This is a genomic window from Streptomyces sp. NPDC006314 (assembly GCF_040613075.1).
Taxonomy (GTDB): Bacteria; Actinomycetota; Actinomycetes; order Streptomycetales; family Streptomycetaceae; genus Streptomyces.
Genome location: NZ_JBEXRL010000032.1, coordinates 1 through 53,149, shown reverse-complemented (window position 1 = coordinate 53,149; position 53,149 = coordinate 1). Strand labels below are relative to the sequence as shown.

The window sequence follows — 53,149 nt, the reverse complement described above, 5'->3', positions numbered from 1 at the left end:
AGTTCCAGACGGGCACCCCCTACGGCACCGCCACCGGGGCCGGCGCGCCCAGCGACGAGACTCTGCAGGCGATCCGTTACCAGGCCCGGCGTGTCGCGGACACCGCGGCCGCCCTCAAGGCCGGCCGCGCCGCCTGATCCGGCACCGAACGCCGACGGGCCGGTCGCGCCGCGTGTGGCTTTCAGAGAGTGGATCCGAAGGCCGGCGCACGCGGCGCAGATCGCTCCACTCCGCCTCGGGTGAGGAGGAGTGGAGCGTAGGCCGGCGTGTTTCCTGGTCACGGCTTCCGGGCGAGTCCGCCGTGCTCGGCGACGATCTCAGGGGCGGGCGATCCGGGCTCCGGGCGCCACTGCGTGACGGACACGACGCCGGGCTCGATGAGCTGCAATCCGTCGAAGAACGCGGTGATCTCATCGACGGTGCGCAGGTTGTAGGGTGCGGCGCCACTGTTGTTGTAGGTGTCCTGGGCCTGTTCGAAGACCGGGTCGATGCCGCGTGAACCGTCGTTGATGGAGAGGTAACTGCCCGAGGGCAGGGCGTCCATCAGGTGGGTGACGATGGAGCGGGCCCGGTCGTAGTCGGCGACGTGGCCCAGGATGTTGCTGAGGATGAGGGCCGTGGGCCGGCTGAAGTCCAGCGTCTCGGCGGCCGCCGCGAGGATGCGGTCCGGGTCGGTGACGTCGGCGTCGATGTAGGCGGTCGCGCCCTCGGGGGAGGAGTAGAGCAGGGCGCGGGCGTGGGCCAGGACCATGGGGTCGTTGTCGACGTAGACGATCCGTGCCTCGGGGGCGAGCCGCTGGGCGACCTCATGGGTGTTCTCGGCGGTCGGCAGGCCGGTCCCGACGTCCAGGAACTGCCGGATGCCCGCCTGGGAGACCAGATAGGCGATGTTGCGGCGCAGGAAGGCACGGCTGCCGCGGGCGATGGTGACGATGCCGGGAAAGACAGCGGTGTACGCATCCCCGGCCTCCTCGTCGACGGGGTAGTTGTCCTTGCCGCCGAGCCAGTAGTTCCAGATACGGGCGGAGTGCGGCACCGAGGTGTCGATCTTCTGGTGCACCGCTGGTCCGGGCGTCGTCGCGGGGTCGGTCATGAGTCGTGTCCGTCTTTCAGCCGATGTCTGGATCATTCACAGGACAACCTACGTCGAACACTCGCCGCGCACCTGCCAGTTGCCGTCAAGAAGGCCTGCACCCGGCCGACCGCGACGGGCTCGGCCCTGAGGTGATCCCGGCACCCCGCACCTGTCCACAAACCGTCACGGCTCGTAGGAGCGGACTTACGCTCGAGTCATGAAGAGGACTGCACACGATGCGACGGTGCCGGCCGTGGCGGGGACGGTCGTATACCGGCTGGCGCGGCCCGAGGACGGCGAGGCCCTCGCCAGGCTCGACGGGTCGTTCACCACGCATTCCGTCTTTGCGGTGACCACGGGCCACGAGGGCTTCAGGATCCGTGAGACTCCGATCGACCCTCCCCTTCGCAAGGTCTTCCCCGAAGAGGACGACGGCGAGGACGACGACACCGATCCCGAGCAGAGCCGGACGGTGGCCGCCTTCGACGCAGACGAGCTGTGCGGGTTCGTCAAGGCCTCCTTCGACCCGTGGAACGCCCGTCTGAGCATCTGTGACATCGAGGTCGCACCCGCGTGGAGGGGCAAAGGGGTGGGGCGGACCCTGATGCATCACGCCTTCGACTTCGCGAGAGAGTGCGGGGCGGTGCATGTGTGGCTCGAGGTCAGCAACATCAACGCTCCCGCCATTCACGCCTACCTCAAGATGGGCTTCGCCTTCTGCGGGCTGGACACCTCGCTCTACGACGGCACCGCCTCGGCAGGCGAACAGGCACTCTTCATGAGCCGGTACATCAGCGCGCCCACCCCGGGCTCACCACGCCTCACCGGCAACCCCGCCTGCCCGTAACGGCGTCGGCGTAGCGATCGCGGCCTGCGTCCGGCAGCGACGTCACCGCTTCGCGACCGGGACGACGGGCATGCCGGTGACGGCGTTGTCCTCTCCCGGCGCCGGCCGACCGGTCACGCCGGCTCGTCACAGGGGCTTGGGAGGGATCGGGTGTCAGGCGGCCGCTCTCATTCCCAGGGGTCGGTGAACGCCCGTCCGGGGACCGGCTTGGCGATGAGGGCGATGGGGATGAAGAAGCCGACCTGTCCGATGGCGATGGTCAGGGTCGTGAGCGCCGTGTCGTCGTAGTGCTCGGACACCTGGGCGTACAGGTCGTCGGAGACCCGCTCGCCGTGTGCGGAAGGGTGGAGCACGGCTTCCACGAGAGCGAGCGCGGCACGCTCGGCACTGGTGAAGTACGGTGCGTCCTGCCAGGACGCCACCGCCGTGATCCGCTCCTCGGACTCTCCGGCCTTGCGCAGGAAGCCCGTGTGCAGGACGGTGAGGTAGGTGCTGCCGACGATCTGCCCGGCGCGCAGCTGGACCAGACTGATCGTGGTCCGCGGTACCGAGCGGTTGCCGGTGGCCTTGAACAGCGCCGCCGACACCTCCGCCAGTTCGGGCACGAGCTCCTGAGGATCCCGGGACATCCGCGGACGCATCGGCACCTGCGCAGTGATCGAACGTGCTGCCATCGTCGTCTTCCCTTCCACTTCACGTTGCGGTCACTGCCCTGACGGATCACCGCGCAGGAATGTGACCGGTGGTAGAGGTCCGCCGACACACACCCCGGTACAGTGTCGAGCCCGCGTCACGAGCCAGACGGCGCCCCCTTCGCGACGGCCTTGCCTAGGCGTTCGTCGGTGGCGTGCCGGTCCCGCCGGACGACCCAGCGGCGGGTCAACCCCTCGAACAGGGCTACGCCTTCGAGGCCGTTCCCGCACTGGGTTCTGTCGTCACATGTCGCGCCCACATCAGCAGGGCTGCGCGGGTGACGGCTGCTTGGTAGGACTCGGTGGACTGTCATATCGGGTGGCGATGCCGCGCCACTGCCTCAACTCGTCGAAGCACCGTTCCACCACGTTGCGCCGCGTGTATGTGGCGCGGTCGAAAGCCGGGGGCCGTCCGCCACGGCTGCCGCGGTTCAGCCGGTTGCGGGCCTGCTCGGCTCGCTCGGGAATGGTGTGGCTGATACCTCGCCGACGCACAGCACCGTCGAGCGGGCGATCAACGGGTCGGGGCCGGGTGGCCGTCCGCCGCGTGAGCCTTTGCCCCGGCGGGCGGCCTGACTGTCGGACTTCTCCGGGATGGTGTGCTGGATGCCCCGGCGCCACGGGTACTCACGAGGGGGCGAAGGGTTCCTGTGCAGCTCAGGCGCATACTCGGTGGTGCAGGCAAGTTCGGCAAGCAGCAGGAGGTGTTTGTGTGGAACGCCCCCCGGGGGAACTGGTCGAGAACGCCGGCCCTGTGCGGTTCCCCCTGTCCCTGAGGGAGGGCTGCCCCTTGCCTGTGTTACCGGCTGTCAGTTGAAGATGTCCAGGAGGTCCAGCCAGGAGCCTGCGTCGTCGGCGGGGCGGCGCCGCATCGGGAGCGGATCCGGGTAGGTCTCCGCTGCGGCCCTCGCGCGGACGATGTCGGGCCCGCCGCACGCCGCGACCGCGAAGGCGCCGAAAACCTTGGCGAACGCGGCCGGGTCGCGGAACTCCACGCCGAACGCTCGGCCGTCCCGCAGCGGCACCCACACCACCCGGTCGGACCGTGTCCATTCCAGCACCGGCCGGTCGTCCGCGGTCGACCGCCCCTCCAGCCACAGCCGCGCCACGTGCAGCAGGTTCACCCTCTCCATGGGCAGCCGCTTGCGCCGCACCCGCAGTTCACGCGCCGTCAGCTCGACGCGCTGGTCCTTCCTCGGGTACCAGACGACGCCGATCCCGAACGGCACCCACAGCAGGATCCCGATCATCGGCCAGACCAGAGCGTCGCCCCACGACCGGAGGAGCCCGCCGTCCAGCAGGTACAGGGCCCCGAAGACCAGAACCCACTTCGCCGTCATCCGCCAGAACCCGCTGCCCTGCCGGTACAGGACCCGCCGCTTCTCCGTCATCGCCATGCCCGCACGCTACCCGCCGCCCCGCAGGTACCGTTCGGCAGCTCGGTTGGCGGGTGATCCTGGTGGCTCACCTACCGATCACGGGCTCCCTGGTCTTGCTACAAGCGACTCCTCCGCCTCACCACATAGGACACGCTCCCAAACTCCAGCAGCGGTTCGTGTCCCCCGGCCAAGGCCTGTTTCCTGACCACCGCCCACGGCCTGCACGGCGATCACGGTGTCGCACTCCGCATCAACAAGGCACCGTTGAGGCTGCCACCGCCGCTGGACGCTCGTGTTCCTTCACTCGTCGACATTGCCCACAGCCACGAGCACACGGTGAACAGAAACGAGACGAACACCCTGGGTGTCCCGACTCAATGCCCTGAACGCGGACTCACAGGGGTCACCGGCCGTGCTGCAACGGCTGCTCCGTATTGTCGCTCGTCCCCACCGGCAGGGGCCAGGCCCGCTGGACCATGCGCTGGAAGACCGCGCTGAACGCCTTCGACATCACCCTTCGACAGCCGGCTCTCAGCAGCCGTCAGTAACCCAACCACCCTGTTTGAACCGTTCGGTTTGACAGACCCGGCACACTGCGCCGACAGACGTATGTTCCGGCGGCCCCGGGGGTCACGGGCGGATGCCGGCTGCGGAGGCGGACGGAGACGTGTGCGGTGACGGCTCCACCGTGCGCAAGCGTGAGGTGGGGGCCGAGGGCGGGGGTTCTGTCGGCGTTGTCGAGCGGGCAGCGGAGGGCGAGGCGGCGGTGGCCGGGGGGCGGGTGGGAACGGTCGTCGTACCCGTCGAGGGGCGGGCGCTGGGGCGAGGGGTGACACCCACAGGAGCAGATTCGGCCGGGGTCGGTACGGCCGCGGGGCTGCTCGCGGGGGGTGGGGCAAGGGGGGCCGTCGGGGAGGCGGGTTCCTGGTGGGTGGTACGCAGGAGCGGTACGGCGAGGAGGGCAGCGACCGCGCAGGTCGCGCCGGCTCCGACGGCAGCGCGCAGGATGCGGCGGCGGGCCGCGCCACGGCGGATCTCGTCGTACCGGCCGGGGGGCGGGGCGAGGTGCTCGGAGGGCGGCCGCATGATGACGGCGAGGGGGTCGTCGGGGTCGAAGTCCGGACCGTCGTCATTGTATGTGATCAAGACTTCTCCTCAGGTGGGCGCGGAGCAGCTCGCGGGCCGCGTGCAGGTCGGCCTTGACGGTTCCTTCCTTGCGTCCGGTCAGCACGGCCACCTCCCGGATCGGCATGTCAGCGTAGTAGTGCAGGAGGATCGGTATGCGCAGTCGTTCGGGGAGCGCCTGGACGAGCAGGCGGACCGAGGGGTCGGTCTGCTGGGTGGGCGGGCGGACGGACGCTTCCACGGTGGCGCGCTGCACCGCCTTGCGCTCGCGCTCCAGCTTGCGCCAGTGGTCCCGGACGATGTTCGCGGCTGTGACGTAGAGGAAGCCCCGGGGCTCCGATACGGACGTCCAGCGGGCCCAGAGGCGGGTGAACGCCTCCGAGGCGATCTCATGGGCGGTCTCATCGTCGTCGACCAGACGGCGGCACCAGCCGGCCAGGCGCGGGTAGAGAGCAGCGAACAGCTCTGCTGCTGCCTTCTCGCGGGACCGTTTCAACGCTCTCCATGGGGTGGGGGGCACTCGTCGCGCTCGGGGTGCGCGGGGCGCCCGTGGGGAAGATCCCGGACCGACAGGGTATGTTCCATCGGTCCGGGATCGGGGTGGGTGGCGGCCGGTCAGTTGCTCGCGCTCAGTGCGGCGAAGACGATCACGTTGTCGAGGTAGCCGTCGCCGGTACGGGGCCCACCGCACGTGATGAGCCGCAGCTCCGGCCGGTCGACGTCGCCGTAGACCTCCTTCGTCGGGAAGGCGGCCTTGGCGACCGTTCGCGTGGAGGTAACGGTGAACGCGGCTGACGTGCCGTTCTCCAGGCGCACCGTGATCCGTTCGCCCCGGCGTAGCCGGTCGAGGTGGCGGAAGACGCCGTCCCCGTAGGCGCCGACCGTGACATGGCCGAGGATCACCGACGGACCGGTCTGGCCCGGCATCGGGGAGTGCTGGTACCAGCCCGCCTGGTCGTGCGCGGTGATCGGGGGCACCTGCACACTGCCGTCCTCCGCCAACCCGAGTCGCATCACCGGGGTGTCGACGCCGATCTCTGGGATCCGCAGCCGCGCCGGGACCGAACGGCCCAGCGACTGCGGCGCGTTCGCCCGGTCCGCGGAGGACCTGGCAGGCGCGTGCTTACCACTGGGGCGGGTGGCCGACGCCCTGTCGCTGCCGCGGCCGGCGCAGCTCACGAGCAGTGAGGGCAGCGCAGCGGTGACGAACACGCGCCTGGACAGGTGGGTCATGCCCCGGTCGCCTGTCGGCGGCGTACAAGGAAGATCGCCACGCCGCCCACGGCGAGGGCACCGGCGGCACCGCCGCCGATCAGCATGCCGTCCGAGCCCGAGCCATTGGAGCCGGTGGTCACACCGGTGTTGGGGGCCCCACTCGGTACGACGCCGACCTGGCCGGGCCCCTCGCTCGGCACGGCGGTCGGGGCGGGGGTGGTCGTCCGGCTCGGTTCCCGGGTGGGGACCGCGCTCGGCTCCGTGCCGGCCGGCGCGCTCGGCCGCGCCGACGGCTCGGACGTGGCCGAGGGCCGGGTGGTCGGGGACGCGCTGGCCCCGTGGGCGAACGCGGGCACCGTGCTCGCCAGCACGGCGGCGCACGCGGCTGCCGTGGCGCTGAGGACTGTTCGGCGCATGAATCGCTCTCTTTCGTCGGCCGGCCCGGTGGGGACGGGCGGGTGGCGTGATGGATCGAGCGGAGAGACGAGACAGGATCAGCACCGGTTGTAAAGGACTGGCAAAGTTGCGCGGGGTGCGGACGGGGAGGACGGTCGCTCCCCGCCCAGCACATCGCACACCAACCCTTTGACCTGCGACTTTCAAGTCTGCGGCCCGGCCGCCGGGGGGCGGCTGGGAGGGATCGGGCGGCATCGTCCGCGCCATCAGGGACAGATGCCCCGCTGCGGCTCGTGGCCGGCCCGTGGGGCGTACCGCGTGACTATTCTGAACGTCGGTCAGTGCGCACACCTGGGCCAGGGTGTCGACCGCCACCGTTTGGCCCAGCCAAGAGCCACGCGTTGTCCTGGACGTTGTGGTTCACCAGCGTGGCTCGGTCACCTCGAACGCACGTCGGGGGTGAACCTGGGGCACAGATCCCGGATGGTGTCGCGGTGATGCGTGAGTCGGCCGACTCCTGCTGAACGGCTGGCTCGCCGTGTGCCGTGGCGGGGATCCCGGCGTTCCCCGGGAGGGTCCACCATGGAGGTCGTGCGGACGCAACCTGTGCTGGTGTACGACGGTGGCTGCGGCTTCTGCACGGCCTCCGTGGCCTTCGTGCCCGTTACGACGAACGGGCCTACGTCTGCCACGGCACCGTCACCGCAGCAGCGATCCGCTTATGGCTCCTCTCTTGATCCGCCGGACAGTGCCTAGCCCGGAGGGTGTCACCCGCGCACGTCCGGGCGTCGGCGATGCGCCGCCCGCGCCCCGGCCGCAGCCGCCTCCACCCCGCCCGGAACGGAGGTGCGTTCAATACCGCGCATCGACGGGATCGACCGTGAGTTCCGTGACGCGTGCGTGAGCGGGGCGGCTCATCACCCATTCCACGCCCGCGGCCACGTCCTCGGCGAGCAGCGGGTGGTACGGCCAGTCCGTGACGTCGTGGACGCGCGGTGTCCGGGCCCCCGCCAGAACCGATGCGAACTCGGTGTTGGTCGCGCCAGGCGAGACCAGGGAGATCCGGCAGCCACCGGAGGGCCGTTCCTCCTCGGCCAGCGAACGGACGAAACCCGCCAGCCCGTATTTGGTCGCCGCGTACGGCGCGTAGCCCGGCGAGGGCCGGGTGCCGAACAGGGAGCCGATCACCACCAGATCCCCGCCCGTGGCGTCCAGTTCCGGAAGGAGCCGACGTACCAGGAGCATCGGTGCGAGAAGGTTGACCCGCAGCTGCGACTCCCACTGCCCGGCGTCGGCTTCCCGCACCGGCCCGTGGCCGCGGCCGTGCCCCGCGGCCAGCACGGCGGCCGTGAGCGGGCCCGGTGCGGTGGCGAGCATGCCGGTCAGCGCGTCGGACAACTCGTCCGTCCGCTCCAGGTCGAGGGGCAGCGTGACGCCGGTGACGCCGTGCTCGGCCGACAGTTCCCCCGCCAGCGCCTTGAGCCGTTCCTCGCGCCGGGCGACCAGCACCAGGTCGTATCCGCGGGCGGCGAGCCGGCGGGCTGTGGCCGCGCCGATGCCGCTGCTCGCCCCTGTGACGAGCGCCGTCCCCGCTGTACCGGACATGCGCGTGCTCCTGTTCCTCGGTGACTAGGACCTTTCCGCCGCTCGTTCGACCTCGGCGAGCAGATCGCGCGGGAACCACAGGCTGCTCGCGCCGGCCAGGGCCACGGCCGCCGCCCCGGTCAGCACCGGCACGATGCCGACCCGGGAGGCGAGCCAGCCTCCCGCGAAGGCGCCGACGGGCAGGGTGGCGGTCAGGACCGCCTGGAGGAAGGCGTTGACACGGCCGAGCAGGTGGGTCGGGGTGATGAGCTGCCGCCCCGTGGTCATGGCGATCGACCACACCGTGGCCAGCAGGCCGAACAGCAGCTCATACAGCACCAGCACCCCGAACGCCAACCCCAGAGAAGCCGCGGGGATGAGGAAGAGGGTTGCCCCCGCGCCCAGCGCGCACACCTGGATGGCCCGGGCCATGCCCAGCGCCCGGGTGGCCGTCGTCGCGACGAGCACACCGGTCCCCATGCCGACGGCGTACGCGGCGTACACCGTGCCCAACTGCCATGGCGGCAGTCCCAGTTCCCGGTCCGCGTAGAGGACGAACAACCCGCTTCCCGCGCCGCCGCCCAGGTTGAGCCCGGCTGCGGCCAGGGCCTGCCGGCGCAGCAGCGTCTCGCGCCGGATCACCGCCAGTCCTTCCCTGAGGGCGTCGACTCGGGACTTGGCGTTCGCGTCGGCGTCGTTCACCGACTTGTTCAGCACCGCCGGCAGCACGAGGAACAGCGCCCCGCCGACGACGTAGGCGGCGCACTCCACCAGCAGGGCCGGCGCGGGGTCGACGATGCCGACCAGGATGCCGCCGAGCGCCGGCCCGCCGATCAGGCCGACGGTCCGGGCCCCGGTGAGTGAGGAGTTGGCCGGCAGGAGCTGTTCCGGAGGCACCACGCGGGGCAGGCAGGACTGCAACGCGACGCTCTGCGTGGAGGTGAGGGCGCCGGAGACGGCGGCTGCGGCGAGCAGGTGCGGCCAGGTCAGGCCGTCCAGCGACACCGCGAGCGGCACACTGCCGATGACGGGGACCTGAGCCCAGCCGACGCTCACCAGCAGACGGCGCAGCGGGGCCCGGTCGACGATGACTCCGATCAGCGGACTCAGCAGGACACCGGGCACATAGGTCATCGCCATGAGCGCGGAGGCGCCCATCGGACCGGCACTCAGATGGGCGATGGCCAGGAGCGGGAGGGCAAGGGCGGTGACCTGGCGTCCCACTGAACTCGTCAGCTGCTCCGTGACCAGGAGCATCAGGGGACGGTGCCGGCGCAGCTGCCGGCTCCCGCGGTCCGGGGGAGCCGGTGCGGGCGGGCCGGACTCCGGGGGCACGGACGGTTCGGTGGCCGGGGACGATCCCATGTATCAGATTCCTGTGTCGGGCACGGACCAGTGGCGGATGCGTGGCGGCAGGGTCACCGCCCAGCCCCGGGTGACGAGTACGAGGCCCTCGGCGGCCAGTACGGACACCGCCTCACGCCCCGTACTGCTGAGGTCGTCCAGAGCGGTCGGGCGCAGGCAGGTTCCGAACGTCGCCACCAGGTCGGGGTGGTCCAAGGTGAGCCGGGCCGCAGCGTCCTGGTCGCGGCGGTCCTTGATGTGGATGAACCCCGGTCCCTGCCGGTGGTAGAAATGCCCGTAGGCGTACGAGGAGCGCCAGTCATCCACCGCCGGCCCGTCCGGCGGCGGCAGATGGTGGAGATGGTGCAGCGCGAAGTCCAGGGCCGACGGGGTGGAGCGTACGGCGTCGTCCTGCGGTACGGACCACGACACCGTCAGCGCATGGCTCTGGCACTCCCGCAGGAACTGGACGGCCTCGGCCGTGGGTCTGCCACCCGCGCCGAGCGGCACCGGCTCGGCGACGGCCACGTGGTGGCCGTGCATCCGGTACGACAGGACGTCCGGCAGGTTCGGCCGGTCCGGCGCCGCCAGCGACGGCTTCGCGGTGCGCATCACGCCACCCCTTCGGGGGTGGGGCTGCCGGTGCGCAGCCAGACGTCCTGGCCGGGGGCGCGGATGGCCACCGCCTGGGTGGGCAGCGCGAGGTACGTGTCCCCGTCCCGGAACACCAGCCCGTCCGCGAGGAGTTCGCGCCCCCACTGCGTGAGCGTGTCCAAGGGGACCTCGTACCCGGCCTCGGCCAGGTGCCGCTGGAGGGCAGGGAGAGTGCGGCCGTGGTCCAGCTCCCGGAACGCCGCTGCCCGCCAGTGCGTCAGCCGGTGTGTGCGCTGCGGCCAGCCCTGGCGCTCGTCGTGGACGACCAGGGCGTCGTCGCCGTCCGCCGACGGTTCGAGAAACAGCCGGGACGACGGGTAGGCGGACGCCCACCGGTCGATCTCCTCCACCAGCCGCCGCTCCACCTCGCCCCGGATACCGGCGGCCGGCGTGTCGAACAGGAAGACCAGGTCTTGCAGTTCCTCCGTCGGCAACTGGTAGACGTGCTGGTAGATGTCGGCCGGGCGGCGGGCGGCGAAGCCCAGAGCGGGGTTCGTGAAGTGCGGGCTGAACCGCTCCAGCGCGATGCGCGTGGCGCCGTTCGGCGGCTGGAGGTGCCGCAGGGCCGGTAGCTGGTCGATGATGTCCGTGTAGTCCTCGTCGCGTTCGCCGGGGAAGCCGTAGAGGTAGTTCCACACACAGGTGAGTGCGTAGTTTTCGCACTCGCGCATCGTACGGACGTTGCGGGCGCCGCTGACTCCCTTGTCCATCAGGCCGAGCACCCGGCTGTTCAGGCTCTCTATGCCGGGCTGGACGTGGGTGACCCGGGCGCGGGCCAGCAGGGCGATCTGTTCCCTGGAGAGGTTGGATTTCACCTCGTAGTGGATACGCAGGTCCCATGGACACTCGGCCGCCCGAGGCAGGAAGTCACGGAAGTAGTCCATGCTGATGATGTTGTCCACGGTGATGACGTCCAGGAGTTTGTGCCGCTCCACCAGCCGCGTGATCTCGCCCCACAGTTGTTCACCGGACTTCGCACGGAACTCCATGAGGCTGCCGTTGAGTCCGCAGAAGGTGCAGTGGTGCTTTTCGCCCCACCAGCAGCCCCGGGCGCCCTCCACCACGAGCTTCGGCTCCACGAACTCGGCCACGGGCGAGGACTCGATGTCCTCCTGCCAGGCGTCGTAGTCCGGGCTGGGCAGGAGGGCGACGGGTAGGGTTCCCTGGGCCTCACGGTTGGCGTGCGAGGTGCCGCCGTCCCACCAGCAGACTCCGGGGACGTCCGCGGGGCTGGTGCCGTCCTCGATGTGGGCGAGCAGCGAGGGGAAGGACTTCTCCGCCTCACCGCGTACGACGTAATCCAGGAACGAGTGATTGCGGTGCAGGGCGTGCCCCATGACGCCGTCGCAATTGCTCCCACCGAGCACCGTCACGACCTCGGGCCGGAGCCGCTTGATCTCGCGGGCGAGGGCGAGCGACGGCACGTTCTGCAGGAAGGTGCTGGTCATACCGACGACATCGGGGTCCGAGGCGAGCACCTCCCGGACCGCTTCGGCGATGAACCCGGAGGCGTACGGCCGCATGCGCAGCACGCTCTCGACGGAGGTTCCCGTCCTGGCGGCATAGGCGGTCAACTGGTCAACGCCCCATCGCTCGTCGTCGTACAGACAGCCTGAGAAGACCCAGTCACCGAAGCCGTCGAACACCTGGTCGTCCGCGACGGTCATGTACTCCTGCGGCGTCAGTTCCCCGCCGCTGTGCGTCAGCAGGAACTCGGCCCAGCGCAGCCATCCGTGGTACTCCGTGACCTCGTCGGCCGGTCGTTCCTCGGCGATGAGAGAGTGCAAGAGGCCCACTTGAAGTGACGGCATCTCAAGCGCGTGCCAAGGCATGGAGACGAGCGCGATACGCATTCCTGCCCTTTCCGGGTGTCAAGAGGCGGCCGTACCCTCGCGGTACGGCCGCCTTGGTGCCGACTAGCGCTTGGCGTTGTCGTTCACGCGGCGGGTCGTGCCCACGCTGTACTTGTTGGCGGCCTTCGTCTGGGCGCGGACCGCAACCTTCTTGATCTCCATCACACCTCCCCGATTTCTCGAACCTGCTCGCGGTGCCGGGACAGTTCTTCACGGTCGTCCCGGACATTCAGGAGCACCCGCATACGGGTGGCGTGCCGTGCTCTGAGCCAGGAGGCGACCCGCTCCGCCGGCGTCCCGGGAAGGAGACGGTGCACCAGCGAGGCCAGGCCCTGCACGTCGTTGTGTTTCAACACGATCTGCTCGCTCGCCAGCAGCAGGTCGGCCGGCAGACGGCGCAGCCGCTCCGCGCCGGGGCCATGCGTCAGGTAGGCCATGCCGAGTGCGACATGGCGGGACTCGTCCCGGCGCACCAGCCGGTACACCTCGCCGAGGCCGTCCTCGCGCAGTCCCTCGACGAACCACCGGAACTCGTCGGCTGCGAACCCCTCGGCCAGGGTGTGGGCCAGGAAGCGAGCGGTGTAGTCGTCCAGGGACCACAGGTCGCGCGACAGTTCCTGCTGGGCCTCACCGGGCTCTTTGACGGATCCGGCAACGGCATGTGCGTAGTGGTGGAAGACAGCCGAGTGTTTCGCCTCGTCGGCCACGGCTGTGGCGAGCACCAGTTTCATGTCGCCCTCGGAGCACTCGTGCAGCAGCCCGGCCGCCACGTCCATGCCCACCTGTTCGGCGTACGTGCTGCCGCTGGCGAGCAGCCAGGAGAGTTCGGAGGGAGGCGCGGCCTTGGCCCGGTCGCGCAGGGTCCGGCGCACCACTTCGGCCGGTTCCCAGTCGTGCGACCTGGCGTCACGGATGAACCGGTGAAGCAGGTCGGGGACGCCGCGCGTGCGGTAGCGAGCGACCGTGGGCCGACGTGGCCCACGGTGAGCATCTGCGGTCCCAGCCATCCCTCTCCCCGTTGCTGGTTGATGCCGAGCGCAAGCAAGCAAAACACGACGTGCCCGCCAGTTCGACCCCGTCCGTCGCTCAGGCCATGGGAATGCGCCACCGTCCCGGTGGCCGCGGATTTCTCCGATGAGACACGGATGATCCAACGCTGAACTGCGTCACTTACCCGTGACCAAGCTGCTGACGGTGGCCGCCGGGACAGGCGCGCGACGGTACCGATGATGGCCGGAACCGGACGACGAACCCTCCGCGAGCGGCGGTCCGACGTCTTTGCGTCAAGTCGTGGATCACGGGGTGGCCTGTCCTCGGTGACGGGGCATGCTGATCTCACTCGTCTGCGAGGGAGAGATCGCCACATGCAGGAGGACAGTTCTCGGGGACCGGGCTTGCCCGGACACTGGTTGAGCCCCGGTGACCCGCGTTACGACGAAGCTCGAACGGTGTGGAACGGCATGCACGACCGGCATCCCGCCCACATCGCCCGGTGCCGTTCCGCGGCGGACGTGAGCGAGGCGCTGCGGTACGCGGCGACGCGGGACCTGCCCGTGACCGTGCGGGGTGGAGGCCACAACGTCGGGGGAAGCGCGGTCGCCGATGGCGCCGTGATGATCGACCTGTCGCCCCTGCGTACCGTCACCGTCGACCCGGAGGCCCAGGTCGCCGAGGCCGGAGGAGGATGCCTGCTGCGTGACCTGGACACCGCCACGGCTCCCTACGGGCTGGCCTGTCCTTCGGGCGTCGTCTCCCACACAGGCCTGGGCGGACTGGCCCTGGGCGGCGGATACGGATGGCTCGCCCGTCAGTGGGGGCTGACCTGCGACCACATCCTCGCCGCCGAAGTCGTCCTCGCGGACGGATCGGTAATCGAGGTCACGGAGGAAAGCCATCCCGAACTGCTGTGGGCGCTGCGCGGCGGGGGCGGCAACTTCGGTGTGGTCACCCGCTTCACCCTGCGGCTCCGTCCCGTCGGGCCCGTGCGGTTCAGTCTGGGCGTCTACGCGCTGGACGAGGTTCCCGATGCCCTGGCCGCATACCGGAAGTACACCGGGCGGCAGCCGCCGGAAATGCACACGGTCGGCGGGCTGAAACGGGCGGGACACCAGGAGTGGATCCCTCCCCACCTGCGGGGGGAACCCGTGCTCTTCCTCATCGCGGTGTGGTCCGGAGATCCCGAGGAGGGCCAGGCGCGGACCGCGGCCCTCTTCGAGGAGGTCGTGCCCGCGGCCCACGTGAGCCACACCATGACGTATCCCGCACTGCAAGCGCTCGGCGACGACAGCCAACCCAAGGGTGACCGATACTTCATCAAGTCCTCCTACCTCGACGACCTTTCCCCCTCGGCCGTACGCCGGCTCGTCGCGGCGGCCCTCGACGAGCCGACCGCGCTCTGCTCGATCGATTTCGAATTCCTGCGGGGAGCCATTTCCGACGTGCCGGACGAGGCATCCGCGTTCCCCGGCCGCGACGCCCCCTATCAAGTGACGGTGGTGTCACACTGGACCGACCCGGAACGCGACAGCGAGCACATCGTCTGGGCGCGGGAAACGGCCGAACGCCTACGGGAATTCGGTACCGGGGGTGCGTACGCCAACTACGTCCAGGGCGAGGGCGACGGGAGGGCACCGGACATCTACGGGCGAGACCGCTACGCCCGGCTCGTGGCCGTGAAGAAGAAGTACGATCCGGACAACGTCCTGCGCGGCAACCTCAACATACGGCCCGAGGGCGCCCTCTGAAGCGGGCTCGGAAGGCCGGCCCTGTGCTGACCTGGTGGCTGTGACGCGGGGAGGCCGCGGTGTGGTCGCTGCTGCGGTGGGTGGTCGCGTCCGTGCCGGGGCTTGCCACCTGGTGGCAGGTCGCCCGCCGGGCGGAGTGTGTACCTGTCGCGGCGTGTCCTGTACGCCGGGCTGCCGGTGAGCCGTGGTCGATCCGGCAGGCACGGCTGAGGTATGCCCTTCATCGGCGGGGACCCCATGGGGATGTCGTACGGGATCCGGCCCCCGACGCGCCTACGGAGATCCATCACCTCATGTCCAGGACCCCTTCCACTTTCCGCCGCGCCGGCACCATCACCGCGCTGACCGCCGTCGGCCTTCTCGCCGCCGCGGGTGTCGCGGCCGCGCACGTCACCGTCCACCCCGACAGCTACGCCACGGGCGCCACGGACGGCGCCCTGGCCTTCCGTGTGCCCAACGAGGAGGACAAGGCCAGCACCAGCAAGGTGCAGGTGTTCCTGCCCGCCGGCGCCCATCACGACGGACGACGGCACGATCACCGACGCCGTCTCCGAGATCACCTTCACCGGCGGGGAGATCGCTCTCGGCCAGTACGAAGACTTCAACGTCGCCTTCGGCCGGCTGCCGGACGACACCGGCCGGCTGACCTTCAAGGCGCTGCAGACCTACTCCGACGGGAAGGCCGTCCGCTGGATCGAGGAGGCCCAGGGCGCTCAGGAGCCGGAGAACCCGGCGCCGGTGCTCAAGCTCACGGCCAAGGCCGCGGAGGAAGACAGCGGTACCTCGACCGCCTCGTCGGCGAGCGCGAAGAGCTCCGGCACCACAATTGGGTGCGGCTGTCACTTGAGTGACGTGCGCCATATCTCTGCTCCGGAACTCGCCCACAGCTCCATACGACTCCTGAAGCGGTACGGCTCGATCCGGCCGACGCCGTACGGACGTGATCTGGAGACGCGGTTGATGCACGAGTCCCGGCAATCCTCCTCCGGCGCGGGTGCGGTGTCGCTGCGCAAGGTGGCACCCCCGCCTGCTCTCTGCGGGTTCCTCCTGCTGCTGGCGCTGATGTTCACGGTGTCGTACGCCGTCGGTGCCGCTGCTGGGCCCGTCGCACCCAGCATGCATGGCACCGGCACGAGCCGGAGCGGCAGCGGCAGCGGTGGCGATGACGGCGGGGGAGGAGACATGGACGACATGGGAGACATGCACGGGGGGAGCCGCTGATGGGCGCGGAACCCATGGTCGCCCTGATGACGACCGACCTGACCGTCGGCGGGATGACGTGTGCGGCCTGCGTGAAGCGGGTCGAGAAGAAACTCGGCAAGCTGGACGGGGTGACAGCCACGGTCAATCTGGCCACCAGCCGGGCCCGGGTGAGTCACCCGGCACAGATCAGTCCCGAGGAACTCGTCGCGGCCGTCGAGAAGGCCGGCTATTCCGCCGCCCTGCCCGAACCGCCCAAGAAACAGAAGCGTGACGACGGCGAGGAGGCCGAGCGTGCGAAACAGGAGCGTGACAGGCTCCTGATCACGGTCTTGCTCGCGCTGCCGGTGCTGGTGCTGTCGATGGTGCCGGGCCTGCAGTTCCGGAACTGGCAGTGGCTGTGCTTCGTGCTGGCCGCGCCGGTCGCCGTGTGGAGCGCTTGGCCGTTCCATACCCGAGCCCTACGGGGCCTGCGGCACTCGGCGGCGACCATGGACACCCTGGTGTCCCTGGGCGTAGTGGCCTCCTTCTCCTGGTCCACGTACGCGCTGTTCCTCGGAGGTGCCGGCCAGCCCGACATGCGGATGCCGTTCACTCTTGTGCCGTCGGCCTCGGACGGGGTGGCGCACCTCTACCTCGAAGCGGCTGTCGGCGTACCGCTGTTCGTGCTGGCGGGCCGGTTTCTGGAGGCGCGGGCCCGACGCGGGACCGGGGCGGCGCTGCGGTCGCTCGCCCGACTGGCCGTCAGGGAGGTTTCGGTACGGGAGGACGGCTCCGAACGGCTCGTTCCGGTCGAGCAGTTGGTGCAAGGGCAGGTCTTCGTCGTGCGGCCTGGTGAGCGGGTGGCCACGGATGGAGAGGTCGTGGAGGGCAGCTCCGCGGTGGACCTGTCCCTGGTGACCGGAGAGAGCGATCCGGTCGAGGTGCAGCCCGGTTCCGCCGTGGTCGGCGGGGCCGTCAACGCCGGTGGGCTGCTGCTCGTGCGGGCGACAGCCGTCGGGGCCGACACCCAGCTTGCCCGTATCACCCGGCTGGTGACCGAGGCGCAAGCGGGCAAGGCGCGGGCGCAGCGGCTGGCCGACTCGGTGGCCGGCGTTTTCGTGCCCGCCGTGCTGGCGCTGGCCGTCACCGCGCTCGGCTTCTGGCTCGGCGCCGGGGCGGATCCGCAGGCCGCTGTCACCGCGTGTGTGGCGGTGCTGGTCGTGGCCTGCCCCTGCGCGCTGGGTCTTGCCACGCCGACCGCTCTGATGGCCGCGACCGGGAGGGGCGCCCAGCTGGGTGTGCTCGTCAGCGGGCCACAGGCGCTGGAGGGCTTGCAGCACATCGACGTGGTGGTGCTGGACAAGACCGGCACGCTCACCTCGGGCCACATGACCGTCGCACGGGTCACGGCCGTACCCCACGGCCTTGGGAAGGAGGCGGTGCTGCGGCTGGCCGGAGCGGTCGAGCGTGGATCGGAGCACCCGCTGGGACGGGCCATCACCGCGTACTCCGAACGAGCCGTGCCGGATGAGCCGTTGCTCGAGGTGAGCGACTTCAGCGCCGTCCCCGGGCGGGGCGTGCGCGGCCGGGTCGACGGACGGCTGGTCGAAGTCCTCACGCCGGACGAGGCGTTGTCCGCAGTCCTCGCGGACGCGATGAGCGCGGCGGAAGCGGCCGCCCACACATCCGTCCTGGTCCGCGTGGACGGCGTGGCCGAGGCCCTGATCGAGATGGGGGACGTCGTACGGTCCGGCAGTTACCGTGCCGTGGACCGGCTGCGGCGCCTCGGCGTCCACCCGGCGCTCGCCACGGGGGACCGGGAGGCCCCCGCGCAGGCAGTGGCCTTGGCCTTGGGCATCGATGAGGTGCACGCCCGCTGCACGCCCGAGGGCAAGGCGGATCTCGTACGCAAGCTTCAGGAGCAGGGGTACCGGGTCGCGGTCATCGGCGACGGCGTGAACGACGCCGCCGCGCTCGCCAGCGCTGATCTCGGCATCGCCATGGGCAGCGGTACCGACGTGGCCATCGGAGCGGCCGACGTGACGCTGGTGCGCGGGGACATCGAGGCATTGGCGGATGCGGTCCGTCTCGCCCGGCGCACGCTGGGCACCATCCGCGCCAACCTCATGTGGGCGTTCGGCTACAACGTCGTCACCGTCCCGCTCGCCATGGTCGGCCTGCTCAACCCCATGCTCGCCGCAGCCGCCATGTCGGCCAGCTCGCTGCTGGTGGTCGGCAACAGCCTGCGGCTGCGCGCCTGGCAGCCCTCGCCCGCCCGGAGGCGTTCCACGCGATGACCAAGCAGAACATGTGGCGGCCGTCGCGCCGCCGACTGGCGGACGCCTTGCTCGCCGCGATCGCACCCGTGGCCGCGTGCATCCTTGCTTTGGGGGGCCTGAGCATATGGACCGCATACGGGAGCGCGGGTACCCCGGCGCAGATCACGGTCTCGTCCGGGCGGGTCTTCCTGCCCTACGGCGCCACCACGGAGACCGCGGCGTTCTTCGATGTCGCCAACCTCGGCGGCGCGGACGACAGGCTGGTCGAGGTGACGTCCAGTGCGACACGCGGCGAGATCACTCTCAGCCGGCATCACATGGCCGGCGGCGCAGCCGCCTACAGGACCGATATCGACTCGGCCGCTGTCCCCGCGGGCGGTGAGCTGTCCATGTCCCCGGTCGGCGTGGACGTGACCCTGCGGGCCGGGGCGGGGTGGCAGGCAGGCGACCTCGTGGCATTCACGCTGCACTTCGAGCACAGCGCGCCGGTCAGGACGATCGCCGTGGTGGTCCGCCCGAGCGACAGCGCCCGGTGAGCGCCGGCTGCTTGAGGGAACCTTCACCCTGGGGGACCACCACCTCTCGGCATGTTTCGACGGCACGTCAGGCCGCCTCCGTGTACCGGCGGGGGTGGTGCGCCGCGGCGCCCGTACCGGCACCCTCGTTCAGGAAGGCGTGCTGCTGTCTCATGGGGGCGTGCACGAGGTCCGTCCGCAGATCCGTTCTCCTCTAGAGAGTCGGGTCGGATTATCGGTCAGTTCCCGCCTTCTCCCGTGGTCCAGATCACACGGAGCGGGTTGAGTGCGGGTCCTGGTGGATTTCCGTACCTCCGCATGACGACCGAGGCCCGGATGCGAGGATTAGGCGCCATGACAGCAGGGTGGTGTGCTCGCACGATACGGGCCGCGGTGTTCGCGGCCTACTGCGTGCTGCTCGCCGCCCTGGGCCACGTCCTGATGTCCGGAAGCGACGTGCCCGCGTGGGCGCTGGCCGCCGGCGGGTCCGTGACCGGTGCCGTCGGCTGGTGTCTGGCGGGGCGTGAGCGCGGGCTGCCGCTGATCGTGACGGTCGTGGTGGCAGCCCAAGCCGTGCTGCACGAGGCGTTCGCCTACGCCCAGTCGGCATCCGGCGGTTCGGCCTCCGCGGACATGAGCGGCATGGACTCGATGGACATGGGCTCGATGCCGATGGGCTCCATGGACATGGGGCACATGGGCATGAGCCATATGGGCCACGTGGGCCACTCCGTGGGTGGCGGCTTGTCGTCGTTCGGCATGTTCGCCGCCCACCTGCTCGCCGCGGTGCTGTGCGGCCTGTGGCTGGCGTACGGCGAGAAGGCCGCCTTCCGGATCCTGCGGGCGGTGGCCGGCTGGCTGGCGGCGCCGATACGGCTGCTGCTCGCCCTGCCCGTCACCCCGGAGCGCCCGCGTCTTCACATCCGGCGGCGCCGCTCAGGTCCGGCACCGCGTCTCCTCCTTCTCGTCCACGCGATCACTTCCCGGGGCCCGCCTGTGGGAACGGCTGTCGTCTGAAGACAGCCGGCATCCCGAGGCCGCCCGTCGGCGCCTCGGGCCTCGGCCATGCGACCGCACGTGTGGCGGGCGTTGTAACGCCACAGCGTCGTAGGGCCGTCTTCCCACTTCACCGGACCGCACGCGGTGTCTTGCGTGCCGTGGTCCGGATCACGGTCGACCCGAGAAGGACACCAGGTGACTACCTCTGCCCTGCCCACTTCGCGTGCCAGAAGCGACAAGACGAGCGGCACGGCGACCGGCAACGTGAGCGACAGAACGGCGGCGCTCGACGACTCGATCACCGCATGGGCGCTGGCCGCCCGAGGCGGTGACGCGGACGCGGTCGAGCAGTTCGTGGGCGCGCTGCACCGGGACGTCCAGCGCTACGTCGCCCATCTGTGCGGCGATCCCCAGGCCGTGGACGATCTGGCGCAGGACACGTTCCTGCGGGCGCTCGGCAGCCTGCACCGGTTCGAGGGCCGGTCCTCGGCCCGGGCCTGGCTGTTGTCCATCGCCCGACGCGCGGTGATCGACAGCTACCGGTACGCCGCCGCCCGGCCGCGTTTGTCGGACGTACCGGACTGGCAGGTGGCCGTCGAACTGTCCCAGCCGTGCGACCTGCCCGGCTTCGACGACGGCGTTGCCCTGCTGGATCTGCTGGCCTCATTGCCTGATGACCGGCGGGAGGCGTTCATCCTCACGCAGCTGCTCGGCCTGCCCTACGCGGAGGCGGCCGAGGTCAGCGACTGCCCGATCGGCACGGTCCGCTCCCGCGTGGCCCGAGCCCGCGCGACCCTGATGGACCTGCTGGACGAGGCGGAAAGGCCCGCAGCCCTGGCGGCAGCCTGATGAACAGGGAGGGTGTCGGTGCCGCCGGAGAAGCCAGGCGCCGACACCCTCCTCCCTCACCACCGACGCGGAAGCGAGGCAGCGGGGCAAGGTGCGAGTTCGGCTCGGCGCGGGCAGCGGTACGCAGTCGTGATCCCGCTTGCCGACGGGGGCCAGAGCCTCACCGTCTCCGGCCCTGTGGACGTCCTCACCGGCGCGAGCACGGAGGACTTCCGGTATGACGTCGTGACGGCATCCCGCGATGGTGTCCCCGTCCGTACGTCCAGCGGGCTCACGGTCCTGCCGGATCGCGCCCTCGCGGACGTGACCGGCGTCGGCACGGTGATCCTGCCGGGAGCGGACGGTGTTCCCGTGATCGAGAAGGGGACCACCGAGGCGATCGGCGCCTTGGTGCGACGCGTTCGCCGGGTTGCCTCGGTGTGTACGGGGGCGTTCCTGCTCGCCCAGACAGGGCTCCGGGACGGCCGCGGGGCAGCCACACACTGGGCGTTCGCCGAGGAGCTGGGACGTCGGTATCCGGCCGTCGAGGCCGACGCCCTCGACACCGTGGTCCGGGACGGCCCGGTCACCACCGCCGGCGGAGGCGCCTCCGGCGTCGAACTCGCTCTCGCACTGGTGGAGGACCTGGGCCGAGCGACCGCCCAGCGCATCGCCCGACACCTCGTGACCCATACGAGCAGCCCAGACGGTCAGGCGCAGTTCGCCGAACTGCGGACCCGCGACGCACGGAGCCCGGCACTGCCGAGGTGCAGCGCCTGATCCTCGCCACTCCGACGCCGATCTCGCTCTGCGGTCACCGTCCCGGCACGCCGGTCTTTCCGAGCGGCACTTCTCCCGCTTGTTCCGCGCCCAAGTCGGTATGTCGCCCAGGGAGCACGTGGAGCGGGTCCGGGTGGCCGTGGCATCCCGTCTGCTGATCGAGACGGCGTGCAATCCGGACGCCAGAGCCCGCGAGGCCGGCTTCGGCATGCGGGCCACCATGAATCATGCCTTCCTCAGGGGTGCTGCACCAGATCTCGCCACTGCAGTGGAGGGAGAGGTTCTCCCGAGCCACATCGCCAACTGCCCGAAAACTCCCGGGAACTAGGGTGGTGTTCGCTCCGACTTCTGGACCGGGTGACGGAGGCTCGCCCGCGTACCGAGTGGATCCGGGAGTTGTTCGATGCGTACTCGTGTGTGGGGCGGTACGGCGGCCGTCGTGCTCGGCGGCCTGCTGGTGGCCGGCTGCGGCGGCGAGAAGGACACCGGGAGTGACAGCGCGGGGAAGGGCGCGAATTCCGTCTCGGGCGCCTACCCGGTGTCCGTCACCGACTGCATGGGTGCCGAGACCACTTTCTCCGCCACCCCGAAGAAGATCGTCACTAGCAACGCCTCCGGCCTGGAGCTGTTGCTGCGCCTCGGCGCCGGCGACAGGGTGATCGGCACCGGCTTCCCGCCCGGCAAGGGCACGCTGCCCGGCGCCCTGGATGCACGGGCCCAGAAGGTGGAGGTGCTCGGCCAGACCGTCATTCCCAAGGAGAAGCTGCTCGGCTCCGGCGCCGACCTGTACATCGACACCTTCGCCTCGATGGGGAGCATGGGCGGCGGAGGAATGGGAGACGCCCCTACGGCCGAGGAGTTCAAAGCGGCCGGGATCAAGCACATCTACCTGAAGTCCACCGCCTGCGCCGCCCAGAGCAAGACCCCGGTGACCGACCTGTCCGCGGTGGAGGCCGACATCACCTCCCTCGGCGCGGTCACCGGCACCAGCGCGCGGGCGAGGGAACTCGTCGCCGGGATGAAGGAGAAGGTGGCCGCCGTCCGGAAGGCGGTCGGTGGCACCCCGGAGAACAAGCGGCCGACGTACTTTTTCTTCGACTACGACGCCGGCACCAAGCAGCCCACTGTCACCTGCAACCGCCAGGTCGCCAACGCTGTGATCACCCTGGCCGGCGCCCGCAGCGCCTTCGCCGCCTGCGACGGCGACTACAAGCAGGTCGGCTGGGAGAACGTGATCGCCAAGAATCCGGACTGGATCCAGCTCGGGGTCCGCAACCGGGGCAGCGAGTCGGCGAACAAGAAGGCGTTCGACGAAGCCGAGCAGTGGCTGAAGTCCAACCCCGCCACCAAGGGCCTCAAAGCGGTCAAGGAAGGCCACCTCCTTCGCATCGGCTCGGAGCAGACCACCATCGCCGGTGTCGAGAACGCCGACACGGTGGAAGCCATCGCAAAGGCCCTCTACCCGGGCAAGGTCGGCTGACCGTGGCCCTCACGTTGGTACGCCGGAAGGCCGCGGCCTCGAAGGCGCGTGGCAGCCTGCCCGCCGGACCGCTGGCAGTGATCCTCGCAGCGGCGCTGCTGGCCGCGCTGACAGCGGCCGTGGCCTGGGGCTCGACGTCCATCCCGCCCGGCGAGGTGTGGGGCGTGGTGTGGCGGAGACTGTCCGGTGAGGCGCCGCGGCCCGGCACGGACGACCTGATCGTCTGGCAGCTGCGGGTGCCCCGCGCCCTGCTCGCCGCTCTCGTCGGCGCGGGACTCGGTCTCGTCGGTACGGCCGTGCAGGCGCTGGTGCGCAACCCGCTGGCCGACCCCTACCTGCTGGGCATCTCCAACGGCGCCTCACTCGGCGCGGTCGCCGCGATCGTGCTCGGCCTCGGCGCGGGCGGGACCCTGGGACTGGGCCTGTCCGGTGCCGCCTTCGTCGGCGCGCTGGCCACCTTCGCGCTGGTGTGGGCAGTGGCCCGGCGCGGTGGCGGCTTCGCGCCGCTGCGACTGGTGCTGGCCGGAGTGGCGATCGGCCAGTTCCTGTCCGGCTTCACCAGCTACCTGGTGTTGCAGGCCGGGGACGAGCAGCAGACCCACAGCGTGCTGTTCTGGCTCATGGGCAGCCTCAGCGGCGCAACCTGGCAGCTGCTCGCGGTACCCGCCGTCGCCGTACCCGTCGCCCTGCTGTGGCTGCAGGCGCGCGCCCGGGGCCTGAACGCCCTGCTGATGGGCGACGAGACGGCGGCCGGGCTCGGCATCGACGTCACCCGCCTGCGCCGCGAACTGTTCACCGTCACCAGCGTTCTCACCGGCGTCCTGGTCGCCGTCTCCGGCGCGATCGCCTTCGTCGCCCTGATGGTGCCGCACGCCTGCCGCCTGGTCGTGGGCGGCGACCACCGGCGCCTGATGCCGGTCTCGGCCCTGTTCGGTGCGGTGCTGCTGGTCGTGGTCGACATCGTCTGCCGTACCGCCATGGACACCCAGGAGCTGCCGGTGGGCGTCGTGACCTCGCTGCTCGGGGCTCCGGCCCTGCTGTATCTGCTGGACCGACGTTTGGGGAGCGGCAGTTGAGGATCCACATCGAGGACCTGCACGTCGCCTACGCCGGCCGTATGGTCGTCGCGGGCGCGCACCTGATCGCCGACGGGGGCGAGATCACCGGTCTGATCGGACCGAACGGCAGCGGCAAGTCCACGCTCCTGCGCACCGTCTACCGGCATCTGAAGCCCACCGCCGGCCGAGTACTGCTGGCCGGCACCGACCTGCGCGAGCTGAGCCCTGCCCAGTCGGCGCGGCACGTCGCCGCCCTCCCGCAGGAGCGCGGAAGTGACTTCGAGCTGACCGTGCGCGAGGTCGTCGCCATGGGCCGCACCCCCTACAAGCGGGCCTTCGCCGGTGAGGACGCGGTCGACCGGGACATCGTCGCCCGCGCCCTGACCGACGTCGGCATGGATGACCACGCAGAACGCCGGTTCACGGCCCTGTCCGGCGGCGAGCGCCAACGTGTCCTGCTGGCCCGCGCCTTCGCCCAGAACCCCGACGTCCTGGTCCTGGACGAGCCGACCAACCACCTCGACATCCGCCACCAGGTCGAACTGCTCGCCCTGCTGCGTGCCCAGCGCCGTACGACCCTGGTGTCGCTGCACGACCTCAACGCCGCCGCCTCCGTCTGCGACCGCCTCCACGTCCTGCACGCCGGCGCAGTCGTCGCCTCCGGCCCGCCGCGCGAGGTCCTCACCCCCACCCTGATGGCCAAGGTGTTCGGAGTGCGAGCGGCGGTCATCGACCATCCCCTCACCGGTGACCCGCTCATCGCCGTCGACCACCAGGCGCCGGCGGACGACCCCGAGACGGCCGTAGCGGTAGAAGCGCGCTCTGGAGCGTGAACGCGGTGGGGCAGGGCGGCGGTCGAGCTTCGCAGCCCTGCCCGTCCAGCCGCGTGACGGGATCAGGCGGCGATCGCGTCGCCGACGCCGTACCCGGCCTCGGTGATCGCGGCGCGCAGCCGTTCATCGTCGAGGTCTGTGCCGTGCACGGTGACGGCGTTCGCGGCGAGGTCGACCACGACCTCGCTCACCCCGGGCACCTCGGAGACCTCTTCCCTGATGCTCGCCGCGCAGTGCTCGCAGCTCATTCCGGTGACGTTGTACTGCTTCCGGTCCATGGCACGGCTCCTTGAGGCCGATGGGATTGTGGCGCGGCGTACGGACGCACGAACACGGAAGTTCAGGCCTACGCCGTCACCTCAGTAGTCGGATGAGCGGAGCCTGAAGTTCCGCCGCGAACCAGCCGATTCCGACGCTCCGCGGAAGGGAGGAAATCCTCCGCAGCAGGCACCAGGCACCCGGGCGTGTTGGGCACTGCAGGAGGCACTCCGATGACGGATCTCCGGCACGAGGTCCACGACGGGGCCCACACTGTACGGCCTTGGGATTCCGAGCCCAGGAGCGTCCGGCGCAGCTGAACGCGGATCACGGGGGAGCCTGGCCGCTACCGGCGGCCACCGTGGCCGTTCTCGACGGCGGACACGGCCGGCTGGGCTCCGTCCTCGACGGCGCGCTCCGCGCAGCTGTCGGCTGTGTGCCCGGTCTGGTCTCCAGCACGCTGCTGCCTCTGCTGGTGGAGTCGGTCATGCCGGGCAGGCCACTGTTCCGCCGCCGCGGTCGCACCGCACCACTTCCCAGACGCTCCGCTCACTGACGCGCACCCCGCCGCCCGGGGACGTCCTCCCCGACTGATGATGCGGTCAGATTGTGTCTGCCCGCCGCGATTTTTGAACCAGGTCCGGGAACTCACCCGCGATTCTTCCCGACGTGTGGGTCGAGGCTGCCATCCGGCAGCCCGCCCACAAAGGGGAGGGGCGGGACAGTGATACGACGCAGTGCAGGTTCGGAGCAACCCGGGCACATACCCGACGGCCAGGACCGCTGGCTGCTGGTGGCCCTGGCGGGCATGTTGTCGTTCCTTGCGATGCTCGACATGAACATCGTCAACGTGGCGCTCGCGGACATCGCCAAGGGCCTGCACGTCTCCGCCGCGACCGCCCAGTGGGCCGTGCTCGGTTACCAGCTCCCCGTTGTCGCCCTGCTGTTGCCCGTCGGACGCTGGCTGGACGGCGTGGGGATGCGCTCCGCCGTACTCGCCGCGATCGCCGGCTTCGCCCTGTGCGGCGCCCTGGCCGCCGCGGCTCCCTGGGCCGCCTGGCTGATCGCTGCCCGCCTAGCGCAGGGCACCTTCGGAGCGGTGCTGTTCGTGCTGATGCCGGTCCTCGCGATCCGCTCCGTTCGTCCCGAGCGGCGAGGGCGGGCGATGAGCGTGCCCGCGACCCTGGGCCCGCTGGGCGGGGTGTTCGGGCCGGCCGTGGGCGGGCTGCTGCTGGACCACTTCGGCTGGCACTCCGTCTTCCTCGTCAAGATCCCCGTCTGTCTGCTCGCCCTGCTGGTGGCCTGGCGTGCGATGCCGCCGGACGGCGGGCTGCGCCGACCGGATCGGCAGTCGGCAGGGGACGCTCTCCTGGTGGCGTGCGGTGTGGCGGTTCTGCTGCTGGCGCTGACCCTGGGGTCGGACCGTCCGGTGTGGCTGGTACTCGCGCTCGCCGCCATGCCGCCGCTGTGGTGGTGGCTGCGCGGTCCGGGCGGTCGCCCGGTGACCGGCGTGCTGCGCGTCTCCGGACTGCTGCGGGCACACGGGGCGGTGCTGGCCCTGGCGGCCGGCTTCGCCGCCATGCACTACGTCGTCGCCCTGCACCTCCAGCGCGACGACGGCATCAGCGCCACGGCCACCGGGCTCACCGTACTCGCCTTCCCACTCGGCATGGGACTGGCCGGACCGCTCGGCGGACGCCTGGCGGACGGCTATGGCGCCCGGCCGGTCGCGGCCACCGGGGCCATGCTCACCGCCGCCGGTCTGCTCCTCCTCCTACCGCTGGGCGGCGACTGGTCACCGCCGGACATGGCCTGGCGGCTGGCACTGGCGGGCATCGGCATGGGCCTGAACGGCGGCCCGGCCCAGGCCCTGGTCATGGGCGCCGCCCCGCCGGAGCGGACCGCGACCGCCGGCTCGACCGTCCAGCTCGCCCGCAGCCTCGGATTCACCCTGGGCCCCGCCCTGGCCACCGCCGCCTGGGGCCTGGCCGGCACCGACGTCGGTGTGCACGCCGGGCTCGCTGTGGCCGCCACCGCCGCGTGCCTCGCCGTACCGCTGCTCGCACTACCCGCCCGGCGCCCGGCTGCCGTACCCGAGAAGACCGCCGGCGCGGCGCCCGCCGCCCACCACTGACCGAGGAGTCATATCCATGTGCGGAATCACCGGCTGGGCGTCCTTCCACCACGACGCCCGCACCCAGACCCCGGTCATCGAGGCCATGACCGCCACCCTCACCCCCCGCGGCCCCGACGCCGGAGGCGTCTGGCTCGGCCAACGCGCCGCGATCGGCCACCGCCGCCTGGCCGTCATCGACCTCCAAGGCGGCGTGCAGCCGATGGCCGACCGGCCCGACCAGCCGGACGTCGTCCTCACCTACAGCGGCGAGGTCTACAACCACCAGGCACTCCGGGCCGAGCTGCGCGGCCTGGGTCATGTCTTCTGCACCCGCAGTGATACCGAGGTGGTGCTGCGGGCATACCAGGAGTGGGGCGAGGATGTCGCCGACCACCTGGAGGGCATGTTCGCCTTCGCCGTCTGGGACGAGCGAACCCAGCAACTCCTGCTGGTCCGTGACCGGCTCGGCGTCAAACCCCTGTTCTGGGCCTCGGTCGACGGCGGACTCGCCTTCGCCTCCGAGCCCAAGGCCCTGTTCGCCCACCCCGAGATACGGCCCCGGGTGGACGCCGACGGGCTGCGGGAGGCGTACAGCCTGCTGTTCAACACCGGACCGACGGTGTGGTCCGGGGTAAGGGAGATCGAGCCCGGCGGAGTGCTGGTCCTCGACCGGGACGGCATCCGAACGCGCCGCTACTGGCAACTGGAGGTCAGGGACCACACCGACGATCGGGAAACGACGGTGGAGCGGATCCGCGCCCTGGTCGGCGCGTCGGCCCGCAGCCAGCTGGAGGCCGACGTCCCCCTGTGCAGCCTGCTCTCCGGCGGGATCGACTCCACCATCCTGACCGCCCTGCTCGCGGACGAACTCCAGCGACGCGAGAGCCCGGACGCCCGGATCCGCTCGTACGCCGTCGACTACAGCGACCAGGCGGAACGGTTCACCGGCGACGTCCTGCGCACCGGCCACGACACCCCGTACGCCGCCGAAGCCGGCGCCTTCATCGGCACCGACCACAGCACGGTCGTCCTCGACCCGCGCGACCTGCTCGACCCCGAGCACCGCAAGGCCGTCGTCGTGGCCCGCGACTCGCCGATCGGCGTCGGCGACATGGACACCTCGCTGTTCCTGCTGTTCGGGAGGATCCGCGAGCACTCCACGGTCGCCCTGTCCGGCGAGGCGGCAGACGAAGTGTTCGGGGGGTACCCCTGGTTCCACAACCCCAAGGCACTGGCCGCGGAAACCTTCCCCTGGCTGCTGGTCACCGGCGGCGAGGCAGCCATGCCGCTCAACCCCGAACTCGACCTGCGCATAGGTGAGTTCCGCGACGACACGTACCGCAGCGCGCTGGCCGCTGTACCGCACTTCGCTGGCGAGAGCCCCGCCGAGCACCGGCAGCGCGAGATGCAGCACCTGTCCCTGACCCGATGGCTGCGCCAACTGCTCCACCGCAAGGACCGCCTGAGCATGGCCCAGGGCCTGGAGGTACGCGTCCCGTACTGCGACCACCGCCTCGTCGAGTACGCCTTCACCACACCGTGGGCGCTGAAGAGCTTCGACGGCCGCGAGAAGAGCCTGCTGCGCGCCATCGGCACGGGCCTCGCCCCGGACTCGGTTCTGTACCGCCCCAAGAACCACTACCCGGCCACCCACCACCCCGACTACAACCGCGGCCTGCAGGACATGACCCGAGACGCACTCGCCACCGAACAGGTCAGGGCCCTGGCCGACGAAACCCGCATCAAACCCTGCCTCGACACCCCACCTGACCAGCTGGAGTGGGGCCACCGTCTCCGCCTCGAACGCGTCGTCGACCTCGCCCTGTGGCTGGACCACTACCAGCCCGAACTCGCCCTTTGAGGAGCCTCCCATGACTCTCCAGGAACCGATACCCGCGACCGATCCGGACGCCCTCCCCGATCCGGTCCCGCTGATGGGCTGCCCCTACAAGGCCAACCCCTACCCCCTGTACGAGCAGATGCGCGAGGCCGGTCCCGTCCACCGAGTGCTCTTCCCAAGCGGCGTGCACGCCTGGCTCGTCACCGGCTACGACGCCGCCCAGGCGGCGCTGAACGACGAGCGCCTGGGCAAGAACCACGATCGCGGCAACGACCGCTGGCGCGCCCGCGCCTCGATCATGCCCGAGCCGCAGCACTCCCAGCTCCAGGTCCACCTCCTCCACCAGGACCCTCCCCGGCACACCCGCATGCGGCGCTTCGTCACCGACGCCTTCACCCCGCGCCGCATCGAGCAGCTCCGCCCCCGCTTCCAGGAACTGGCCGATGCGCTGATCGACGCGCTGCCGGAATCCGGTCCCGCGGACCTCGTCACCGGCTTCGCCGCCCACTTCCCCTTCCAGGTCCTGGCCGAAGTCATCGGCCTTCCGCAGGCACTGGTGGTTCGCTTCGACCGCGACTGGGGCAAGGTCGTCCAGCCGGTCGGCCCCACCGACCCCGGCCGGCCGCTGTATGAGGCGCGCCTGCACGGCCTGCAGAGTTACATAGCCGACGTCGTCGCCCACAAGCGCGAGCACTGGGACGACGACCTGCTCAGCCGCCTCGTCGTGGCCCGCGACCGCCGCGAACTGTCCCAGGAGGAACTGGACTCGATGATCTTCCAGCTTCTCGTCGCGGGCCAGGAACCGGTCACCAACCAGATCACCACCGCCCTGATCGCCCTCTTCCGCCACCCCGACCAGCTCGCCCGCCTGCGCGACGACCCCGGCCTGTTGCCCCGCGCGGTCGAGGAACTCTTCCGCTACGACAGCGCCTTCGAGCTCACCACCTGGCGCTTCTTCGACCAGGACAGCGACCTGCACGGCACCGATATCCCGGCCGGCGACTCCGTGATCGTCTCCCTGTGCGCCGCCAACCGCGACCCGCACCGCTTCCCCGACCCCGACACCCTCGACCTCGACCGCAGCCCCAACCCCCACCTCGCCTTCGGCCACGGCATCCACTTCTGTCCCGGCGCCGCCGTCGCCCGCGCCGAAATCCAGATCGCCCTCGGCACCCTGATCACCCGGCTGCCCGGCCTGCACCTCGCCATCAGAGACGAGGACATCGAGTGGATCCCGGCCGTCCTGGGTCGCGGCACCAACCACCTGCCCGTCGGCTACGACCGACGCCTCTGACACCGATCAGTGACTGACCCGGGCCGGGCACACCGCCCGCCCCGGCTCCCGCTGACCGACCTCACTCACCCAACGGCGCCCGGCTGCCCGCCACGGCGCCATGCCGCCATGTCCTCATACTCCTTGGAGATCTCCCATGCCGCTGACGACCACCTCGGACACGCGCCCCACGAGCATCAGCGCCGCGATCCTGAACATGCTGCTGCCGTATCACCGCACGACGGACCGAGCCCCCGCTCCAGCGGAGGCGTTCCCCCACCAGTTGCGCCGCATCACCGACTTCATACGCGACGGCGCCCCCGTCGTCTTCACGCTGCCCGGCTTCCCCTGCAAGTCGCCCAACCGGGCCAAGGTCCTCGGCCACCTGCCCGACCAAGGCGAACGCCTCTCCCTCACCTTCTTGAACACCCTCTGCACCGAGATCGAGCGAATCTACCCACCCGGCGCCCACGTGATCATCTGCTCCGACGGCCACGTCTTCGGCGATCTCATCCACGTCCCCGACGAGCACATCGACGCCTACGCCGACGAACTCCGAATACTCATGGTCCAACAGGGCCTGACCAGACTGTCCCTCTTCGACCTGCGCGACGTCCTCGGCCATCTCCCGCACGACATCAAGCGCGCCCAAGTCCACCAGCGCTACGCCCCCACCCTGGACGCACTGCGTGCCGAGATCCGCACCGACGACCACACCCTCGCTCTCTACCGGGGCATCACCCGTTTCCTCGTCGAGGACACCGCCGATTGGACCGGCACCCGCTCTGCCCTCCAACGCACATGCCGGCAACGTGCCTACGGCGTCATCCAGCGCAGCCGCGCCTGGGGAGCCGTGATCGCCGAGCACCACCCCCACGCCGTACGCCTCTCCATCCATCCCCAACCCATCGGCGCCGCGAAATTCGGCATCCGCCTTCTCAAGGCACCGGACGCCTGGACCACTCCCTGGCACGCCGTCGCCCTGCAGCGCACCGACGGCACCTGGACCCTCATGCCCAGGGCCAAGGCTGCCCAGGTGGGTCGACTGGTACAGCAGAGTGGCCGGGCCAGTCACTTCACCCAAACCGATCGAGGCTCGTCCTGAAGCGGTCCGGGGTATTGCCCTACGTCTACATCGTGGATTGTGTTCGTAGCGGGGACTGAGCCGGCGGTAGCCGGACAGCCAGGAGATGGTCCGCTCGATGACCCACCGGCGGCGGCCCAATCGTTCGCCGGACTCGATGCCTTTCCGGGCGATCCGCACGCCGATCCGCTTGCCGCGTAACCGTGTGCGCAGGTGAGGCACGTCGTATGCCTTGTCCGCATGGAGGCGTTGGGGCTTGAGGTGGCGGCCGCGGTAGGGGTCGTGTCTCGTGTGGTGGCCGGCCACCATTGGCTTCAGTCCTTCGCTGTCGTGGACGTTCGCGGCTGAGACGCCGACGACCAGGGGCAGTCCGTTCGCGTCCGACAGGACGTGCATCTTGGAACCCGGTGGTCCTCACCGGCCCACCTTCGCCCGCCCGGACGGCTCCGCCTTCGCCGCGTACCGCGAAGCCCTCCACGCCTACCTGGAGGGCACCGATCCCGAACCGGCCGCGCAGCGGGCGCTGCAGCAGGACGAGAAGGCCAAGGGCTGGGGCTTCGCCATGCCGCCGGCCGTGCTGCTGTCGCAACTCCTCGAGGGCGACGAGGAGAGCTTCAAACTCGCCCTGGCGGACGCCCTCGAAGCCCACCGCGACTACTACCAGGTCCCCGACCGCGCTGACGATCCGGACGCCTCCGTCAATCTCGACATCCTCGCCTTGGCCTGCCACGCCCGGCGCCGCGGCTGGGATATCCGCGTGCGCCAGCACCGCACCGGTTGGGACTCCCGCCGGGACCGGACCGGGTCGTCCGCCAGGCGCCGGCCGACGTCACCGTGGTGTCCATCGGCCGCCTGCATGACGAGGACCAGGGCGAGTGGGCCGACGTGCTGCAGCGCGCCCCCATCGCGCTCGACCTGCGCGAGCACTTCTTCTCTGCATGGTTCGAGGGTGTCTCACCGCTAGGGCGAGTGTGAGTCCCGTCCGTCCATCGACGGACGGGACTCGCTTCTCAGGCGGCGCCGGCCTTCGCGGCCTCTGCGACGTCGGCCGCCTTGGCGGCGGCCGGTTGTGGCTTGCGGACGAGCGGGACCGTCGCGCACGCGGCGAGCAGGGACGCTGCGGCGACCGCGTACCAGCAGTGCTGGAACGCGGCGACAGCGTGTCCGGGGGCCGGGGTGCCGAGGACGCCGACCAGGATCGCGACGCCGAGGACCGCGCCGATCTGGCGGCCCATCGAGGTGATGGCCGAGCCGGTGGCGAAGCGGGCCGGCGGCAGGGCGGCCGCCGACGCCCCGGTCAGGACAGGCAGTGTCATGCCGACGCCGAGGCCGGTCAGTATCATGCCGGGCAGGAGCGAGGCCGCGTAGGCCGAGCCGGTGTCGAGCGTGGCGGCCCACCACAGGGTGCCGGCCGCGAACAGGACGGTTCCCGCCAGCGCGATGCGGCCCGCACCGAATCTGGCGACGGCGGGCCCGATTCGCAACGCGACCGGCGGCACCAGCAATGGTCCCGGCGCGATGGCGAAACCGGTGCGCAGAGCCGAGTAGCCCCACACGCCCTGACACCACAGCACCGTGCCGAGCAGCATTCCAGCGAACGCGACGGTGAACAGCGTCAGGGCGGCCGCGGCTGATGTGAACGCCGGAACCCGGAGCAGCGGCAGCTCGACGATCGGCGCGGGGTGGCGGGCCGAGCGCAGGACGAACCAGACGCCGAGCAGCACCGCGGCAGCCAGGCCGCCGAGGGTGCCGGTGCTCGTCCAACCCCAGTCAGGAGCCTTGCTCAGGCCGAGCGCGAGCGTTGCGATCGATCCGGTGAGAAGGACGGCGCCGAACAGGTCGGGCAGCGGACTCTTCTCCGCCCCAGCGCGTCTGGGCGACGGCAGCACCTTGACACCGAGCGCGAACGCCGCTATCCCCACTGGCACGTTGGCGATGAACACCCAGCGCCATCCGGCCTCGACCAGCAGCCCGCCGGCCACCGGCCCGAGTCCGGCGGCGATTCCTCCGATCGAGGCCCAGGCCCGCACCGCCCCGGCGCGCTTTTCGGGTGCCGTCGTATCGAGCAGCAGCGCGAGCGACGTCGGCATCACCAGCGCTGCGCCGGCGGCCTGCACGAGCCGTGCCGCGACCAACGTCCCGACGTTGGGAGCGAGCGCGCAGCCGACCGAGGCGAGGGTGAACACCGCCAATCCGGTCAGGAAGACCCGCTTGTGGCCAGAGCGGTCGGCGACGCGGCCGGCGACTACGAGGAGCGCCGCGAAGACGATCGCGTAGCCGTTGAGGACCCAGGAGAGGGAGCCGAGGCCGCTGCCGCCGAACGAGCGGCCGATCGCCGGGAGGGCCGCGTTGACGATGAAGAGGTCGAGGTTCGACATGAAGACCGCGGCCGCGACCGTCGCGAACACGGCTCGGGACGCCCTTTGTGGGTTTGGAATTCCAACTGTCATGGATCGGAGGCTAGCCATGTGGGTTTGAAAACGCAACGAACTCGGGAGAGGATGGGGACGTGACCTCGAACGCGAAGCAGGGCGAGAACTCGGTTCCGCACCCCGAAGTGCCCGGTCGGCCGTGCTCTGTGGCTGCCGCGCTGCAACTCGTCGGCGAACGCTGGGCCCTTCTGGCGATCCGCGAGATCTTCTACGGCAACCAGCGCTTCGACCAGATCGTCCGCAACACCGGTGCCCCCCGCGACCGCCTCGCCGCCAGACTGCGCGCACTGGAAGACGCGGGCGTGGTCGAGCGCCGCGCCTACAGCGAGCGCCCATTGCGCTTCGAATATCACCTCACGGAGGCCGGCCGCGATCTCGCACCGGTGATGCGCGCGCTGCTGGCCTGGGGCGATCGCTGGGCGGTGGACACGCCGCCGGTCGCCTTCCGGCATCGCGGCAGGCCCGGCTCGGAGCACGACGCCGAGCACGACCTCGATCTGACGTCGATGTGCCGGACCTGCGGTGAGGAGGTCGGGCCGGGAGGTCTCACGATCGACGTGCGGGCGCCTGGATGGCATCGGGCCGGACCGATCGAAGGCTCCTGAACTCAGCAGCGATCAAGAGTGTCGTCCCTCCTGCAAGGAGCACTCAGGGGTGCCCGACCCCACCGAGGTCGGGCACCGCACGTGGGCCGCCGAGGACCTGACCGACTGGAGAGCGTCGTCGTCCGGATGGCCTGGCTCGGCGACGACGCGGTCGATGAGTCTCACCATGGGATCCCGCCGACGACCATGATGCCCGGCACCCCGCCCACCAACAGAAACGGCCTCTGGGACGTCCGGCGGTCCGGCGCGGGGCAGGGCTTCCCTACGCACCTCGGCCAGGGGGTCCGCGAGCGGCGCCCGGATCCGGGGGCGCTGGGGCCGCCATGCCTCGTGCCACCCCGCGTCCACCAGCCCCGGGTCGGCTTGGGCCACCGCCTTGGACGAGCTCGCCAGTAGCTGGACGAGCGTGGTCCGGGCGCCCATGTCCGGATCGCCGACGAGTGCAACGACGAACGGCAGCGCGGCGGTTGCGGCGGAGGTCACGCGTCCGGTGCCCAGCGCGAAGCAGTGGAACAGGGGGTAGCAGTCTTCCTCGGCAACAGCACATCGACCGTGACCGCGAGGACCTGGCCGATGACGAACGCGGCCCGGCCGAAGTCGCTGAGCGGGAGCGCGCGCAGCTGCTCGCCATCATCGGCGGGCGACCCGGCGGCCGACGCCGTCGTCCGTGACGAGCTCGCCGCCGACCGGAACCGGCTCGAACAGTGCCGCGCGGTCGCCACCCGCTACGACAAGCACGGCTACGTCCACGTCGGCACCACCACAGCGGCAGCCCTGGTCATCTGGCTCCGGTCGTGATCGGCCGGACAAGTGCTAGCCGATTCCACGGTCCAGGACGCGGCGTGCCGCTTCGGCCTCTGCGGCAGGAGGGGACAGCTCGTCGAGGGTGTCGAGCTCGTCGTCCGCTTCCAGTTCACGTTCCCAGGCCGCCGCGAGCAGTTCCTGTTCCTCGCGCGGCTTGGCGCCGATGGCCTCCCGGTGATCGGGGTCCAGGGCCGCCAGGAATCGTCCGACCGGGTCCGTCGGCATGCGGTGCTCCTTGTCGCCGGGAAGGGTGCCCATCCCCGCCCAGCATGGCCAAACGGTCCCGCGCCGACCGCCCGACACGGCCTGGGACCACCCGGATGGCCCCGCGCCCGCCCCACCCTCTGACGGAGGGCCGAGGGGCAGTTCGGTGAGCGGCCCGCGGGCGACCGGCCGGCACCCATTCCAATCCTCTGGCACGGATCCCTCCCGTCGCCGGGCCCGTCCGGCCCGGAAACGCTGCCCGTGAAAAGGGTGATCGAGCGCTTCAGCCGGCCTCTGCGGCCGGCTGAAGCGCTCACGCGGTCAGCGCTTTGTGCAGTGTTCCCGTTCCACCGGGAGCCACAGCTCAGCATCGGCTTCTGTCTTGTCCGAGGACAGGCGGGTGCGCAGGATCTGGGGGCCGGGGCGGCTGCAGGACGGATTGGACGGAAACCACTGCGTGAATACGTCCCGCCACAGCTCCTGGATGGCCTGTGGCGTCGGCCCGGAAGTGGTGAAGGCCGCCCAGGTGCCGGCCGGGACAGGGAGAACCGTGGTGCCTTCCGGGGCAGCCGCTGATGTGATCACCCCGTGGTAGTAGTCGAGTTCGGTGCCTTCGGCGCGGCTCGGGTCCAGGTCGTCGCAGACCGCGACGATGCCGTGCGGCTCCTGGTCGGACAACTTCTCCAGGTGCTCCACGACCTGCTGGTCGTTCCCGCGGACGAAGTCGATGAACACCGCGTTCGGCCCCGTGTGCACCAATACGAAGGGCCTTCCCCGGCTCACGCCCGGGAAGGCCCTTCGCAAATACAGGGGAAGGAATGCTGTCAGTGCTTGAAAGCGTCCTTAGCCTTTTCCTTGGCCTCACGGGCATCGCCCGTGGTCTTTTCTGCCTGTCCTTCGGCGGCCATGCGGTCGTTTCCGATGGCGCTGCCCGTGGCCTCCTTGACCTTGCCCTTGGCCTGCTCGGTCTTCGCCTTGGCCTTCTCGCCGGCAGTCATGAAATGCGCCTCCTCAACGTTGCTGTGCCGATTGATCGACAAGCATCTGGTGCCCTGGCTCTCCCTGTGCAAACAGGGTGCAGGTGGTGATTGAAGGAAGATTCGCGGGGCAGACGGGCGCTCAGGAGGTTGATAACTATGGTTCCCCTGCTGCTTGTTCTGCTTCTCGCGCTCGTTCTCTTCGGTGCCGGATTCGCCATCAAGATCCTTTGGTGGGTCGCGCTCGCCGTCCTGGTTCTGTGGCTTCTCGGCTTCGTCATGCGCTCCAGCACCGCCGGCGGTGGCCGCGGGCGCTGGTATCGATGGTGACCTGAACCGCACACGAAACGCCCCCTTCGCAGGGCCCGGCCAGCAGGACGGCCGGGCCCTGCGGGCATGCCGCTCATCGCAGGCGATCCGTCTGCCCCTTGACCTCGGCAGCGGGCACCCGGAGGGACGCGTCCGTCGGAGGAGGTTCGATGTCCGGCGCCATGCCCTTCGCTCATAAAGGGCTTGGCAGAGGAGAGGCGGCGGCTGCCTCTCGTGCTCCCCCTCACGAACCGCTCGGAGCGGCAGCGCACGCCTGCCCCAGGCGGCCGCCCTGGCCGAGGCCCGTTGTCGGTGGCGCCTGGGAGTCTGGCTCGTATGGACAACAACGATGAGCAACTGCTGCGCGGCCGGGTCTACGGTCAGGACCACGACCACCCTGGCCCGCGGCCGGGGCAGCGCTACGTCGAACTGGTCGGGGGGCCGCTGGACGGGCTGCTGCTCGATATCACCGGATGGACGCAGGGAGAGATCGACGGCGGCGTCGCTCTCCCAACCGAACTGGGGCAGTTCGGCGCCGGCGGCCGGGCGATGTACGACCCGCGCCCCGGTGACCGACGCCGCTTCGACTGGTCCGGCGACATCCCGTGAAGACTGCCCGACCGATCATCGAACCGACCACGGCCGGACCCGGCCCAAGTACTGCACCGCTGCCGAAGCCGCCGAACAGCGGCACCCGCTGGACTTCGATATCCGCTTGCGAAGCGGTCATTTACCGGAGGTGTCGTTGTGGGGGGAGCGCCGATCCGAGTGGGGTAGGGGTGTTGATGACTGCGGTGCCGGTGATGCCGATGAGTCCGGCGTCGCGTAGAACGGGGTGTGCTGGCTGGCCGGGGGAGTGAGGTGCCGACGGGGCGGACCGTCCCGAAGGTGGCCGGGCGTCGCGGGCTGGCCACGACGGCGGCGCGGTGCGCACCAGCAGGAGCCTAGCCCTGTTCCTTCTCTTCGGGCAGGTGGAAGCAGGCGATGACGGTCTTGCCGCGGGGGCAGGGGCGGGCTTCCCACTCGTCGGCCAGGGCGTCGACGAGGAACATTCCCCGCCCTCCGACACGTTCCGCGCTGGGCGTGCGGGGCGTCGGCAGTTCGCTGGAAGAGTCGTGGACCGCGATGTGCAGGCAGCGGTTGTCCCAGGTCAGTATCAGTTGCGCATTGCTGTGTGCGTGGACATGGGCGTTGGTGACCAATTCTGAGACGGTCAGCAGGACTGCGTCCACCGTCTCGGGGGTGCTGGTGGTCCACCCCAGAGAGTCCAGGTGCTCACGCGCCCAGTCCCGTGCCGTTTTCACTTCGTTGTTCAGTGGCAGTGAGCGTGCCCAGCCCACTGCTCGGAGCGATGATCCATCCACTGCGAGACCTTTCCTGATTTTCCCTGACACAGTCCAGGTACCCAGGGACCCGGCCGACATGGTCGTTCGTCTACGTCCAGCGCAGGCCGATGGCGGACAGCTGTCCCCAACGCTCTGGCGGCAACAACGCGGCCTGGCTCCGGTTGTTGAACCAGGTGCAGAGTTCGATGAGCCGTTTCTTCGTGTCTTCGCCTTCACGGCGACGCCGGTCTTACGAGTGAAACCGCGAACACCCTTGCGTTCGTCGACATCGCTGCAGCCCTCCCGGCCGACGTCGTCTGTGCTGACCGTCTGCGATGCCGGGGGGGGGGGCGACCGCTGGTGTGAGGCCGGCATGAGAACTGCGGCGTCTCCCGAGTTGGCTGCGGCGGGGAAGGAAGCCCGCAGCGATGTCGGTCCGTCTCCCGTGGCACATCGGGCATCAGAAGGAAGCCGGTGACGGTGCCACGGGCCTGCACCACAACGGTCCAGGCCCAGACCGGGGGCGGGGCCGCGCCTGGCGATGAGCGGCTCGATGCCGCGCTTCCATGACAGGCGGCGGTACGCGTAGTCGTCATTGCAGGAGCCGATCACCCGCATGCTCGCGGTGTGCAAGCGGCGGCGGCCGGCCGGGTTCCTCGAAACCTGGCCGGCCGCCGCCGCTGATCGGTGCCGCACAATGCCGTTCTGGCGGGCAGCGGCGTGGCCGGTCAGACCTCGCCGCGCCAGGCGCCGGTCTCGGTCCCGCCGCGCTGCTCGATGAACTCCTTGAACCGCTTCAGGTCACCGGTGACCTGGCGCTTGACGAAGCCGAGCTTGTCGCCGACGGTCTCGGCCAGGCCCTCGGGGGCGTAGTCGAGCTGCATCATGACCTTGGTGGTGTTGTCGTCGATGTAGTGGAAGGTGACGACGCCGGCCTGCCTGGCCTCGCCGCCGATGGTGGTCCACGCGACGCGTTCGTCGGGGATCTGTTCGGTGATCTCCGCGTCGAATTCCCGCTCGACCCCGCCGATCTTCGTCTTCCAGTGGGTGAGGGTGTCGGTGCGCTGCTCAATGCGTTCGACACCGTCCATGAACTGGGGGAAGTCCTCGAACTGGGTCCACTGGTTGTAGGCGGTGCGGACCGGGACGTTCACCTCGATGGACTCTTCCACCTGTGACATGTCGGATCTCCCTCGGTTGTTCGGGACTCTGGTCGGGCCGGCCGGGCACCCGGCCGGATGGTGTTTGCGATCACTTCCCGGGTGCCACCGGCTCACTGGCGTATGCGCCCGTGCGCCGCCCGATCGGTCGTCTCCGGGCATCCAGCCGGCCCATGCAGATGCAGTGGGGCCGGGGCTGCCCGTCATGGCGCCCACGGGTGGAGGAGCCGGGGTGCGCGCCGGATCAGCCAGGCGCTGCCCACGCCGACGAGGGCGCCGGTGACGACATCGCTGGGGTAGTGGGCGCCTGACTGCACGCGCTCGAGGGCGACCAGGGTGGCGGGCACCGTGCACACCACCCCGGCTGCCGGCCAGTGAGCAGCGACGGCGGCGGTGAAGGCTGCCGCTGCCGCGGTGTGCCCGGAGGGAAACGACGACGACTCGGGCCGGTCATGGACCTCGTCGTGCGGAATCCACTCCTCGGGTGGCCGAGGGCGGTCGGTCACCTGCTTGCACACCCCGTTCGAGATCAGCTGCGCCAGCCCTACGGCGGCGAGACCGGCTGCCGCCGCCTTCCGGCCGCGCCACCCTCCGGCCACCGCCATCGCCAGGGCCGTGGCACACCACAGCTTTGTTCCCTCGGCTGCCTCCTCCACCGCGGAGAGCACGGCGGCCATGCCGTGCGGTATCCGGGAAGCCGCTTGCTTCGTCAGCAACCGGTCAACGTCACGCAACCCCGTCTGCAGTCTCATGAACAGCGGATATCCCCAGCTCACGAGTCCAACCACGACCGCAAGCGGTCGCAGCCGATTCGTGCACAGAGCAGGTATGGGTGCACCATGAAGGGGTAGACGCGCCGTCACCGGCCACTTCGGCCGGTGACGGCACTGCAGCAGTGGTCAGCTCGACTCAGGGGAGGGGCATCATGACGTTCACGAGCACGGCGGCACCCAGCACGCAGTCAGCCGAGCTGCCGGAGGTCGCCGACCCCTCCAAGGTGGCGCCGAAGGATGCCCGGGAGCTGTCGCGTCTGTTCTTCGACCGGCTGACGGTCCTGGATGAGGGCACGCCCGAGTACAGCTACGCCCGGAACACGCTGATCGAGATGAACATGTCCCTGGTCCGCTATGCGGCCGGCCGGTTCCGCAGCCGCGGGCCGGAGGAGATGGAGGACATCGTCCAGGTCGGCATGATCGGGCTGATCAAGGCGATCGACCGGTTCGAGCTGTCGCGTGAGGCGGAGTTCACCTCCTTCGCGATCCCCTACATCGTGGGTGAGATCAAGCGGTTCTTCCGCGACACGACCTGGGCGGTCCATGTGCCGCGTCGTCTGCAGGAAGCCCGTGTGCAGCTCGCGCGGGCCACCGAGGAGCTCCGCGGCCGGCTGGGCCGGACCCCGACGGTCAAGGAGCTGTCGGAGCTGATGAGCCTTCCCGAAGAGGAGGTCATGGAGGCCCGGCTCGCCGCCAACGGCTACAACTCGACGTCGCTGGATGCCGCACTCAGCACCAGCGAGGACGGCGAGACCGCCCTGGCCGACTTCATCGGCACCGAGGACGAGGCGCTCGAGCTGGTGGAGGACTTCCACGCCCTGGCTCCGCTGATCGCCGAGCTCGCTGAGCGGGACCGGCAGATCATCCACATGCGGTTCGTGGAGGAACTGACCCAGGCCCAGATCGGCGAACGCCTGGGCGTGTCCCAGATGCACGTCTCCCGACTTCTGACGCGCACACTCACCCGGCTGCGCGAAGGCATGCTCACCACTCGCTGAAGGTACGAGCTGCGATCATCCGGGATGCGCGCACGAACCGCTCGGGCCGTCAGGAGCTTGAGCGGCGGGTGCGCTGGTGCGGGGCCTGATCATGGTCGCGGCGGCGGAGATGCGCATGGGCGGCGAAGAGGCACCGTAGCCACCCAGGGGCGCGGCGGCCGGGCCGTTTCTTTCGGATCGTCGCGCTGACCGGAGGAAGACGGCGGCGACGTGGAGTCCGGCGAGGTGGACGGGTGACGGTCGGGTCGTAGCGGTGGCCAGGCCGCGCCACTGCCTCACGGCGCTTGTGTGCCTCGGAACCGAGGCTCGAAGTCGGCCAGGCTGCGGCCGCCGCTCCGTTCCAGGGCGGCCTCCGGCGCGGGAAGGCTCGGGTGCTGGTGGGCGGTCTCGCTGGAGGGATCCGATCAGGAAGGGCACCTCGCCGCCGTGATCCCGGTCCTGCCCGCGTCGAACGGCAGGGACGGAGCTGGTGATGGCGGTCGGCCATGGACATGAGGTCCGGCCGGAACCTGACGCGAGCGCGCCACCGCGCCGGTCGCGCCGGCTGACGCCCCCGGCGGCAGCTTCGCGGGCCGCATCGCGCCAGAGGCGGTCCCTCGGCCGGTCGCTGTGGACGTCTACTGGGCGGGTCGGGACGGCGGGCCCGGGCGGACGAGGAGCAGGGCGCGGTCGTCCGGGTAGTCGGCATCGGGTTGGTGGTTGAGGAACAGCTCGCACAGATCGTGCACGTTCAAGCCGGCGCCGCGGCGGGCTGTCCGGGTGAGGCGGTCCATGCCGGTGTCCAGGCGTTCCCTGCGGCGTTCGATCAGGCCGTCGGTGTAGAGCAGGACGGCATCGCCGTCGGCCAGGGTGGTTTCGCCCTGGCGGTAGCGGGCGCGGGGGACCGGTCCCACCGGGGGGGAGATGGGCCCGTCGAGGTAGCGGCTGGAGCCGTCGGGGTGCACCACGAGCGGCGGGGGATGCCCGGCCTTGACGTAGGTCAGGGTGCGGGTGGGCCGGTGGTAGAGCAGGTAGGCGGCGGTGGCCATCTGGCCGCGGTGGTAGAGGTGCAGGTATTCGTTCAGCTCGGACAGCACCGCCTCCGGGCGGGTGCCGCAGCGCAGGACGATTCCGCGCAGGGCGGCGATTATCTGTGCCATGACGGCTGCCTGCGGCAGGCCGTGGCCGGCGACGTCACCGATCGACAGGCCGATGTGGTCCTCGTCGAGGTTGTAGAGGTCGTACCAGTCGCCGCCGACCATCACCCTGTCGCTGCCGGGCGCGTAACAGGTCGCCACCTCCAGACCGGCGACATCCGGCAGTTGGGGGAGGAGGCTGAGCTGGAGGCGTTCGGCCACACGGTGTTCGTGCTCGTACAGCCCGGCGCGGCGCACCGCCTGGGCGATCTGCTGGGCCACCGCGGTCCGGTGCTCGGACTCCGGTATCCCGCCCGCCCCTGGGCGGACGGTCAGCGCGCCGAGTACGACTCCATCGGCCTCCAGCGCGATCCGTAGCACTCCGGTGGCTGCGGGGCGCGCGTTGTCACGTGGCCGGTCGAGGTCTCTCCACGCGGTTTCGGTCAGGGCCCGCAGATCCTCACCTGGTTCCAGGGCGGGCATCAGGCGGCGGGAGTGCAGCTCCAGGGTCACGCCGTCCACGTCCAGCACCCGGGCGGCGGTGGTCGCCACGGCCTCGGCGACCTGGGCGAGGGTCGCGGCCGATGCCAGCGCCGCGGTCAGCTGGTACAGGCGTTGCAGACGGGCGCGGGCGGCCTGCTCGGCGAGCAGCAGTTCCTCGCGCTGGGCTTCGGCGGTACGCCGGATGGCGATTTCCCGGTTGAGTGCGCTGACTTGCTGACTGAGAACGACGAACCGGTCGGCGTGGTCGAGACGGATGAGGTTGACCTGCACCACCGTCTCGGGCCCCTGCCACCAGGTGGCGCGGACGCCGTGGCAGCGATAGCGCACCCGGCTGCCGTCGCTGTCCTTGAGGACGAGCGCGCCCGGCAGCGGGCTGCCGCTGCGCAGCCAGTTGCGCAGATGCGTCCGCAGGACACCGGCGTCGTCCTGGATGAGGGCATACAGGCTGGCGCCCGCGCACAGCTGGGGGATCGAGGCGGAGGCGGCCGGATTGGCCGCCAGGATCGTGCCGTCCCCCGCGCACAGGATGACGGGGTGGGGCAGGGGTTTGGTGATGGCCTCGAACAGGCCAGGGCTCACGCAGGTACCGTACCGGTGTCCGGGCCGGCGACGGGCAGTTCCGCGTCGGCGAAGTACTCGCGTCCGGTCACCGGGCCGGTGCCGGGCACGAGGTGCACGACCACGCGGCAGCCGGCGTCGCCGCGGGCGATGGTCTCCTGCAGTTCGACGCTGGCGTAGCCGAGATTGCGGGCGGCGATCGTCCCGAAGACGTTCGAGGTCATCATGCACATCGACTCACGGCCCAGCACCTTCTCCGCGAAGGGACAGGCCCGGTTGCCCAGGACGATCTTCGTGTCGTCCTGCTCGATGACGAAGAAGTCGCCCATGATCCGCCGCTTGAGATCCACCAGCGCCGCCGCGACCTGCTCCCGGGACAGCTGGTCGGTGCCGAGGGCCTTGAGGTACATCTCGTCGATCTGCGTGCCCACCGCCTGGCCCACCAGGCTGATGTAGCCGGATGCCTCCTCCAGGCCGATCACCGACTCCAGCGACGTCGCCAGCTCCCGCACCAGAGTCCGCAGGAACACATCACGGTCCAGGTCGATTGTCACATCCACCGGGTGACCCATAGTGCCGCCCTCCTCATCTCTGCACGCCCCCGTGCCGCGCGAGCGCCCGGCGGTCACCCAGACTAGAGACTCTGCGGCACCCGTAGCCACCTGCTCGGAGCTCCGCCGCTCCACCGCCGAGCAGGGCTTGCCCGTCTCACGGCCAACGTCCCCGTTCCGGCGGCGGCCCGTGGCCGGCGCCGGAGCCGGAGCCGACTGTAAAGGTGACCACCCCCGTACTGCCGCGTTCGCCGGTGAGAGATACTACGAATTCAGTCGGCAGGTGACCCAGGGGCGGTGGCGTGGACAGTTCGGGGGAGGGGGATGCGCTGACAGCATCGCCGGCCCGGTCCACGGGCGTGTTGCGCGTGCACCCGTTGGCGGACCGGCCGGGCTGGCAAGCGGCCGGCGAGATCAGTCTGGTCACGCGCCCGGCCTGGGAACAGACACTGCACCAGCTTGCCCTGAGCGATGAAGAGGCGTGCCACTTGGAGCTTTCCGCAGTCACCTTCATCGACGTCGCTGGAGTCTCGGCTCTGGCGGCGGCCGCCCAGGGCCTTGCGGAGGGGCGACGCATCGTGCTGGAAGAGCCACCTGCCGCCCTGCGGCGCGTGCTGGACCTGTTCTGGCCGGACCTGCCCGCCGTCGAGGTGGTGGCATGATGACTGCCCCGACCACCGAACCGTTCGTTCATCCCGCCTTGTTCTACCGAGGCGAGAAGGAGTACCTGCACGGCACGGTGACCTTCGTCCGGGACGGCCTGAAGGCCGGAGAACCGGTGGCGGTCGCCGTACCCGGGCCGAACCTGGCAATCCTGCAGACGGCCCTGGGTGAGGATGCCGCCCACGTGCATTTCCTGGACATGACCGAGGCGGGGCGCAACCCCGGCCGGATCATCCCCAAGGTGCTGCGTGCCTTCGCGGACGCCCATCGCCAGACGCGTGTGCGGATCATCGGTGAGCCGATCTGGGCCGGCCGCAGCAGCGTGGAGTATCCGGCGTGCGTCCAGCACGAGGCGCTGATCAACCCGGCATTCCAAGGCCGGGACGTCACCATTCTCTGCCCGTACGACGCCGACCGCCTGGACGAGCGGGTACTCGCCGACGCGTACGCGACTCATCCCGTGGTCATCTCCGGCGGCCACGAGCGGCCCAGCCCCGCCTACGCACCCGAGCAGGTGATCGCTCACTACAACCAGCCCCTGGCACCAGCAGCCACCACCGAAGAACTCGTCTTCGACGCCGACGGACTGCCGGGCGCCCGCCACTTCGCGGTCGAGCAGGCCGCGCAGTTCGGTCTGTCCGGTATCCGCCTTGAGGACGTGGCCCTGATCGTCGCCGAGCTGACCACCAACAGCGTCGTGCACGGTGGGGGTTCGGGCCTTCTACGGGTGTGGACCGAGGACGGCCAGGTGGTGTGCGAGGTCCGCGACCGCGGGCATCTGAGCGATCCGCTCGCCGGCCGCCGCCCACCCACACGGGACCAGCAGGGGGGCCGGGGCCTGCTGATGGTGCACTACCTCGCCGACCTCGTACGCATCCACACCCGCCCCGACGGTACGGCCATCCGCTGCTACATCGGCCGCCACTGATCCCGCCTCTGCCGAGAGTGACGTCATGCCGCGGTCAGAGGCTGGTGAGCAGGCCGTCGAGTGGGGCGGGTACGCGGTCGGGGTCGAGGGCCTCGACGAGGACGCGGCCGTAGCGGATCTTGCGTCCTTTCTTCGTGCCGAGGAAGCGCCGCAGTTGCTGCTGTGAGGTGCGGCCCCGCTGTGCGGGCTGGCGCAGGAAGGAGTGCAGGGCGCGCAGGTCGCCCTCTGCCCGGACGAGCTCCTCCACCCGTGTCACGCCCAGCGCGCGAATGAGCTCGTCTTCCAGATCCGCCGCGCAGACGAAGAACCCTTGCTGTGCCGCACCGGCCCGCTCCAAGCCGCGAGCGTAGTAGCGACGCTCCGCCTCGTCGCACAGCCCCGTGAGGCGGAGGCCCAGGCCGGGTGGCCCGAGGAGACGGGCGAACCGCCCGACGCTCATCGCACCGCCCATGGGCAGGACGCAGACTCCTTCGGCCGCCAGGTTCCGGCCGCGGCTCGCGGCCAGTGCGCTGACCGCTGCCACATCGCTCGGCCCTTCGAGCAGGACGGCTGTCCGGACGGGCAGCCGCACGGCCAGCTCGCGCGCGGAGTCGCCGGAGCCACCGGCCGCCCACGTGGTGACCGCATCCCGGAACGCCCCCATGTCAGCCATGAGAAGAGTCTCCGCCCTCTACGGCCACCACGGTAGGGAATTTCCCGGCTCCACGATCCACACGCTCCCGGCCTCCCGCAACGTTTCGCGTCCTGAGCCGGTGCTTGCCGTTGACCTGGGACGGAGGGAATGACTGAAGTCGACAGCCGGGCCGCGGAGTCGGAGCCCGGTTCACTCGCGCGGCGGGCGGGTTCGTCAGGGTGGTTGCCTCGCGAATCCGGCCGGCGCGGTCAGCGCGCGTCGTCGCCGGCGACGAGGAACCTGTCGGAGACGCCGTCGAAGCAGCGGAACGGCGGACTCCTCGCCCTCGGCGATCTTCCGTGGCTCGTACTCCTCGGCGCCAGACGCGGGTGGCCGCTTTCACCGGGCGGAAGGGCGAGGAGCACGCCGCGGTGCCGTTGAGGATGCGCTCGCCCGGCAGGGGGCCTGTGGTGAGGTCCACGCCGCCGATGTGGCAGCAGACGGCGAGGGCCGTCTTCGTTGCCGGTCACGGAGCTTTTCACTTGAGGCCGCTGAGCATGACGCCGCGGATGTAGTACCTCTGCAGCAGCAGGAAGAGGGTGAGGACCGGCAGGATGCTCAGCACGAGGCCGGCCATGACGATGGGCATCGTGCGGGTCGGGTCGACGTAGTCCTGCAAAAGCTGGATTCCGACGGGCAGAGTCATCACGTCCGGGTTGGCGGTCGAGACGAGCAGCGCCCAGATGTACTCGTTCCAGGCATCGACGAAGGTCAGCAGTCCGAGCGTCACCACGACCGGCTTGGTCTGGGGCACCACGATCCGCCACCACACGGCGAACTCGCCGGCCCCGTCGATGCGCGCGGCCTCAAGGACCTCGTCCGGGATCGAGACCATGAACTGGCGCATCAGGAAGATCCCGAAGCCGTTGACGAGGAACGGCATGGCGAGCGCCGCGATGCTGACGGTCAGGCCCGCGCCGCCGCGCCCGAACAGGTCGTTGCCGCCCGCCAGCGGCCAGTGCACCAGGATCAGGAAGTGCGGGATGAAGAAGAGGAACGGCGGGAACATCATCGTCGACAAGACGAGGCGGAAGATGAAGTTCCGTCCGGGAAAGCGGAGTTTGGCGAGGGCGTAGCCGGCGAGTGACGACGTGAGCAGCACCGATCCGGTGATCACGGCGGTGGCGATGACGCTGTTACGGAAGAGCACCGGTAGATCGAGCTGGTCGACCGCCGCCCGGTAGTTGGACAGGTCGAGCGCCTCGGGCAGGAACCGGTACGGCAGCGTGCCGGACTCTCCGGGCCCCTTGAAGGACGTCATCACCATGTCGAGGAACGGCACCACCGTGAGCACGGCGCCGGTCACGACCACCAGATACGAGAAGCCCGGGAAACGGCGGCGGGTCATGCGTCCTCCCCCTTGCGCCGGAAGATCCACAACTGCATCAGGGTGACCATGAGGACCACCACGAACAGAACGAAGGCGGCGGCGCTCGCGGTGCCCCAGTCGCCGTGACTGAAAGCCTGCCGGTACATCTCCAGGGCGGCCACATTGGTCGCGTCGCCCGGCCCGCCCTTGGTCATCACGATGATCAGCGCGAACGACTGCAGGCCGGTGATGAACTGGGTGATGCACACGAACAGCAGGGACGGCCGCAGCAGCGGCAGTGTGATCTTCCAGAAGACGGTGACGGGCCCGGCGCCGTCGAGCGCGGCGGCCTCGTAGTACGACTCGGGAATGGACTTGAGCCCGGCGGTCATGACGAGGATCGCCGTGCCGATCGAAGCCCAGGCCTGTACGACCACGACCGAGGGCAGCGCGGTGTCCGGGTCCTGCAGGAACGCCACCGAGCCGAGCCCGAGGGCGTTGAGGACGCCGTTGGCGAGCCCGCCCGGCTCGTACATGTACTTCCACACGTTGCCGACGGCGACGACGGTGGTGACGATCGGCAGGAAGTACAGGGTGCGCCACAGCCCCTGGAACCGCAGCTTGTCGATGCAGGTGGCGACGAGCACGGAGCCGGCGAGCGCGAGGGCCACGGTGCCCAGGGCGAACAGCAGCGTGTTGGTGAGGATCGGCGCCAGGAACGTCGATCCGTCCGCGAAGAGGCCGGTGAAGTTGTCCATGCCGACCGGATCGATGTCACCGAGGTCGAACCCGGCCCAGCGGGACATCGACAGCAGCAGCGCGAAGCCGAGCGGCAGGATCAGGAAGACCGCGAAGAACAGCAAGGTCGGCGCCAGGAAGAGATAGGCGACGACGGCCTGGCGGCGCCGGGTCCGGCTGTGGCCCTCGATGGCGGGCCCGGCGGACCGCGGGCCGTGGTCCCGCTCGGTCGTCTCCGGTACCAGGGTGTTCACCATGAGCGCGACACCTCCTGATCGACCTGACGGCGGGTGGTGCGCAGTGCCTCGTCGACCGACTTCTGACCGGTCCACAACGCCTCGATGTTCTTGCGCAGCAGCGACTTGGCCTGCTGCGCGCCCGGCACGTTCGGCTCCGGCACCGCGTACGCCAGCGCGTCCAGGAACGGGCGCAGGTTCGGATCGCCGCCCTCGGTCAGGAGCGTCCGCATGTCGTCGGCGCGGCCGGTCAGGGAGCCGACCGACACCTGCAGGGAGCTCATCCGGGTCGCTGTCGCGCCCGTCTTGGCGCTCTTCACGCTCACCTTGTCGGCGTTGAGCCAGCGCAGGAACTCCCATGCCTCGCGCGGGTGTTCACTGGCCGTGTTGACCCCCAGCATGAAGCCGGTGGAGAGCGTGGCGCGCGCGTCGTCCACCTCGGGGACGGGCAGCGGCGCGACGCCGACATCGCGGTAGTCCTTGCCCATCAGGGCCTTCAGGCTCCCGGTCCACCAGCCGGCGCTGACCACCATGGCCACCTGCCCGGAGGGGAACGCCTTGTAGACGTTGACGCCCGGGGCGCTGGCACCTTCGACGACGAGCCGGTGCTCCAGATCGAACACGGCCCGGCCGGCCGGCGAGTCGATGGCGGTACTCCTGCCGTCCGCGGAGACGAACGTTCCACCGGCGGCGTTGAGCAGGGCGAGCGTCTGGCCGACGGTGGTGGAGTCGTCGATGGTCGACAGCCCGAACCCCTGGACCAGCGTGTTGCCGTAGCGGTCCCGCTTGGTGGTGCGGTGGGCCGTCTCCTCCAGCTCCCGCCAGGTGCGCGGAGGGCCGTCGATGCCGGCCTCGCGCAGCAGCCGCTTGTTGTAGTAGAGGGCGTACGTCTGCACCTCGGTGGGGTAGCCGTAGACCTCGCCTCCCACCGACGAGGAGCCGACCGCGGCCTCGCCGTAGCCGCGCGTGATCTCCTCGGCGTGGTCGGGCGGAGCGGGCCGCAGGACGCCGGCCTGGACGAGCTGGCCGTTCCACAGGCAGTACGGGTGGATGATGTCGGCGCCCTGGCCCGCTGCCTGCCGGACCATGAACGTGGTCAGCAGCTCCGTGAACTCGACGGCCTTCGTCCGCACCTTGACCCGTTCGTGCATGGCGTTCCACTCGTCGACCGGGCCCTGCAGCGCCTCCTTGAGCGCCCCGCTCGCGTAGTGGGAGAGCAGAGTGAGGACGATCGGATCCCCGGGCCGCCCGGTGCCCCGGTGCGGTGCGGCGCATCCCGAGGCGAGCAGCGCCGAGGGGAGAGCGAGCGCGAAGTGACGGCGGCTCAGGCCGCCCGTGCGGCGCGACGGCGTCATCGAGCGGCCTCACGGCGCATCACGCGGAACACCCGGGTCGTGGTGAAACCGGCCTTACGGTACAGATGGGCCGCCGGGGACTGCTCGCCGGTCCACAGGAACCAGGCGGAGTGCGCCCCGCACGCCCGCATCCGCTCCAGAACCAGGTGGAGCAGGACCTTGCCGAGTCCGGTCCCGCGCATCTCCTCCAGCACGCCGAACGGACCGAACCGCTCGTCCACCGACTGGTACGCGCCGTGCATCGCCCAGCCGACCAGACGGCCCGAAGGGGCCCGCGCGACGACGATCCGGTCGAGCGGCGTGCCCGCGGTCAGGCACTCCCGGATCACACGCGCCCAGTCCGGGTTGAAGCGGTTCCCGGCGAGTGCGACGAGTTCCACGAGGTCGTCATCGGACGGGGTCGCGAAGCGGTAGCCCTGGGCCGTCAAATCGTCCAAGCGACGCGTGACATCGTCCGGGAAGCGATAGCCGACCAGGCCGCGGTCCATCGCCGCCGCCTCGTACAGCGTGCGAAAGCCCAGTGACTCGAGGAGCCCGAGTGCTTCCGGGTACACCTCGGCGTCCAGGCCGGGGAGGATGTAGTTGGGGGTGTACGAGGAGAAGTCCACCCGGGTGCGGCCGTGACTGTGCAGCCAGTCGAGGGTGTCGGTCAGCAGCCGGCGGCCGAGGCCACGCCCGCGAGCGGCCGGGGAGACGAAGAAGAACGGGATCCAGCCCTGCTCCGGCTCCAAGTCGCTGCCGGTCATCGGCGTCAGACGGCGCACCGCGTAGGCTGCGCCGACGACACGGCCGCCGTCGACGGCGACCCGGAGCCCCTCCGGATCGAAGTTGGCGTCGAGCAGCACCAGGGAGCGGAAACGGTCCGGGGTGAGGGGATCGGCCGGCGCACTCCGGCGCCAGGCCTCCACCAACTGCGGGCCGTCGCCGGCGCGAAAGCCCCGAATCCCGGCCCGGGTTTCCGTCGTACGATCGGTCATCTACGGGGTTGTCCTTCCATACGCAGGTCGCGGACGGCGTCGAAGGCCGCCCGCAGCCGCCTCGGTCGGGTGCGAGGTGTGCTGCGCCACGGCGGTCCGGACGCGGTCCACGGGGGCGAGTTGGGGGACGCGGCCGACTTCCGCGCCCGAGCGCGGTCCCGATGCGCGTACCACGGGGGTGAGGACAGCGTCCGCGGCGTCGGCGTCGGCGTCGTCGACGAGGCTTGGCGCGGCGTCGGTGATGGGGCTGGGCAGGGCGTTGGTGAGGGCGGCGGGCAAGTCGTCGCGTCGGCGGGTCAGGCCGAGGACCATGACGGTCTCGGCCGCGGTCCCCTGGTGGGACACCCCGATGTGTACGTCGCCGTCGCCGGACGGCCCGTCCTGGGCCGGCGCCGCGTGGGAGTCCTCGAAGGCCGCAGCGGGTAGTCCGCTCCGGTAGTGCTCACGCCACAGGTCAGATGCGGTGAAGCCGCTCGCACCGACCCCGGAGAGGTTGATCCTGCGGGCGGTGCTGATCGCGGCGACGAGCTGTTCGAGCCGCTCGAGGTTCTCGATGGTGTCCGTGACCTCGCGGGCGTCCGCGCGACCGATCTTGCCGACGAGTTCGCGGAAGGCGCAGTCCGGGCCGATGTCGCTGTCGGACACGGACCGTTGACGCTTCCGGGCGGCCTCGTGGGCGACGCCGGTGGCCAGGGCCATCCGCAGCTCACGGTAGCCCCGGCGGCCGACGGCGCGGCTGCCCCGGACCACCGTCGCCCCGGAGCCGGTGACGGCCGCGGTCGGCTCGGAGACGCTCTGCCCGTCGGCCCCGGCCGGTTCGGCCAGGATGCGGTCCGTGACCCGCTGCTCGGCGGTGGCAGGGGCGGCCCGGCCGGCGCGGATGCACAACCGGGTATCCGTGGGCGGTTGTCGCGTCTTCATGGGCATCTGCTCCTTTCAGGGGCAGAGCAGCAGGTCGCAGCGGTGAGGCGGAAGGTCTCAGGGGTAGAGGAGCACGTCGTCGCCGGCCCACCGACTGGTCGGCGCCGGCGGATCGCACAGCGGCAGCGGGTCGTCACCCGCGTCGACGGCGCGCCGCAACCGGTCGGACCCCCACAGCAGGTCGATGAAGTGACGGTGGCCGTTCCCCTCCATGTCGCCGTTCGCGGTGCGCCAGGCGAAGCTGTCCGGGTACAGCCGCCGCAGCGTGGCGAGCATCGCGACGGCGGTACGTACCGGAGCGAACACCTCGCGGTCGGTGATGTGGAGCTGGACCCCGCGCAGTGGCCGTCCGGCGTGTTTGTGGAAGGTCGGTACGTACCGCAGATCACGGAAGCGCACTCCGGGCAGGGCGAGTTCGGCGAGCGAGGGGGCGAACCGCGTGTCGATGTACGGGGCCCCGACGATCTCGAAGGGCTGGGTGGTACCACGGCCCTCCGAGAGATTCGTCCCCTCGAACAGACAGGTGCCGGGGTAGCAGGTGGCAGTGGCGGGCGTCGGGATGTTCGGCGAGGGTGCGACCCACGGCAGGCCCGTGGCCTCCGCGTCCATGGCGCGCTGCCAGCCGGCAGCCTCGATCACCGTCAAGTCAGCGGCACTGCCCGCCACTTGGGGCACAGCCGAGGCGTTGAGATGCCGGGCGAGTTCGCCGCAGGTGAGGCCGTACCGGACGGGTAGCGGGGCGCGCCCGACGAAGCTGGCCCACGCCGGGTCGAGCAGCGGGCCTTCGCTGACGAGTCCACCGAGGGGATTCGGCCGGTCGGCGACCACGAACCGCACGCCCGTACGGGCCGCCGAGACCATCAGGTCGAACATCGTCCACACATAGGTGTAGAACCTGGCCCCGATGTCCTGCAGGTCGTACACCAGGGCGTCGACGCCGCAGTCTCGCAGCAGTTCGTCGAGGCGCTCGCCGCCGCACCGGTATGTGTCGTGGACCGGCAGACCAGTGGTGGGATCCGCCTGGGCGGCCTCGCTCTCGCCGGCCTGGCCGGTCCCGTGCAACCCGTGCTCGGGACCGAACAGGGCGACCAGCCGCGCGCCGGCCTCGAGCAGCGCGGGCGCGGCCGGGCGCAGGTCGGGGAGGACGCCGGTGTGGTTGGTCACCAACCCGAGCCGGCCGGGCCCGGCAAGTCCGGGCGACTCGTGCAGTCGTGCGATCCCGGGCGTCACCGTGACGCGGTCGTCCGTGCTCATCCTTTGCCCCCGTCTGCCGGTGACATCTCGAAGCGGCGGTCGGAAACTTACATACCTGCCGGTCTTGGAACTTAGCAGTGATTTGTCAGAGTTCGTACGGAGGGCGCCCGCCGGATCTTTTGTGGCGTCCGGCGCATCCCACCGATTCGCTCGTGTCGGCTCCGCGACCCCGGATCGCCCTTCCACCGCGGACCTCGGTGCCCCAGTCCCTTGGTTGCGACCAAGCCCGCCGCCGTCTAGGACAGCAACTGACCTACTGATCTTTTCGTAAGTTCGGTGGGTGGGGTGGGTGGATGGTGAGTCCGGTGTGGGCGAGGAAGGACCACGGCAGTTGTGGGTTGTGGTTG

Annotated in this window: 52 protein-coding genes and 5 pseudogenes; 26 read left to right on the top strand and 31 right to left on the bottom strand. The window is 70.4% G+C overall.

What is annotated here, in order from left to right; all coding sequences use genetic code 11:
• Positions 1-277 precede the first annotated feature (277 nt).
• Positions 278-1,093, bottom strand: coding sequence for an SAM-dependent methyltransferase (locus tag ABZ079_RS34935; protein ID WP_356943476.1), 816 nt, complete (start codon positions 1,091-1,093; stop codon positions 278-280).
• A 199-nt stretch (positions 1,094-1,292) separates the two neighbouring features.
• On the opposite strand from ABZ079_RS34935, the gene ABZ079_RS34930 reads away from it, so the two are divergent.
• Positions 1,293-1,922, top strand: coding sequence for a GNAT family N-acetyltransferase (locus tag ABZ079_RS34930; RefSeq protein ID WP_356943475.1), 630 nt, complete (start codon positions 1,293-1,295; stop codon positions 1,920-1,922).
• A gap of 167 nt (positions 1,923-2,089) precedes the next feature.
• On the opposite strand, the gene ABZ079_RS34925 is transcribed toward ABZ079_RS34930, so the two are convergent.
• The 12 genes and pseudogenes from ABZ079_RS34925 to ABZ079_RS34870 form a co-directional block, all read right to left on the bottom strand.
• Positions 2,090-2,596 (bottom strand): carboxymuconolactone decarboxylase family protein, encoded by a 507-nt coding sequence (locus ABZ079_RS34925; RefSeq protein ID WP_356943474.1) that lies wholly within the window; start codon positions 2,594-2,596, stop codon positions 2,090-2,092.
• Positions 2,597-2,819: 223 nt separating this feature from the next.
• Positions 2,820-3,112, bottom strand: a pseudogene (locus ABZ079_RS34920) (IS5/IS1182 family transposase); the annotation flags it as partial.
• 311 nt (positions 3,113-3,423) lie between these two features.
• Positions 3,424-4,011 carry a hypothetical protein gene (locus ABZ079_RS34915; RefSeq protein WP_356943473.1) on the bottom strand — a complete coding sequence of 196 codons (588 nt, stop codon included), beginning with the start codon at positions 4,009-4,011 and terminating at the stop codon, positions 3,424-3,426.
• A gap of 612 nt (positions 4,012-4,623) precedes the next feature.
• Complete coding sequence (locus ABZ079_RS34910; protein ID WP_356943472.1) at positions 4,624-5,139, bottom strand: hypothetical protein; 516 nt, start codon at positions 5,137-5,139, stop codon at positions 4,624-4,626.
• On the bottom strand, positions 5,123-5,614 hold the full coding sequence (locus ABZ079_RS34905) for an RNA polymerase sigma factor (protein WP_356943471.1): 492 nt from the start codon (positions 5,612-5,614) through the stop codon (positions 5,123-5,125). Before ABZ079_RS34905 ends, ABZ079_RS34910 begins: the two co-directional genes overlap by 17 nt.
• A 119-nt stretch (positions 5,615-5,733) precedes the next feature.
• Positions 5,734-6,351 carry a class F sortase gene (locus ABZ079_RS34900; protein ID WP_356943470.1) on the bottom strand — a complete coding sequence of 206 codons (618 nt, stop codon included), beginning with the start codon at positions 6,349-6,351 and terminating at the stop codon, positions 5,734-5,736.
• Positions 6,348-6,749 (bottom strand): sortase-dependent protein, encoded by a 402-nt coding sequence (locus ABZ079_RS34895; RefSeq protein ID WP_356943469.1) that lies wholly within the window; start codon positions 6,747-6,749, stop codon positions 6,348-6,350. Before ABZ079_RS34895 ends, ABZ079_RS34900 begins: the two co-directional genes overlap by 4 nt.
• Before the next feature lie 832 nt (positions 6,750-7,581).
• Positions 7,582-8,334 carry an SDR family NAD(P)-dependent oxidoreductase gene (locus tag ABZ079_RS34890; RefSeq protein WP_356943468.1) on the bottom strand — a complete coding sequence of 251 codons (753 nt, stop codon included), beginning with the start codon at positions 8,332-8,334 and terminating at the stop codon, positions 7,582-7,584.
• A gap of 24 nt (positions 8,335-8,358) precedes the next feature.
• Entirely contained in the window at positions 8,359-9,678 is a 1,320-nt protein-coding gene (locus tag ABZ079_RS34885; RefSeq protein ID WP_356943467.1) for an MFS transporter, read from the bottom strand.
• Positions 9,679-9,681: 3 nt separating this feature from the next.
• Entirely contained in the window at positions 9,682-10,269 is a 588-nt protein-coding gene (locus ABZ079_RS34880; RefSeq protein ID WP_356943466.1) for a DUF5825 family protein, read from the bottom strand.
• A complete protein-coding gene (locus ABZ079_RS34875; RefSeq protein ID WP_356943465.1) occupies positions 10,269-12,164 on the bottom strand; it encodes a RiPP maturation radical SAM C-methyltransferase in 1,896 nt (631 codons plus the stop codon). The genes ABZ079_RS34880 and ABZ079_RS34875 overlap by 1 nt, the downstream gene beginning before the upstream one ends.
• A 161-nt stretch (positions 12,165-12,325) precedes the next feature.
• On the bottom strand, positions 12,326-13,171 hold the full coding sequence (locus ABZ079_RS34870) for a ferritin-like domain-containing protein (RefSeq protein ID WP_356943464.1): 846 nt from the start codon (positions 13,169-13,171) through the stop codon (positions 12,326-12,328).
• Positions 13,172-13,624: 453 nt separating this feature from the next.
• Here ABZ079_RS34870 and ABZ079_RS34865 point away from each other — a divergent pair, with 453 nt between their 5' ends.
• The 12 genes and pseudogenes from ABZ079_RS34865 (at position 13,625) to ABZ079_RS34810 (ending at position 24,862) form a co-directional block, all read left to right on the top strand.
• Positions 13,625-14,908, top strand: a complete 1,284-nt coding sequence (locus ABZ079_RS34865) for an FAD-binding oxidoreductase (protein WP_356943463.1) — start codon at positions 13,625-13,627, stop codon at positions 14,906-14,908.
• A gap of 293 nt (positions 14,909-15,201) precedes the next feature.
• Positions 15,202-15,712: pseudogene (locus ABZ079_RS34860) on the top strand (YcnI family protein); the annotation flags it as partial.
• A 156-nt stretch (positions 15,713-15,868) separates the two neighbouring features.
• The gene (locus tag ABZ079_RS34855; RefSeq protein ID WP_356943481.1) at positions 15,869-16,129 is read left to right on the top strand and encodes a hypothetical protein; all 261 of its coding nucleotides are present in this window, start codon (positions 15,869-15,871) and stop codon (positions 16,127-16,129) included.
• A complete protein-coding gene (locus ABZ079_RS34850; RefSeq protein WP_356943462.1) occupies positions 16,129-18,387 on the top strand; it encodes a heavy metal translocating P-type ATPase in 2,259 nt (752 codons plus the stop codon). Before ABZ079_RS34855 ends, ABZ079_RS34850 begins: the two co-directional genes overlap by 1 nt.
• Positions 18,384-18,905 carry a copper chaperone PCu(A)C gene (locus ABZ079_RS34845; protein WP_356943461.1) on the top strand — a complete coding sequence of 174 codons (522 nt, stop codon included), beginning with the start codon at positions 18,384-18,386 and terminating at the stop codon, positions 18,903-18,905. The genes ABZ079_RS34850 and ABZ079_RS34845 overlap by 4 nt, the downstream gene beginning before the upstream one ends.
• Before the next feature lie 333 nt (positions 18,906-19,238).
• Positions 19,239-19,901 (top strand): hypothetical protein, encoded by a 663-nt coding sequence (locus tag ABZ079_RS34840; RefSeq protein WP_356943460.1) that lies wholly within the window; start codon positions 19,239-19,241, stop codon positions 19,899-19,901.
• Between the two features lie 246 nt (positions 19,902-20,147).
• On the top strand, positions 20,148-20,732 hold the full coding sequence (locus ABZ079_RS34835; RefSeq protein ID WP_356943480.1) for a sigma-70 family RNA polymerase sigma factor: 585 nt from the start codon (positions 20,148-20,150) through the stop codon (positions 20,730-20,732).
• A gap of 129 nt (positions 20,733-20,861) precedes the next feature.
• Positions 20,862-21,491, top strand: coding sequence for a DJ-1/PfpI family protein (locus tag ABZ079_RS34830; protein WP_356943459.1), 630 nt, complete (start codon positions 20,862-20,864; stop codon positions 21,489-21,491).
• The gene (locus tag ABZ079_RS34825) at positions 21,403-21,819 is read left to right on the top strand and encodes a helix-turn-helix domain-containing protein (protein ID WP_356943479.1); all 417 of its coding nucleotides are present in this window, start codon (positions 21,403-21,405) and stop codon (positions 21,817-21,819) included. The genes ABZ079_RS34830 and ABZ079_RS34825 overlap by 89 nt, the downstream gene beginning before the upstream one ends.
• 75 nt (positions 21,820-21,894) lie before the next feature.
• On the top strand, positions 21,895-22,971 hold the full coding sequence (locus tag ABZ079_RS34820) for an ABC transporter substrate-binding protein (protein WP_356943458.1): 1,077 nt from the start codon (positions 21,895-21,897) through the stop codon (positions 22,969-22,971).
• 2 nt (positions 22,972-22,973) lie between these two features.
• Positions 22,974-24,047 (top strand): iron ABC transporter permease, encoded by a 1,074-nt coding sequence (locus tag ABZ079_RS34815; protein WP_356943457.1) that lies wholly within the window; start codon positions 22,974-22,976, stop codon positions 24,045-24,047.
• Positions 24,044-24,862, top strand: a complete 819-nt coding sequence (locus ABZ079_RS34810; RefSeq protein WP_356943456.1) for an ABC transporter ATP-binding protein — start codon at positions 24,044-24,046, stop codon at positions 24,860-24,862. Before ABZ079_RS34815 ends, ABZ079_RS34810 begins: the two co-directional genes overlap by 4 nt.
• A gap of 62 nt (positions 24,863-24,924) precedes the next feature.
• On the opposite strand, the gene ABZ079_RS34805 is transcribed toward ABZ079_RS34810, so the two are convergent.
• Entirely contained in the window at positions 24,925-25,140 is a 216-nt protein-coding gene (locus tag ABZ079_RS34805) for a heavy-metal-associated domain-containing protein (protein WP_356943455.1), read from the bottom strand.
• A gap of 263 nt (positions 25,141-25,403) precedes the next feature.
• On the opposite strand from ABZ079_RS34805, the gene ABZ079_RS34800 reads away from it, so the two are divergent.
• From ABZ079_RS34800 to ABZ079_RS34780, 5 genes are all read left to right on the top strand, one after another.
• Positions 25,404-25,676 carry a hypothetical protein gene (locus ABZ079_RS34800; RefSeq protein WP_356943454.1) on the top strand — a complete coding sequence of 91 codons (273 nt, stop codon included), beginning with the start codon at positions 25,404-25,406 and terminating at the stop codon, positions 25,674-25,676.
• Between the two features lie 168 nt (positions 25,677-25,844).
• The gene (locus ABZ079_RS34795; protein WP_356943453.1) at positions 25,845-27,254 is read left to right on the top strand and encodes an MFS transporter; all 1,410 of its coding nucleotides are present in this window, start codon (positions 25,845-25,847) and stop codon (positions 27,252-27,254) included.
• 16 nt (positions 27,255-27,270) lie between these two features.
• The gene (asnB, locus tag ABZ079_RS34790) at positions 27,271-29,097 is read left to right on the top strand and encodes an asparagine synthase (glutamine-hydrolyzing) (protein WP_356943452.1); all 1,827 of its coding nucleotides are present in this window, start codon (positions 27,271-27,273) and stop codon (positions 29,095-29,097) included.
• A gap of 10 nt (positions 29,098-29,107) precedes the next feature.
• The gene (locus tag ABZ079_RS34785) at positions 29,108-30,370 is read left to right on the top strand and encodes a cytochrome P450 (RefSeq protein ID WP_356943451.1); all 1,263 of its coding nucleotides are present in this window, start codon (positions 29,108-29,110) and stop codon (positions 30,368-30,370) included.
• 136 nt (positions 30,371-30,506) lie between these two features.
• Positions 30,507-31,454, top strand: a complete 948-nt coding sequence (locus ABZ079_RS34780; protein ID WP_356943450.1) for an isocyanide synthase family protein — start codon at positions 30,507-30,509, stop codon at positions 31,452-31,454.
• A 30-nt stretch (positions 31,455-31,484) separates the two neighbouring features.
• Here ABZ079_RS34780 and ABZ079_RS34775 read toward each other — a convergent pair.
• Positions 31,485-31,880, bottom strand: a pseudogene (locus ABZ079_RS34775) (transposase); the annotation flags it as partial.
• Positions 31,881-31,917: 37 nt separating this feature from the next.
• Between ABZ079_RS34775 and ABZ079_RS34770 the strand changes: the two are divergent.
• A complete protein-coding gene (locus tag ABZ079_RS34770; RefSeq protein ID WP_356943478.1) occupies positions 31,918-32,397 on the top strand; it encodes an immunity 49 family protein in 480 nt (159 codons plus the stop codon).
• A 46-nt stretch (positions 32,398-32,443) separates the two neighbouring features.
• On the opposite strand, the gene ABZ079_RS34765 is transcribed toward ABZ079_RS34770, so the two are convergent.
• On the bottom strand, positions 32,444-33,841 hold the full coding sequence (locus tag ABZ079_RS34765) for an MFS transporter (protein WP_356943449.1): 1,398 nt from the start codon (positions 33,839-33,841) through the stop codon (positions 32,444-32,446).
• Positions 33,842-33,942: 101 nt separating this feature from the next.
• Between ABZ079_RS34765 and ABZ079_RS34760 the strand changes: the two genes are divergently transcribed.
• Both ABZ079_RS34760 and ABZ079_RS34755 read left to right on the top strand, forming a co-directional pair.
• The gene (locus ABZ079_RS34760; RefSeq protein ID WP_356943448.1) at positions 33,943-34,470 is read left to right on the top strand and encodes a helix-turn-helix domain-containing protein; all 528 of its coding nucleotides are present in this window, start codon (positions 33,943-33,945) and stop codon (positions 34,468-34,470) included.
• 690 nt (positions 34,471-35,160) lie between these two features.
• Positions 35,161-35,268, top strand: a pseudogene (locus ABZ079_RS34755) (IS5/IS1182 family transposase); the annotation flags it as partial.
• Positions 35,269-35,283: 15 nt separating this feature from the next.
• On the opposite strand, the gene ABZ079_RS34750 reads toward ABZ079_RS34755, so the two are convergent.
• The 3 genes and pseudogenes from ABZ079_RS34750 to ABZ079_RS34740 form a co-directional block, all read right to left on the bottom strand.
• The gene (locus tag ABZ079_RS34750) at positions 35,284-35,499 is read right to left on the bottom strand and encodes a hypothetical protein (protein ID WP_356943477.1); all 216 of its coding nucleotides are present in this window, start codon (positions 35,497-35,499) and stop codon (positions 35,284-35,286) included.
• A 300-nt stretch (positions 35,500-35,799) separates the two neighbouring features.
• Positions 35,800-36,237, bottom strand: a pseudogene (locus ABZ079_RS34745) (GyrI-like domain-containing protein); the annotation flags it as partial.
• A gap of 65 nt (positions 36,238-36,302) precedes the next feature.
• A complete protein-coding gene (locus ABZ079_RS34740) occupies positions 36,303-36,476 on the bottom strand; it encodes a CsbD family protein (RefSeq protein ID WP_356943447.1) in 174 nt (57 codons plus the stop codon).
• Positions 36,477-36,614: 138 nt separating this feature from the next.
• Between ABZ079_RS34740 and ABZ079_RS34735 the strand changes: the two genes are divergently transcribed.
• Positions 36,615-36,785 (top strand): hydrophobic protein, encoded by a 171-nt coding sequence (locus ABZ079_RS34735; RefSeq protein ID WP_356943446.1) that lies wholly within the window; start codon positions 36,615-36,617, stop codon positions 36,783-36,785.
• Positions 36,786-37,100: 315 nt separating this feature from the next.
• Positions 37,101-37,373 carry a hypothetical protein gene (locus ABZ079_RS34730; protein ID WP_356943445.1) on the top strand — a complete coding sequence of 91 codons (273 nt, stop codon included), beginning with the start codon at positions 37,101-37,103 and terminating at the stop codon, positions 37,371-37,373.
• Between the two features lie 335 nt (positions 37,374-37,708).
• Here the strand turns inward: ABZ079_RS34730 and ABZ079_RS34725 are convergent, their stop codons facing one another.
• The 3 genes from ABZ079_RS34725 to ABZ079_RS34715 form a co-directional block, all read right to left on the bottom strand.
• The gene (locus tag ABZ079_RS34725; RefSeq protein ID WP_356943444.1) at positions 37,709-38,128 is read right to left on the bottom strand and encodes an ATP-binding protein; all 420 of its coding nucleotides are present in this window, start codon (positions 38,126-38,128) and stop codon (positions 37,709-37,711) included.
• Between the two features lie 689 nt (positions 38,129-38,817).
• Positions 38,818-39,270, bottom strand: a complete 453-nt coding sequence (locus ABZ079_RS34720) for an SRPBCC family protein (protein ID WP_356943443.1) — start codon at positions 39,268-39,270, stop codon at positions 38,818-38,820.
• A gap of 182 nt (positions 39,271-39,452) precedes the next feature.
• Positions 39,453-40,001 (bottom strand): phosphatase PAP2 family protein, encoded by a 549-nt coding sequence (locus ABZ079_RS34715; protein ID WP_356943442.1) that lies wholly within the window; start codon positions 39,999-40,001, stop codon positions 39,453-39,455.
• A 173-nt stretch (positions 40,002-40,174) separates the two neighbouring features.
• On the opposite strand from ABZ079_RS34715, the gene ABZ079_RS34710 reads away from it, so the two are divergent.
• Complete coding sequence (locus tag ABZ079_RS34710; protein ID WP_356943441.1) at positions 40,175-41,020, top strand: SigB/SigF/SigG family RNA polymerase sigma factor; 846 nt, start codon at positions 40,175-40,177, stop codon at positions 41,018-41,020.
• 617 nt (positions 41,021-41,637) lie between these two features.
• Here the strand turns inward: ABZ079_RS34710 and ABZ079_RS34705 are convergent.
• Together ABZ079_RS34705 and ABZ079_RS34700 are read right to left on the bottom strand one after the other, a co-directional pair.
• Positions 41,638-43,218 (bottom strand): PP2C family protein-serine/threonine phosphatase, encoded by a 1,581-nt coding sequence (locus tag ABZ079_RS34705; protein ID WP_356943440.1) that lies wholly within the window; start codon positions 43,216-43,218, stop codon positions 41,638-41,640.
• Complete coding sequence (locus tag ABZ079_RS34700; RefSeq protein WP_356943439.1) at positions 43,215-43,757, bottom strand: methanogen output domain 1-containing protein; 543 nt, start codon at positions 43,755-43,757, stop codon at positions 43,215-43,217. The genes ABZ079_RS34705 and ABZ079_RS34700 overlap by 4 nt, the downstream gene beginning before the upstream one ends.
• A gap of 293 nt (positions 43,758-44,050) precedes the next feature.
• On the opposite strand from ABZ079_RS34700, the gene ABZ079_RS34695 reads away from it, so the two are divergent.
• Entirely contained in the window at positions 44,051-44,410 is a 360-nt protein-coding gene (locus ABZ079_RS34695) for an STAS domain-containing protein (RefSeq protein WP_356943438.1), read from the top strand.
• Positions 44,407-45,339, top strand: a complete 933-nt coding sequence (locus tag ABZ079_RS34690; RefSeq protein WP_356943437.1) for an anti-sigma factor RsbA family regulatory protein — start codon at positions 44,407-44,409, stop codon at positions 45,337-45,339. The genes ABZ079_RS34695 and ABZ079_RS34690 overlap by 4 nt, the downstream gene beginning before the upstream one ends.
• A gap of 34 nt (positions 45,340-45,373) precedes the next feature.
• Here the strand turns inward: ABZ079_RS34690 and ABZ079_RS34685 are convergent, their stop codons facing one another.
• From ABZ079_RS34685 to ABZ079_RS34655, 7 genes are all read right to left on the bottom strand, one after another.
• Positions 45,374-45,991 (bottom strand): TOPRIM nucleotidyl transferase/hydrolase domain-containing protein, encoded by a 618-nt coding sequence (locus ABZ079_RS34685; protein ID WP_356943436.1) that lies wholly within the window; start codon positions 45,989-45,991, stop codon positions 45,374-45,376.
• A 499-nt stretch (positions 45,992-46,490) separates the two neighbouring features.
• Complete coding sequence (locus ABZ079_RS34680) at positions 46,491-47,360, bottom strand: carbohydrate ABC transporter permease (RefSeq protein ID WP_356943435.1); 870 nt, start codon at positions 47,358-47,360, stop codon at positions 46,491-46,493.
• A complete protein-coding gene (locus ABZ079_RS34675; protein WP_356943434.1) occupies positions 47,357-48,316 on the bottom strand; it encodes a sugar ABC transporter permease in 960 nt (319 codons plus the stop codon). Before ABZ079_RS34675 ends, ABZ079_RS34680 begins: the two co-directional genes overlap by 4 nt.
• Entirely contained in the window at positions 48,310-49,650 is a 1,341-nt protein-coding gene (locus tag ABZ079_RS34670; RefSeq protein WP_356943433.1) for an ABC transporter substrate-binding protein, read from the bottom strand. The genes ABZ079_RS34675 and ABZ079_RS34670 overlap by 7 nt, the downstream gene beginning before the upstream one ends.
• Positions 49,647-50,627 carry a GNAT family N-acetyltransferase gene (locus ABZ079_RS34665; protein ID WP_356943432.1) on the bottom strand — a complete coding sequence of 327 codons (981 nt, stop codon included), beginning with the start codon at positions 50,625-50,627 and terminating at the stop codon, positions 49,647-49,649. The genes ABZ079_RS34670 and ABZ079_RS34665 overlap by 4 nt, the downstream gene beginning before the upstream one ends.
• The gene (locus ABZ079_RS34660) at positions 50,628-51,548 is read right to left on the bottom strand and encodes a MurR/RpiR family transcriptional regulator (protein WP_356943431.1); all 921 of its coding nucleotides are present in this window, start codon (positions 51,546-51,548) and stop codon (positions 50,628-50,630) included.
• Between the two features lie 57 nt (positions 51,549-51,605).
• Positions 51,606-52,802, bottom strand: coding sequence for a DUF1343 domain-containing protein (locus ABZ079_RS34655; RefSeq protein WP_356943430.1), 1,197 nt, complete (start codon positions 52,800-52,802; stop codon positions 51,606-51,608).
• Positions 52,803-53,149: the final 347 nt, after the last annotated feature.

What these genes read in the sequence shown, in the direction of transcription:
- ABZ079_RS34935 (WP_356943476.1), bottom strand. Translation starts at nt 1,093, where the DNA reads ATGACCGACCCCGCGACGACGCCCGGACCAGCGGTGCACCAGAAGATC.
- ABZ079_RS34930 (WP_356943475.1), top strand. Translation starts at nt 1,293, where the DNA reads ATGAAGAGGACTGCACACGATGCGACGGTGCCGGCCGTGGCGGGGACG.
- ABZ079_RS34925 (WP_356943474.1), bottom strand. Translation starts at nt 2,596, where the DNA reads ATGGCAGCACGTTCGATCACTGCGCAGGTGCCGATGCGTCCGCGGATG.
- ABZ079_RS34915 (WP_356943473.1), bottom strand. Translation starts at nt 4,011, where the DNA reads ATGGCGATGACGGAGAAGCGGCGGGTCCTGTACCGGCAGGGCAGCGGG.
- ABZ079_RS34900 (WP_356943470.1), bottom strand. Translation starts at nt 6,351, where the DNA reads ATGACCCACCTGTCCAGGCGCGTGTTCGTCACCGCTGCGCTGCCCTCA.
- ABZ079_RS34895 (WP_356943469.1), bottom strand. Translation starts at nt 6,749, where the DNA reads ATGCGCCGAACAGTCCTCAGCGCCACGGCAGCCGCGTGCGCCGCCGTG.
- ABZ079_RS34890 (WP_356943468.1), bottom strand. Translation starts at nt 8,334, where the DNA reads ATGTCCGGTACAGCGGGGACGGCGCTCGTCACAGGGGCGAGCAGCGGC.
- ABZ079_RS34885 (WP_356943467.1), bottom strand. Translation starts at nt 9,678, where the DNA reads ATGGGATCGTCCCCGGCCACCGAACCGTCCGTGCCCCCGGAGTCCGGC.
- ABZ079_RS34880 (WP_356943466.1), bottom strand. Translation starts at nt 10,269, where the DNA reads ATGCGCACCGCGAAGCCGTCGCTGGCGGCGCCGGACCGGCCGAACCTG.
- ABZ079_RS34875 (WP_356943465.1), bottom strand. Translation starts at nt 12,164, where the DNA reads ATGCGTATCGCGCTCGTCTCCATGCCTTGGCACGCGCTTGAGATGCCG.
- ABZ079_RS34870 (WP_356943464.1), bottom strand. Translation starts at nt 13,171, where the DNA reads ATGGCTGGGACCGCAGATGCTCACCGTGGGCCACGTCGGCCCACGGTC.
- ABZ079_RS34865 (WP_356943463.1), top strand. Translation starts at nt 13,625, where the DNA reads ATGCACGACCGGCATCCCGCCCACATCGCCCGGTGCCGTTCCGCGGCG.
- ABZ079_RS34855 (WP_356943481.1), top strand. Translation starts at nt 15,869, where the DNA reads ATGCACGAGTCCCGGCAATCCTCCTCCGGCGCGGGTGCGGTGTCGCTG.
- ABZ079_RS34850 (WP_356943462.1), top strand. Translation starts at nt 16,129, where the DNA reads ATGGGCGCGGAACCCATGGTCGCCCTGATGACGACCGACCTGACCGTC.
- ABZ079_RS34845 (WP_356943461.1), top strand. Translation starts at nt 18,384, where the DNA reads ATGACCAAGCAGAACATGTGGCGGCCGTCGCGCCGCCGACTGGCGGAC.
- ABZ079_RS34840 (WP_356943460.1), top strand. Translation starts at nt 19,239, where the DNA reads ATGACAGCAGGGTGGTGTGCTCGCACGATACGGGCCGCGGTGTTCGCG.
- ABZ079_RS34820 (WP_356943458.1), top strand. Translation starts at nt 21,895, where the DNA reads ATGCGTACTCGTGTGTGGGGCGGTACGGCGGCCGTCGTGCTCGGCGGC.
- ABZ079_RS34805 (WP_356943455.1), bottom strand. Translation starts at nt 25,140, where the DNA reads ATGGACCGGAAGCAGTACAACGTCACCGGAATGAGCTGCGAGCACTGC.
- asnB (WP_356943452.1), top strand. Translation starts at nt 27,271, where the DNA reads ATGTGCGGAATCACCGGCTGGGCGTCCTTCCACCACGACGCCCGCACC.
- ABZ079_RS34785 (WP_356943451.1), top strand. Translation starts at nt 29,108, where the DNA reads ATGACTCTCCAGGAACCGATACCCGCGACCGATCCGGACGCCCTCCCC.
- ABZ079_RS34780 (WP_356943450.1), top strand. Translation starts at nt 30,507, where the DNA reads ATGCCGCTGACGACCACCTCGGACACGCGCCCCACGAGCATCAGCGCC.
- ABZ079_RS34750 (WP_356943477.1), bottom strand. Translation starts at nt 35,499, where the DNA reads ATGCCGACGGACCCGGTCGGACGATTCCTGGCGGCCCTGGACCCCGAT.
- ABZ079_RS34740 (WP_356943447.1), bottom strand. Translation starts at nt 36,476, where the DNA reads ATGACTGCCGGCGAGAAGGCCAAGGCGAAGACCGAGCAGGCCAAGGGC.
- ABZ079_RS34735 (WP_356943446.1), top strand. Translation starts at nt 36,615, where the DNA reads ATGGTTCCCCTGCTGCTTGTTCTGCTTCTCGCGCTCGTTCTCTTCGGT.
- ABZ079_RS34730 (WP_356943445.1), top strand. Translation starts at nt 37,101, where the DNA reads ATGGACAACAACGATGAGCAACTGCTGCGCGGCCGGGTCTACGGTCAG.
- ABZ079_RS34720 (WP_356943443.1), bottom strand. Translation starts at nt 39,270, where the DNA reads ATGTCACAGGTGGAAGAGTCCATCGAGGTGAACGTCCCGGTCCGCACC.
- ABZ079_RS34715 (WP_356943442.1), bottom strand. Translation starts at nt 40,001, where the DNA reads ATGAGACTGCAGACGGGGTTGCGTGACGTTGACCGGTTGCTGACGAAG.
- ABZ079_RS34710 (WP_356943441.1), top strand. Translation starts at nt 40,175, where the DNA reads ATGACGTTCACGAGCACGGCGGCACCCAGCACGCAGTCAGCCGAGCTG.
- ABZ079_RS34690 (WP_356943437.1), top strand. Translation starts at nt 44,407, where the DNA reads ATGATGACTGCCCCGACCACCGAACCGTTCGTTCATCCCGCCTTGTTC.
- ABZ079_RS34685 (WP_356943436.1), bottom strand. Translation starts at nt 45,991, where the DNA reads ATGGCTGACATGGGGGCGTTCCGGGATGCGGTCACCACGTGGGCGGCC.
- ABZ079_RS34680 (WP_356943435.1), bottom strand. Translation starts at nt 47,360, where the DNA reads ATGACCCGCCGCCGTTTCCCGGGCTTCTCGTATCTGGTGGTCGTGACC.
- ABZ079_RS34675 (WP_356943434.1), bottom strand. Translation starts at nt 48,316, where the DNA reads ATGGTGAACACCCTGGTACCGGAGACGACCGAGCGGGACCACGGCCCG.
- ABZ079_RS34670 (WP_356943433.1), bottom strand. Translation starts at nt 49,650, where the DNA reads ATGACGCCGTCGCGCCGCACGGGCGGCCTGAGCCGCCGTCACTTCGCG.
- ABZ079_RS34665 (WP_356943432.1), bottom strand. Translation starts at nt 50,627, where the DNA reads ATGACCGATCGTACGACGGAAACCCGGGCCGGGATTCGGGGCTTTCGC.
- ABZ079_RS34660 (WP_356943431.1), bottom strand. Translation starts at nt 51,548, where the DNA reads ATGAAGACGCGACAACCGCCCACGGATACCCGGTTGTGCATCCGCGCC.
- ABZ079_RS34655 (WP_356943430.1), bottom strand. Translation starts at nt 52,802, where the DNA reads ATGAGCACGGACGACCGCGTCACGGTGACGCCCGGGATCGCACGACTG.